At 37.7% G+C, this 57,671-nt stretch carries 52 protein-coding genes (1 of these 52 cut by a window edge); 27 read left to right on the forward strand and 25 right to left on the reverse strand.

The features are described from left to right. Positions 1 to 188: 188 nt before the first annotated feature. The 3 genes from H1R81_RS21185 (at position 189) to atpG (ending at position 3,382) form a co-directional block, all read left to right on the forward strand. Positions 189 to 425 carry a hypothetical protein gene (locus tag H1R81_RS21185; RefSeq protein WP_181842745.1) on the forward strand — a complete coding sequence of 79 codons (237 nt, stop codon included), beginning with the start codon at positions 189 to 191 and terminating at the stop codon, positions 423 to 425. 439 nt (positions 426 to 864) lie between these two features. Beyond that, positions 865 to 2,442, forward strand: a complete 1,578-nt coding sequence (atpA, locus tag H1R81_RS21190; RefSeq protein ID WP_181842746.1) for a F0F1 ATP synthase subunit alpha — start codon at positions 865 to 867, stop codon at positions 2,440 to 2,442. Positions 2,443 to 2,497: 55 nt separating this feature from the next. Beyond that, entirely contained in the window at positions 2,498 to 3,382 is an 885-nt protein-coding gene (gene atpG, locus H1R81_RS21195) for an ATP synthase F1 subunit gamma (protein WP_181842747.1), read from the forward strand. A gap of 79 nt (positions 3,383 to 3,461) precedes the next feature. Here the strand turns inward: atpG and H1R81_RS21200 are convergent, their stop codons facing one another. The 3 genes from H1R81_RS21200 to H1R81_RS21210 all read right to left on the reverse strand — a co-directional run bounded on the left by H1R81_RS21200 (position 3,462) and on the right by H1R81_RS21210 (position 6,233). Then, positions 3,462 to 4,247 carry a hypothetical protein gene (locus H1R81_RS21200; RefSeq protein WP_229251190.1) on the reverse strand — a complete coding sequence of 262 codons (786 nt, stop codon included), beginning with the start codon at positions 4,245 to 4,247 and terminating at the stop codon, positions 3,462 to 3,464. A gap of 74 nt (positions 4,248 to 4,321) precedes the next feature. Further along, positions 4,322 to 5,239, reverse strand: coding sequence for a hypothetical protein (locus tag H1R81_RS21205; RefSeq protein ID WP_220275279.1), 918 nt, complete (start codon positions 5,237 to 5,239; stop codon positions 4,322 to 4,324). A gap of 88 nt (positions 5,240 to 5,327) precedes the next feature. After that, on the reverse strand, positions 5,328 to 6,233 hold the full coding sequence (locus tag H1R81_RS21210; protein ID WP_181842748.1) for a DMT family transporter: 906 nt from the start codon (positions 6,231 to 6,233) through the stop codon (positions 5,328 to 5,330). 178 nt (positions 6,234 to 6,411) lie between these two features. Here H1R81_RS21210 and H1R81_RS21215 point away from each other — a divergent pair, with 178 nt between their 5' ends. Continuing rightward, positions 6,412 to 8,277, forward strand: a complete 1,866-nt coding sequence (locus H1R81_RS21215) for a glycogen/starch synthase (protein ID WP_181842749.1) — start codon at positions 6,412 to 6,414, stop codon at positions 8,275 to 8,277. Positions 8,278 to 8,315: 38 nt separating this feature from the next. Here the strand turns inward: H1R81_RS21215 and H1R81_RS27685 are convergent, their stop codons facing one another. The 3 genes from H1R81_RS27685 to H1R81_RS21230 form a co-directional block, all read right to left on the reverse strand. Beyond that, positions 8,316 to 9,506 (reverse strand): AhpC/TSA family protein, encoded by a 1,191-nt coding sequence (locus tag H1R81_RS27685; protein WP_181842750.1) that lies wholly within the window; start codon positions 9,504 to 9,506, stop codon positions 8,316 to 8,318. 43 nt (positions 9,507 to 9,549) lie between these two features. Further along, complete coding sequence (gatB, locus tag H1R81_RS21225) at positions 9,550 to 10,995, reverse strand: Asp-tRNA(Asn)/Glu-tRNA(Gln) amidotransferase subunit GatB (RefSeq protein WP_181842751.1); 1,446 nt, start codon at positions 10,993 to 10,995, stop codon at positions 9,550 to 9,552. Positions 10,996 to 11,211: 216 nt separating this feature from the next. Beyond that, complete coding sequence (locus H1R81_RS21230) at positions 11,212 to 11,991, reverse strand: hypothetical protein (RefSeq protein ID WP_181842752.1); 780 nt, start codon at positions 11,989 to 11,991, stop codon at positions 11,212 to 11,214. 223 nt (positions 11,992 to 12,214) lie between these two features. Here H1R81_RS21230 and H1R81_RS21235 point away from each other — a divergent pair, with 223 nt between their 5' ends. The 4 genes from H1R81_RS21235 to H1R81_RS21250 all read left to right on the forward strand — a co-directional run bounded on the left by H1R81_RS21235 (position 12,215) and on the right by H1R81_RS21250 (position 16,997). Then, positions 12,215 to 13,690: a TolC family protein gene (locus tag H1R81_RS21235; RefSeq protein ID WP_181842753.1), complete on the forward strand. Its 1,476-nt coding sequence runs from the start codon at positions 12,215 to 12,217 to the stop codon at positions 13,688 to 13,690. A 72-nt stretch (positions 13,691 to 13,762) separates the two neighbouring features. Then, complete coding sequence (locus tag H1R81_RS21240; protein WP_181842754.1) at positions 13,763 to 15,163, forward strand: efflux RND transporter periplasmic adaptor subunit; 1,401 nt, start codon at positions 13,763 to 13,765, stop codon at positions 15,161 to 15,163. A 117-nt stretch (positions 15,164 to 15,280) separates the two neighbouring features. Then, on the forward strand, positions 15,281 to 16,267 hold the full coding sequence (locus tag H1R81_RS21245; protein ID WP_181842755.1) for an NAD(P)H-dependent glycerol-3-phosphate dehydrogenase: 987 nt from the start codon (positions 15,281 to 15,283) through the stop codon (positions 16,265 to 16,267). A 94-nt stretch (positions 16,268 to 16,361) separates the two neighbouring features. Then, complete coding sequence (locus H1R81_RS21250) at positions 16,362 to 16,997, forward strand: carbonic anhydrase (protein ID WP_181842822.1); 636 nt, start codon at positions 16,362 to 16,364, stop codon at positions 16,995 to 16,997. A 45-nt stretch (positions 16,998 to 17,042) separates the two neighbouring features. Here the strand turns inward: H1R81_RS21250 and H1R81_RS21255 are convergent, their stop codons facing one another. The 3 genes from H1R81_RS21255 to H1R81_RS21265 form a co-directional block, all read right to left on the reverse strand. Continuing rightward, positions 17,043 to 17,228 (reverse strand): hypothetical protein, encoded by a 186-nt coding sequence (locus tag H1R81_RS21255; protein ID WP_181842756.1) that lies wholly within the window; start codon positions 17,226 to 17,228, stop codon positions 17,043 to 17,045. A gap of 102 nt (positions 17,229 to 17,330) precedes the next feature. Further along, positions 17,331 to 17,720, reverse strand: coding sequence for an HIT family protein (locus tag H1R81_RS21260; protein WP_181842757.1), 390 nt, complete (start codon positions 17,718 to 17,720; stop codon positions 17,331 to 17,333). Between the two features lie 60 nt (positions 17,721 to 17,780). Beyond that, the gene (locus H1R81_RS21265) at positions 17,781 to 18,683 is read right to left on the reverse strand and encodes a TIGR01777 family oxidoreductase (RefSeq protein ID WP_181842758.1); all 903 of its coding nucleotides are present in this window, start codon (positions 18,681 to 18,683) and stop codon (positions 17,781 to 17,783) included. A gap of 211 nt (positions 18,684 to 18,894) precedes the next feature. Between H1R81_RS21265 and H1R81_RS21270 the strand changes: the two genes are divergently transcribed. Further along, positions 18,895 to 19,776 carry a DMT family transporter gene (locus tag H1R81_RS21270; protein ID WP_181842759.1) on the forward strand — a complete coding sequence of 294 codons (882 nt, stop codon included), beginning with the start codon at positions 18,895 to 18,897 and terminating at the stop codon, positions 19,774 to 19,776. Positions 19,777 to 19,781: 5 nt separating this feature from the next. On the opposite strand, the gene H1R81_RS21275 is transcribed toward H1R81_RS21270, so the two are convergent. The 5 genes from H1R81_RS21275 to H1R81_RS21295 form a co-directional block, all read right to left on the reverse strand. Next, positions 19,782 to 22,175 carry an outer membrane beta-barrel protein gene (locus H1R81_RS21275; protein WP_181842760.1) on the reverse strand — a complete coding sequence of 798 codons (2,394 nt, stop codon included), beginning with the start codon at positions 22,173 to 22,175 and terminating at the stop codon, positions 19,782 to 19,784. A 146-nt stretch (positions 22,176 to 22,321) separates the two neighbouring features. After that, positions 22,322 to 23,389 carry a helix-turn-helix domain-containing protein gene (locus H1R81_RS21280; protein ID WP_181842761.1) on the reverse strand — a complete coding sequence of 356 codons (1,068 nt, stop codon included), beginning with the start codon at positions 23,387 to 23,389 and terminating at the stop codon, positions 22,322 to 22,324. A gap of 169 nt (positions 23,390 to 23,558) precedes the next feature. Then, positions 23,559 to 23,804: a type B 50S ribosomal protein L31 gene (locus H1R81_RS21285; RefSeq protein WP_101724443.1), complete on the reverse strand. Its 246-nt coding sequence runs from the start codon at positions 23,802 to 23,804 to the stop codon at positions 23,559 to 23,561. A gap of 118 nt (positions 23,805 to 23,922) precedes the next feature. Beyond that, complete coding sequence (locus H1R81_RS21290) at positions 23,923 to 28,134, reverse strand: 3-coathanger stack domain-containing protein (RefSeq protein ID WP_181842762.1); 4,212 nt, start codon at positions 28,132 to 28,134, stop codon at positions 23,923 to 23,925. An 818-nt stretch (positions 28,135 to 28,952) separates the two neighbouring features. Further along, the gene (locus H1R81_RS21295; protein WP_181842763.1) at positions 28,953 to 29,684 is read right to left on the reverse strand and encodes an SHOCT domain-containing protein; all 732 of its coding nucleotides are present in this window, start codon (positions 29,682 to 29,684) and stop codon (positions 28,953 to 28,955) included. A 134-nt stretch (positions 29,685 to 29,818) separates the two neighbouring features. Between H1R81_RS21295 and H1R81_RS21300 the strand changes: the two genes are divergently transcribed. Beyond that, positions 29,819 to 30,121 carry a hypothetical protein gene (locus H1R81_RS21300; protein ID WP_181842764.1) on the forward strand — a complete coding sequence of 101 codons (303 nt, stop codon included), beginning with the start codon at positions 29,819 to 29,821 and terminating at the stop codon, positions 30,119 to 30,121. A 36-nt stretch (positions 30,122 to 30,157) separates the two neighbouring features. Here the strand turns inward: H1R81_RS21300 and recO are convergent, their stop codons facing one another. The 3 genes from recO to ispE are packed head-to-tail and all read right to left on the reverse strand — an operon-like array spanning position 30,158 to position 32,263. Continuing rightward, on the reverse strand, positions 30,158 to 30,847 hold the full coding sequence (gene recO, locus H1R81_RS21305) for a DNA repair protein RecO (RefSeq protein ID WP_181842765.1): 690 nt from the start codon (positions 30,845 to 30,847) through the stop codon (positions 30,158 to 30,160). Then, positions 30,816 to 31,424 carry a cytochrome c oxidase subunit 3 gene (locus tag H1R81_RS21310; RefSeq protein ID WP_181842766.1) on the reverse strand — a complete coding sequence of 203 codons (609 nt, stop codon included), beginning with the start codon at positions 31,422 to 31,424 and terminating at the stop codon, positions 30,816 to 30,818. Before H1R81_RS21310 ends, recO begins: the two co-directional genes overlap by 32 nt. A 20-nt stretch (positions 31,425 to 31,444) precedes the next feature. Beyond that, positions 31,445 to 32,263: a 4-(cytidine 5'-diphospho)-2-C-methyl-D-erythritol kinase gene (gene ispE / locus H1R81_RS21315; RefSeq protein WP_181842767.1), complete on the reverse strand. Its 819-nt coding sequence runs from the start codon at positions 32,261 to 32,263 to the stop codon at positions 31,445 to 31,447. A gap of 118 nt (positions 32,264 to 32,381) precedes the next feature. Between ispE and H1R81_RS21320 the strand changes: the two genes are divergently transcribed. The 3 genes from H1R81_RS21320 (at position 32,382) to H1R81_RS21330 (ending at position 36,774) form a co-directional block, all read left to right on the forward strand. Continuing rightward, positions 32,382 to 32,981 (forward strand): transposase, encoded by a 600-nt coding sequence (locus tag H1R81_RS21320; RefSeq protein WP_181842768.1) that lies wholly within the window; start codon positions 32,382 to 32,384, stop codon positions 32,979 to 32,981. Positions 32,982 to 33,112: 131 nt separating this feature from the next. Continuing rightward, entirely contained in the window at positions 33,113 to 33,784 is a 672-nt protein-coding gene (locus tag H1R81_RS21325) for a thiamine diphosphokinase (protein ID WP_181842769.1), read from the forward strand. Positions 33,785 to 34,302: 518 nt separating this feature from the next. After that, positions 34,303 to 36,774, forward strand: a complete 2,472-nt coding sequence (locus H1R81_RS21330) for a ribonucleoside-diphosphate reductase subunit alpha (RefSeq protein WP_181842770.1) — start codon at positions 34,303 to 34,305, stop codon at positions 36,772 to 36,774. Positions 36,775 to 36,847: 73 nt separating this feature from the next. Here the strand turns inward: H1R81_RS21330 and H1R81_RS21335 are convergent, their stop codons facing one another. Next, entirely contained in the window at positions 36,848 to 37,366 is a 519-nt protein-coding gene (locus H1R81_RS21335; RefSeq protein ID WP_181842771.1) for a DUF4385 domain-containing protein, read from the reverse strand. 300 nt (positions 37,367 to 37,666) lie between these two features. Beyond that, complete coding sequence (locus tag H1R81_RS21340; protein ID WP_181842772.1) at positions 37,667 to 39,748, reverse strand: hypothetical protein; 2,082 nt, start codon at positions 39,746 to 39,748, stop codon at positions 37,667 to 37,669. Between the two features lie 211 nt (positions 39,749 to 39,959). Between H1R81_RS21340 and H1R81_RS21345 the strand changes: the two genes are divergently transcribed. Then, positions 39,960 to 41,213, forward strand: coding sequence for a hypothetical protein (locus tag H1R81_RS21345; protein WP_181842773.1), 1,254 nt, complete (start codon positions 39,960 to 39,962; stop codon positions 41,211 to 41,213). Between the two features lie 2 nt (positions 41,214 to 41,215). Here H1R81_RS21345 and H1R81_RS21350 read toward each other — a convergent pair whose 3' ends face one another. The 4 genes from H1R81_RS21350 to H1R81_RS21365 all read right to left on the reverse strand — a co-directional run bounded on the left by H1R81_RS21350 (position 41,216) and on the right by H1R81_RS21365 (position 46,047). Next, positions 41,216 to 41,731, reverse strand: coding sequence for a DinB family protein (locus H1R81_RS21350; RefSeq protein WP_181842774.1), 516 nt, complete (start codon positions 41,729 to 41,731; stop codon positions 41,216 to 41,218). Between the two features lie 61 nt (positions 41,732 to 41,792). Continuing rightward, entirely contained in the window at positions 41,793 to 42,377 is a 585-nt protein-coding gene (locus H1R81_RS21355; protein ID WP_181842775.1) for a Crp/Fnr family transcriptional regulator, read from the reverse strand. 85 nt (positions 42,378 to 42,462) lie between these two features. Then, positions 42,463 to 44,178, reverse strand: a complete 1,716-nt coding sequence (locus H1R81_RS21360) for a hypothetical protein (RefSeq protein WP_181842776.1) — start codon at positions 44,176 to 44,178, stop codon at positions 42,463 to 42,465. A 66-nt stretch (positions 44,179 to 44,244) separates the two neighbouring features. Continuing rightward, positions 44,245 to 46,047: an alpha-amylase family glycosyl hydrolase gene (locus tag H1R81_RS21365; protein WP_181842777.1), complete on the reverse strand. Its 1,803-nt coding sequence runs from the start codon at positions 46,045 to 46,047 to the stop codon at positions 44,245 to 44,247. 193 nt (positions 46,048 to 46,240) lie between these two features. Here H1R81_RS21365 and H1R81_RS21370 point away from each other — a divergent pair, with 193 nt between their 5' ends. The 4 genes from H1R81_RS21370 (at position 46,241) to H1R81_RS21385 (ending at position 50,302) form a co-directional block, all read left to right on the forward strand. After that, positions 46,241 to 48,322 (forward strand): helix-hairpin-helix domain-containing protein, encoded by a 2,082-nt coding sequence (locus H1R81_RS21370; protein WP_181842778.1) that lies wholly within the window; start codon positions 46,241 to 46,243, stop codon positions 48,320 to 48,322. Positions 48,323 to 48,536: 214 nt separating this feature from the next. Continuing rightward, positions 48,537 to 48,914: a nuclear transport factor 2 family protein gene (locus H1R81_RS21375; RefSeq protein WP_181842779.1), complete on the forward strand. Its 378-nt coding sequence runs from the start codon at positions 48,537 to 48,539 to the stop codon at positions 48,912 to 48,914. A gap of 4 nt (positions 48,915 to 48,918) precedes the next feature. Next, positions 48,919 to 49,764: an isocitrate lyase/phosphoenolpyruvate mutase family protein gene (locus H1R81_RS21380; protein WP_181842780.1), complete on the forward strand. Its 846-nt coding sequence runs from the start codon at positions 48,919 to 48,921 to the stop codon at positions 49,762 to 49,764. A 55-nt stretch (positions 49,765 to 49,819) separates the two neighbouring features. Continuing rightward, positions 49,820 to 50,302 carry a hypothetical protein gene (locus tag H1R81_RS21385; protein ID WP_181842781.1) on the forward strand — a complete coding sequence of 161 codons (483 nt, stop codon included), beginning with the start codon at positions 49,820 to 49,822 and terminating at the stop codon, positions 50,300 to 50,302. Positions 50,303 to 50,455: 153 nt separating this feature from the next. Here the strand turns inward: H1R81_RS21385 and H1R81_RS21390 are convergent, their stop codons facing one another. Beyond that, the gene (locus H1R81_RS21390) at positions 50,456 to 51,226 is read right to left on the reverse strand and encodes a DNA alkylation repair protein (RefSeq protein WP_181842782.1); all 771 of its coding nucleotides are present in this window, start codon (positions 51,224 to 51,226) and stop codon (positions 50,456 to 50,458) included. Positions 51,227 to 51,356: 130 nt separating this feature from the next. On the opposite strand from H1R81_RS21390, the gene H1R81_RS21395 reads away from it, so the two are divergent. From H1R81_RS21395 to H1R81_RS21425, 8 genes are all read left to right on the forward strand, one after another. Next, positions 51,357 to 51,581 (forward strand): hypothetical protein, encoded by a 225-nt coding sequence (locus tag H1R81_RS21395; protein ID WP_181842783.1) that lies wholly within the window; start codon positions 51,357 to 51,359, stop codon positions 51,579 to 51,581. 568 nt (positions 51,582 to 52,149) lie between these two features. Then, positions 52,150 to 52,590 (forward strand): Hsp20/alpha crystallin family protein, encoded by a 441-nt coding sequence (locus tag H1R81_RS21400; protein WP_181842784.1) that lies wholly within the window; start codon positions 52,150 to 52,152, stop codon positions 52,588 to 52,590. 61 nt (positions 52,591 to 52,651) lie between these two features. Continuing rightward, entirely contained in the window at positions 52,652 to 53,101 is a 450-nt protein-coding gene (locus H1R81_RS21405) for a hypothetical protein (RefSeq protein WP_181842785.1), read from the forward strand. 225 nt (positions 53,102 to 53,326) lie between these two features. After that, the gene (locus H1R81_RS27650; RefSeq protein ID WP_255463209.1) at positions 53,327 to 53,461 is read left to right on the forward strand and encodes a hypothetical protein; all 135 of its coding nucleotides are present in this window, start codon (positions 53,327 to 53,329) and stop codon (positions 53,459 to 53,461) included. Then, positions 53,462 to 53,773 carry a TonB-dependent receptor gene (locus tag H1R81_RS21410; RefSeq protein ID WP_181842786.1) on the forward strand — a complete coding sequence of 104 codons (312 nt, stop codon included), beginning with the start codon at positions 53,462 to 53,464 and terminating at the stop codon, positions 53,771 to 53,773. A 253-nt stretch (positions 53,774 to 54,026) separates the two neighbouring features. Further along, a complete protein-coding gene (locus H1R81_RS21415) occupies positions 54,027 to 55,163 on the forward strand; it encodes a DUF4932 domain-containing protein (RefSeq protein WP_181842787.1) in 1,137 nt (378 codons plus the stop codon). A 59-nt stretch (positions 55,164 to 55,222) separates the two neighbouring features. Beyond that, positions 55,223 to 56,071, forward strand: a complete 849-nt coding sequence (locus tag H1R81_RS21420) for a CPBP family intramembrane glutamic endopeptidase (RefSeq protein WP_181842788.1) — start codon at positions 55,223 to 55,225, stop codon at positions 56,069 to 56,071. 121 nt (positions 56,072 to 56,192) lie between these two features. Then, entirely contained in the window at positions 56,193 to 56,720 is a 528-nt protein-coding gene (locus tag H1R81_RS21425) for a ferritin-like domain-containing protein (protein WP_181842789.1), read from the forward strand. Positions 56,721 to 56,787: 67 nt separating this feature from the next. On the opposite strand, the gene H1R81_RS21430 is transcribed toward H1R81_RS21425, so the two are convergent. Beyond that, positions 56,788 to 57,195, reverse strand: a complete 408-nt coding sequence (locus H1R81_RS21430) for a hypothetical protein (protein ID WP_181842790.1) — start codon at positions 57,193 to 57,195, stop codon at positions 56,788 to 56,790. 282 nt (positions 57,196 to 57,477) lie between these two features. Here H1R81_RS21430 and H1R81_RS21435 point away from each other — a divergent pair, with 282 nt between their 5' ends. Beyond that, a protein-coding gene (locus H1R81_RS21435; RefSeq protein WP_181842791.1) for a hypothetical protein crosses the window boundary here: on the forward strand, positions 57,478 to 57,671 show its beginning. The gene runs 925 nt beyond the window's last position; 194 of the gene's 1,119 nt are visible here — the first part of the coding sequence; the start codon lies at positions 57,478 to 57,480; its stop codon lies off the right edge, out of view.

The raw sequence follows: 57,671 nt of genomic DNA on the forward strand, positions 1-57,671 counted from the left end.
TGATAAATTATGATAAGGCGGGACAATTTATTCAATAGCCTACCTCCCCAATAGTCTGATTTTCCCAAAAATCACCCCAAACACTTTGAAAACACAATCCTAAGTCAGAAATTTAGGGAGACGCCCAGTCGGGACGTCTATTCTGTAAATACAATTCTGAATTAGCCGTCTACATAACAACTATTGATATGAAGGAAGAGAAATATATTATTCGTGAATCTTTAAGAATCAGGAAAGAACTGGTAGGTATAAAGGTGACCAATGTGTGGGAACCTTTTTGGATGAACGGGGATGGTTTTCAAAAAATCAGTATTATGACTACTAAAACGGAACCGAAAAAGGTTACCAATATGGTGGGAACCTTTTTGAATAAGGGCAGAGATGGTTTTCAAAAAATCAGCATTAAGATTCCTAAAACGGATTAAGAAAAGGTTACCAATATGGTGGGAACCTTTTTGAATGAGGACAGAAATAGTTTCCAGAAAATCAGAATTATGACCACTAAAACTGAACCGAAAAGGTGTACACTACGGTGACCGCCTTTTTGAAAGAAGGTCGAAATAGGCTCTGAATAATCAGTGTAAACAAATACTTTAATGAAATATTGAAACAGTTTCAGCAAATAAACCTTTCAAAGAAGAATCATTTTTAATTTAACAAATAATATTCTGAAAAGCCGGATTTCAATATTTTATTCGCTCCGATAAGCGCAAAAGGCTTTTTCTAAAAATAGTCCTACTTTTATGTATCTTTTTTTGCCTAAAATATCGGAATTGTGAAAAATGTGTCGTACTTTTGCACCCGAAAAATGAAGGTGTACTACCTATTTTCGAATCTACATTTAAAAACTCATCAAAATATAATATGGCATCAGTCAGACCAGATGAAGTTTCGGCTATTCTACGTGAACAATTAGCAGGTTCAAAAACCGAAGCGGAACTTGAAGAAATAGGTACTGTGTTACAAATCGGAGACGGTGTAGCACGTATATATGGTTTATCAAAAGTACAGGCCGGTGAATTGCTGGCTTTTGAAAACGGCCTGAAAGCCCTTGCATTGAACTTGGAAGAAGATAACGTGGGAGCGGTACTTTTAGGAGATGCAACTGGTATCAAAGAAGGCGCAACTGTAAAACGTACCGGCGAAATCGCTTCTGTGAAAGTAGGTGACGGTATCGTGGGACGTGTGGTAAACACGCTTGCAGAGCCAATCGATGGTAATGGCCCAATCCAAGGCGAAACTTATGAAATGCCTTTAGAGCGTAAAGCGCCGGGTGTTATCTATCGTCAGCCTGTAACAGAGCCTCTTCAAACAGGTATTAAAGCGATTGACGCGATGATTCCAATCGGTCGTGGTCAACGTGAGTTAGTAATCGGCGACCGTCAGACAGGTAAAACTGCGGTTTGTATCGATGCTATCATCAACCAGAAAGAATTTTACGATAAAGGCGAGCCAGTTTATTGTATCTACGTAGCTTGTGGTCAGAAAGCATCTACCATCAAAGCCGTTGAGCAGACATTACGTAAATACGGTGCGATGGATTATACAGTAATCGTAGCTGCCGGAGCATCAGACCCATCACCCATGCAGTTCTTTGCTCCGTTTACAGGTGCTGCTATTGGTGAGTATTTCCGTGATACCGGTCGTCCTGCGCTTGTAGTATATGATGACTTGTCAAAACAAGCGGTTGCTTACCGTGAGGTATCATTATTACTTCGTCGTCCTCCAGGACGTGAAGCATACCCAGGAGACGTATTCTACTTACATAGCCGTTTGCTGGAGCGTGCCGCTAAAGTTACTGCCAATGATGCGATTGCGCAAAACATGAACGACCTTCCTCCTTCATTGAAAGGTAAAGTAAAAGGTGGTGGTTCATTAACAGCCCTTCCAATCATTGAAACACAAGCGGGTGACGTTTCGGCGTATATCCCAACTAACGTAATCTCGATTACTGACGGTCAGATATTCCTGGAGTCGAACTTGTTCAACGCAGGTATCCGTCCGGCTATCAACGTAGGTATCTCGGTATCTCGCGTAGGTGGTAACGCTCAGATTAAATCAATGAAAAAAGTAGCAGGTACACTGAAATTGGATCAGGCGCAGTTCCGTGAATTGGAAGCTTTTGCGAAATTCGGTTCAGACCTTGATGCCGCTACGAAATTGACTATCGAGCGTGGTCGTCGTAACCAGGAGATTCTGAAACAAGCACAGTTCTCTCCGTCTGCGGTAGGTGAGCAGGTTGCTATCATTTATGCTTCGATTAATGGTGTACTTGACAAAGTTTCGGTTGCCAGAACGAAAGAATTCGAAGTTGAATTTATTACTTTATTGAAAGCGCAATACCCTGATGTATTAAAAGGATTGGCTGCCGGTAAATTAGATGATTCAGCAACCGACACTATCAAGAAAGTTGGTAAAGAATTAGCTGAAAAATATGCTTAATAACATAGAATGAAGAGTGGGTAACACTGCTCTTCTTTCTTAATTATATAGAAAAATGCCTTCATTAAAAGAAGTTAGAAATAGAATTGTCTCGGTAAACTCAACGACGCAGATTACGAAAGCCATGAAAATGGTATCGGCAGCGAAGTTGCGTAGAGCACAAGATGCTATCCTTCAGATGCGTCCGTATGCTACTAAACTGAATGAGTTGATTGCTACGGTTTCTGCCAATACCGAAGTAGGTGCGACTAGCCCTTTTACGACGGTACGTCAGGTAGAGAAAGTGTTGGTAGTAGTAGTTACTTCAGACAGAGGACTTTGCGGTGCATTTAATGCAAATATCATTAAAGCAGCTGTGGCTGCCATTAATGAAAGATACCCTTCGCAGGCAGCTAAAGGCAATGTAGAAATTCTGGCGTTAGGAAAGAAAGGTGGTGAGGCATTACAACGTCGTAATTTCAAAGTGAACGATACTTATATGGGTATCTTTCAGAATCTGAACTTTGCTCATGCCCGTTCTGCTGCTGAAGCAATCATGACTGCTTTCTCAGAAGGTAAATATGACGTGGTTGAATTGGTTTATAACGAGTTCAAAAACGTAGCTACTCAGATTCTTCGTGTTGACCAGATGTTACCATTGGTAGATAAGAAAGCAGATACTTCAAAAGCCAGCAAAATTGATTATATTTTTGAGCCTTCGGAAGAGGAGATTGTATTGGAGTTAATACCAAAGGCTATTAAAATGCAATTGTATAAAGCGGTATTGGAATCGAATGCTTCTGAGCATGGTGCGCGTATGACAGCGATGGACAAAGCAACTGACAATGCCAACGAACTACTTCGTGCATTGAAAATTGAATATAACCGTAGCCGTCAGGCCGCAATTACTAAGGAAATCCTTGAAATTGTAGGTGGTGCAGAGGCTTTGAAAGGAGAGTAATTTCTTGTCAAAAAGATATAAAAGAAAAGTGGTGAGTCGGAGACTCACCACTTTTTTTATGGGTAAGAATGAATTATTTTTACATCTCCGTCACACTCATCACCCCAAGGCTTTCAAACAATTTCTGCCAGTAATGAGTAACAGTCGGGTTATTTTCTTTAGATGAACTCGTTGGTTCAAAAGGGAGAATCATCGAAATTTCAGGACCGCTTAGCTGATAGTTTTTCAATTTGGCTGCATCAGTCGTTGCCCATGCTTCAGCTTCTGCATCGTCTTTTGGGGGGTGTATCTGAAAATCTCTACCGCTTTTTACGCTCTCTACCATATCGCTCAGGTAATAAACCCTTATATCTCCTGGGCTTTCTGATAATTTAGCAATGACAGGGATACTGGCGGTAATATTGGTTTCAAGATTAGAGGCATTATCATTTTGTGCTTTCAGGCGATTTAACGATTGTTGAGTGACGAAGTTACGCTCTTTACGGATTGATAAATCGTATGAAGTTTTGATAGCTTCCAAGTCGGTAGCATTTACGCCTTCAGTATCTTCCATTTCAGTACGGCAGACAAGCGATAAGGTGCGAGCCTTAGAGGTATTTTCGTGGATATAGTATATCTGAAAAGTGTCGCCTGCTTTTCTGAAATTCTGCTCAATGATAGAAGTCAATGCCTGCTGATATTTTTGAGCCACAAAAGGTTTCTGCACATCAACGCTGGCCGTTTTATCAATAAAAATCAATGTATGAATACTCGGACCTTTAGCCGGATTTTCAGTTTTTTGGGCTTCTTTATCTCCGCAGGAGAAAAGTGTCAATGAAAGAAAAAAGGAAGTAGCGACTATATACGCAAATTTGCTATTTTTCATTAGAATTGTTTATGTTCTTAGAAAGGAACTGAATACAGAACCTTGAACGTAAATTTGAGAACAAAATTATGAAATCAATACTTCAAATGTAACTTTTTTCTATAAATGGTGTCCGCAGGCATATTTTTCTGCCAATACGGATTTTGAATGGTAGCCTTTAATACTGCCCTTGAGGTCAGGGTTTTATTATGCGCCCGATAGCTTTCTTCCCAACCAACAATTTTATGTGGAAAGCCCTTCTCAAATATAATTCTGAGGCTTCGTTTGCTCTCAATATAATTGACCCGATAATCAAATAAAGAATCACCTTTGAAAGTAGAATCTCCTTTGTAGGGTTCTAAAGTAACATTGGCGATAGCCGGAGCAGCCTTTTCACGTCTTAGACGCAATGAGCCTAAACTTGGTATCAGAATAACTTTGCCTACTGGTAATTGTTGGCAAGGAACCAGGCGGATGCGAGTCCAGAGTTCATCTTCCAATATTGCTTTGTCTATATGATAATCGTCTTCTATCTCTTCTTCAAAATAAGATTTACCCAATACCTGATAACCATTCTGACGAAAATTCAGTTGCAGAAAAGTTTGTCCGCTCCAATCCTGATTGGTATTGGAGACTTTTAATGTAGAGCTGATGTCTTGTGTTTGAACTGGTGTAAACACAGATGTGTACATAGAGAAATCATGAATACCAGTAACAAAACGTTTGATAAAATTAAGCTTCATTACTTTTACAGCTTTGTCTTTTGCATTAGATTCCAGTTTTACGTGTTTATCTTTTCGGAAATCTTCTGTATTAAAGACCATGATGGCTTCTCCATCATTCAAATTACCAAATTGCGCCTGCTTGAGGCTATAGCTGCTGATTTCGGCATTAGCTGAATACCAGTATTGTTTAAAGTTCTGATTGTCGCAAAGTTGGGCTTGTTTGTCTGATTCTCTTTTATTGCAGGAGTCTAATAGCAATACTCCAAAAAGGAAATACACGGATTTCATAAATATCGGTTTCGTGAAAATATCTTTCAAATTTAATTAATTAAATCGCGGTACTCAATTAATTTTCATATTGAAAGATTGGGCTACATTATTTCTTACCTTTCCAACTTACCAGAAATACCCCAGTAAGGACTAAAACCGTGCCTATGATTTGCTCAATCCATATAGGTTCTTGCAGAAATACAGTTGCTAATACGATAGTGAAAATGGGGCCTATGCTGGCAATAATTGAAGCATTGGCTGAACCTACACGTTTGATACCTGCTGAGAACATAAAGGTAGGTAGTACTGTAGAAAAAATAGCCATCGATAAGGCTATTAGATAAACCTCTGTCGTAAAATTGAAAATAGCTAATCTATTATAAAAAAAACTATGAATCAGAGTGGGCACTAAAGCTGCTAACATAGCCCATGAGGTAAAACGTGTGGTGCCTACTTTAGCGATGAGTTTATCGCTGCCAACCAGATAAAAAGAGTAGGTGAGACCACTTAAAATGACCAAAAAGGCTCCTAATGCTATATTCTTCTGTTGATGTGCCTCAAAGTGCTTCATAAATGCTACAGCGATACCTGCATAGGTTATTAGTAAAGCCAGCCATTGTAAACCAGTGACTTTTCTTTTAACCAGAAAGGCATTAATCAGCAAAACAAAGGTAGGATAGATAAAAAGCAGGATACGCTCAAGACTTGCGGAGAGGTATTCAAGCCCCAGAAAATTGACATAGGCAGAAACATAATAACCTATAAAACCAACTAAAACTACATAGAGCCAGCGTTTTGGAGCAATGGCAGGATGAGATTCTTCTTTATATCTTTTACGAAAGACAATGAACAGATAAAAGGGCGCAGAAAATAAAAAACGCAGCGATAGAAGCGATATAGAATCAATGCCGTATTGATAAGCTGATTTGATAAAAATACCTTTTAACGCAAAACCAAAAGCTGCTCCAAATACCAATAATGCACCAATTAAGTACTTTGTGCGGTCTGCCATAAAAAATAAATCCTCTTATGATTTTCAAAAAGGTAAAAATGATAGCTTTGTTTTTATTTTGTACATCCCATCCAACCATTAAGTTCACGAATATTTGAAAAGTTAAATTTTTTATTGTTATTGTTAAAAATTATTACATAATTCACTCATTCGGAATAGATTAAATAAATTAACCCACATGGTAACGTCCAAAAAACTTAAAAAAGAATCAGAAGAAACTGTTAGTATCCAACCCCGCGAACAAAAGAAGCCTTTATTGATGGAAATAGCCTGGGAAGTATGTAATCAGGTTGGTGGAATTTACACGGTTATTCGCTCAAAAGTACCCTCAATGGTGGAAGAATGGGGGGAGAACTACTGCCTGATAGGCCCTTATTTTCATAATACAGCTGTTGTTGAATTTGAACCGATTGAGGATTTAGAAGAATCATATTTTGGCAGAATTGTGAAACGGATGCAAGAAATGGGCTTTGATGCACATTATGGCCGTTGGTTGGTTACAGGCAAGCCTAAAATTGTTTTATTGGACTTAAAGAACCTATTATATAAGAGTAATGACCTGAAACACAATTTGTGGAACAGGCATCAGATATCTACCCTCAACGCTGAAGCATTGGTTGATCAGGTAATTGTTTTAGGGGAGATGATTAGAGTATTTCTGACAGAGTTTGGCGAAACCTATGGACACAAAAATGATATAGTAGCACATTTTCATGAGTGGATGGTGGCAACAGCACTGATAGATATTCGTACGGATAATGTGCCGATTTCGACAGTCTTTACTACACATGCTACCATGCTTGGTCGGTATATAGCCGGAAATGAACCAGACTTTTACGAAAAATTACGGTATTATAACTGGGAGTATGAGGCACAACACTATGGTGTAGAAGCACAGGCTAAAATTGAGCGTTTTGCAGCGCAGAAATGCCACGTACTTACAACAGTAAGCGATGTAACAGCGAAAGAATGTGAAGTGTTTTTTGGGCGGACCTGTGATTTGATATTACCTAATGGGTTGAATGTTACCCGTTTTGCTGCAATACACGAATTTCAGAATCTACACCTGAAATACAAGGAGAAAATTCATCAATTTGTGATGGGGCACTTCTTCCAGAGCTATTCATGGGACTTAGACAATACTTTGTATTTCTTTACTTCGGGGCGTTATGAATTCAGAAATAAAGGATATGATTTGACTCTGGAAGCATTGAAAAGGCTCAACTTCAAGATTGTACAGGCTGGCCTTGACACCACGATTGTAATGTTTATTATTACTAAAAACCCAGTGTATTCGATTGATCCTGAGGTGCTTCAATCAAGAGCTGTTATGGAGGAAATCAGAGAGACTTGTGACGCAATCGAAAAACAGGTTGGCGAACATCTTTTTCATGCGTCAGCCTCCAATGAAAATCATAATTTGCCTGATTTGAATGAATTTGTAGATGAGTACTGGCGATTAAGATTACGCCGCACTATTCAAAGTTGGAAAACAAAGAAATTGCCACATACGGTTACACATTTGCTGAAACAGGAAGATGATATTACGGGTTATCTTAAGCAAACTAACCTTCTGAACCATCAGCAGGATCGTGTAAAATTTGTTTATCATCCCGATTTTATTTCTCCTACCAACCCGTTGTTCGGTATGGAATACAGCCAGTTTGTGAGGGGTTGTCATCTGGGCATTTTTCCGAGTTATTATGAGCCTTGGGGTTATACACCATTAGAGTGTGTAGTGAGAGGGATTCCAACTGTAACCAGTGATTTATCAGGCTTTGGGGATTTTATGATTCAATTAATGAAAGACTACGATAGTGTAGGGGTGTATGTTGTTGACCGTAAAGACAAAAGTTATGATCAGGCCGCAGATCAATTGGCTGATATATTGTTTAATTTCGTAACTATGAATCGCAGAGACCGTATCATGCAGCGTAACCGGGTAGAGAATATTTCTGAGATATTTGACTGGACAAATCTGCGCTCTTATTATGATACTGCGCATGATTTAGCACTAAAACGAAAAGGTGTAACCAGATTGTAAGCCAAAAAAAAGGGAAGATTGTGAAATCTTCCCTTTTTTTATTTTGCTGCTTCTTCTACCCATTTAGTCATTTCCTGGAGCACTAATTCGCTCGATCCCATAAAGCCGGTACTTTTAAATTTGATTTTCCCTTCTTTATCTATACAGAATTTAGCCGGAATACCATTTACTCCATAGTTCAAGGCAACTTCTCCGCCCATATCGTAAATGATAGGGAAAGTATTGAAGCCTCTCTGATTAACAAAGTTAGTAACAGTTTCTTTCCATTTGCTTTGGTCAACTCTTTCAAATGTGTTTACAAATAAGAATTGCACGTTCGGATTATTCTTGTATTTATCCATCGCTTGTTTCATGCCTGGAAAAGACATAATACAAGGCCCACACCATGTAGCCCAGAAATCAAGAATAACTACTTTACCTTTTAGTTCTGACAATTTTACAGGCTTTCCTGACATATCTACCAATGAGAAATCAGGTGCTTCTGAACCTACTGATCCTGCACTTCTGCGTTTTACGTCTTCAATAAATAATTTAGCAAAAAAATGATTTTGTCCTTCTTTTTGCAATTGTTCTGCAGTTTTAGCGAATGTTTCATAATCCCTTTCAGGATTCAGAAAATTGTTTATAGCAATCAATCCCGCTAATGAAGTTCCTAACTCAGCTATCATGGGCTTGATAGCATTATAATAGGTTTCTTCAGCAGCCATATATTGTGCTTGTATTTCTTTCTTTTTTTTCTCGTCTTTTTTTATTGCATCAAATTGTGTTTGTAAAGTGGTTTGAGTCTGACGGAACTTCTGTGCTTCTGCCACTATCTGGTTGAACTTTGCCATAGCAGGTGAACCATCTACACTAAAAGTAGCGGCTTTATCAGGTGTGCTAACACCATCTGCTACAACATTCAGATTTTCGCCACCATCTAAAATCAGGCCTATTAACTGTTGATTAGCAATATTAAGTTGATAAATGCCCGGTTCTGGGATGTTACCTTTAAATGAGAAAGTCTGATCGGCAGCAATACTCACAGAATCTATTTTCAATGGAATGTTCCTGTCGTTCATTCTTTCAAGGTACACTTTACCTGATACCGGATTATTTAATTTTCCTTTTACAGTAAAAGGTTTTCCGTTGGTAGTACTTGCTTTTGTTTCAGCAGGAGCATTCTGCGGCTGAGACTGACAAGCGATACCAAAGGCTAAAAAACATATAGCAAAAATAGATTGTTTCATAAATGTGTTAATTCAAATATTCTATAATTAATAACTGGGCTGATTATTTTAAAGCATCCATCAGTAACTGATTAGTGAGTTTGGGGTCAGCAGTACCTTTTGATTTTTTCATTACTTCTCCAACAAACATGCCAAGTAAGCCTTTCTTGCCGTTCTTAAATTCTTTTACTTTATCAGGGTAAGAAGACAGAACCTCGTTGATTAACGTTTGCAAAGCGTCCGTATTGCTTTGTTGAATCAAATTGTTCGATTCAGCTAATGATAAAGCTGTTTTATTCGGGTTGTCTATTAACAATGGGAAAAGTTTTTGCGCGGCAGTAGAGCTACTAATCTTATTTTCATCAACAAGAGATATTATCTCAGCCAATTGTTTAGGTTTTAGTAGTAGTTCGCTGATTTCAATGCCTTTGTCATTTAGATAACCTTTAATGGTCGAGGTCAGCCAATTGGCAATGGCTCTGTGATTTTTGATAAATTGAGCTGTTTCCAGAAAATACCCGGCTATATCTTTACTATCGGTTAATACTACGGCATGTTCATCTAAAATGCCATATTCCTGTGTAAATTGCCTGAATAGTTCATGAGGTAGGGCAGGCATCCGGGCTTTAACCAGCTGTAACCATTCATCAGAAATTCTGATAGGGGCTAAATCAGGTTCAGGGAAATAACGATAGTCATTCATGGTTTCTTTTACACGCATCCCATAGGTTTCACCTGTATCAGCATCAAACATACGCGTCTCCTGAAGAATCTTATCTCCATTCTCAAACATCCGTACTTGTCGCTTAAACTCAAACTCTACAGCCCTTTGCAGGTTACGGATAGAGTTCATGTTTTTTACCTCTACTTTGGTTCCTAACGTCTCGGTTCCTAACGGACGAATCGAAATATTCAAGTCAGCCCGCATAGAGCCTTCTTCCATATTTCCATCACAAATATCTAAGTAGCGTACGATCTTCCTTATCTCGGTCAGATAAGCCCCTGCTTCTTCGGCACTTCTCATACAAGGCTCTGATACAATCTCAATCAGAGGAGTACCTGCTCTGTTATAATCTAAACGTGTATAAACACTTTCGCCTTCATGTACTGACTTCCCCGCATCTTCCTCCAGGTGGATATGATGTAGTTCAAGAAATCTTTCTCTGAACTGCTTGCCATTCTTCAAGCGTACGCTTACACCCCCACCTTTACAAATCGGATGTTTATCCTGCGACACCTGATAGCCTTTTGGCAGATCAGGATAAAAATAATTTTTGCGGTCAAAATAATTATATCTGTTTATTTCGCAACCACAGGCCAAACCCATTCTGATGGCGTATTCTACAGCTTTTTTATTCAATTTTGGTAAGACACCGGGGTGCCCTAATGTAATAACACTGATATTAGTATTTGGCTCGCTGCCAAAATGATTAGAATCGGAAGAGAAAATTTTACTTTCAGTTGAAAGCTGACAATGCACTTCTAATCCTATAACAATTTCGTATTGCATGAAATGAGGTTTTTCGTAGAGATATAATGCGTTACGTTCCGAGTCTCTGACGGCATCAGAACAATCGTCTATCCTTTTGAACTATTCGATTTATAATAAATTTGTTAGGATGGATAGCTCCTTTGAGACGTAATACATCTTGCGGTGAATCGTATGTCTCTACCTGATTCGATGATTTTTAAAATAGTTATTTCCTGAATCTTGATTCAATACATTTTACCTATCCAGACCCGGTCTCACAAATTTACGAGCATTCGGGAAATCTTTTTCAATTTGTCGGCGTAGTTTTTCAAGGTGAAGCAAGATTTCGCTAATCTTGTTTGCTTTTTCCGGGAAATGTACTTGTAATACTAACCAAGCTGCCAGGCTTCTGTCAATACTAATTAAAGTCAGTTTAGCTTTGCCATTATAGTAATCAATCATGAAATCGCTCAGGTCTTCTTCAAAAAAAAGCTGGCAGGCGTTTCTAATTTTAATATAGATTAGGCTCTGGTACCAGTTAATTACCTCAAAAGCATCTTCTATGCGCAAGAGTGCTTTTTCCGCTTCTTCAACAGAAATAAGCCCTTTATTTAAATCATTCTGAAATTCCACGCCTTTGCCTTTCATAAAACCCTGTTCTTTTTTCAGAAACGAGCCATATAAGTAGGTATATTCTTTGGCAGCTTTTACATTTCTATGTTTGTTTGCTTCTTTATGAGGGTCAATAATGGGTGTAGCAGTATCGGCCTGGCTTACAACCTCTTCCCAGCTCATACCTTTCTCTTCAATCAATTGTTTAATCAGATCTGTAGTTTGTTGAAAAACCTCTGTCAGACTATCCTCTGTACTGGTCTGGCGGCTCTGATCCTCTTTATATTTGCGCATGGCAAAATTCATACATTTATCGGTAAAGGCACAGCGGTCACACCAACTATCACAGTAGTTGTAAATACCGTCAATGAAGTCTGGATTCTTCAGGAATTTCAAAAAATCCTTTGGTGTCTGACTACTCATTCTTAATCCTTTAATAAACAACAAATGAAATTTACTTCAAACTTAAAGCTATTTTTCAAGAAGTTCAAACCCTAAAGTATTAAGTCTAAACTTCAATAAAACCGTTTATCCATTTCTTGTGGCAGGTATATAAGATTGTTTCGTAAGATTGTCTTATCAAAACTCGTATAAAGCCTTATAAGTTTCATCGAATTGGTTCATCGAAATGAAAAATATTTTCCTCATGAAATTTGCTAAAATCTTATTGCCTAAGCTTTCTCTGCTATTACTTGTAAATGTTTTTGTTCAGGCACAACAGCCCAGTGCTACAAGTGTTAATAGTTCAAACGCAGATAAAATAGGGTTGCAAGAGGCCGTTGATGTGGCCCTGAAAAACAATCTCTCTATCAAGCAAAGTGGCCTGACAGTTGAAAATAGCCTGAATACCTTCGAACAGTCTAAATGGACAAGATACCCTAATCTGAACGGAAGTGCTAACCTGAATTTGTTTTCAGGTCGTAACATCAACCCTTACACTAATGGTATTATTACTAATACTGTGGGGTCTAATGGGTTTGGACTTTCGTCGGGTGTTACTATTTTTGATGGATATCAGACACGAAACAATATAGCACTTAACCAGACGAACCTCGAAGTAGCAAGGTTAGATTTGCAAGCTATGAAAAACACTATTACGCTGAATGTAGTAGTGGCTTATCTGAATATACTTTCACAGGAAGACCTTCTGGCTATTTCTCAAAGACAGGTCGAGGTTTCAAGAATACAGTTAGAGCGCACACAAAAAATGGTCAATGCAGGGTCGGTTCCTGAAACAAATCTTTATGATATTCAGGCGCAACTGGCTAATGATGAAGTACAGGTAGTTAATGCCGAAAATGCCATTATATCAGCTAAATTAACTTTGAAACAATTGTTAAACGTCGCAGCAGACAGAGATTTAGATGTAGTAAGAATAGAGGTGCCGAATCCGAATATCCAGCCTTATCCGAACTCCCCGGAGGAAGTATATAATATTGCACAAGGTTTTTTGGCAGATGTGCAGGCGGCTGATATGCGTGTAAAGGCCGCCGAGAAAGGAATAGATATTGCTAAGGGGCTGAAATATCCAACTATAACAGCATTTGCCAATGCGAACAGTTCTTCTTCTACAGCAGCAGAAAAAGTGTTAGTGTCACAAAAAATTGTTGAGACCGAGGCTGGTTATGTAGATATAGCGGGTGTACGATATCCGGTTATTGCCTTACTTCCAACTTCATCTACCACTACCGAAAAAATCGGTTATTTCAGACAGTTAGGGGGTAATGTAAATCTTTCTTTAGGATTAAGTGCACGAATTCCGATTTTTAATGGATATAACGCTAAGTATCGGACAACAGGGGCAATTATCCAAAAAAAGCAGGCAGAAGTACAGGCCGAGAATGTCCGTTTGCGTTTGCGTCAGGATATTGAGACGGCTTATGTGAATATGAGCAACTCAGCTAAGAGATATTCTGCTTTGGGTAATCAGGTACGGGCTTTGGAAGAGTCATTCAGAGCTTCTGAGTCAAAATTCAACGTAGGCTCCCTGAACTCGTTAGATTATAGCATTGCAAAAACAAATCTTGATAGAGCCAGAGCCAACCAGATTCAGGCAAAGTATGACTATATTTTCAGAATCAAGATTTTAGATTATTATCAAAATAAACCACTTAATTTCTAAGACTTTCTCACTGGGCTGGCTTAGATTTGAATACTTACCTTATTACTAATTGTTTACAAATTTATTTTCTCAATGAAAAAATCAAATAGAATCTGGTGGATTTTGGGCGGTGTAGTAGCCCTACTTGTAATATTTCTATTCGTTGCAAAATCGGCAGGTTGGATAGGTAAAGAAAAACCTACCGAAGTAGAGTTTGTAAAAGTAGGAAAAACAGATATTATTGAAACAGTTTCAGCATCGGGTAAAATCCAGCCTGAGGTTGAAGTGAAAATTACCCCTGATGTTCCCGGTGAGATTATCGGTTTGTACATAAAAGAGGGTGATTCTGTAAAAAAAGGACAACTTCTATTGAAAGTTCAACCTGAAAACTATATTTCAATTACTCAACGCGCAGAGGCTGTTGTGAATCAGTCAAAAGCCAGTGCTGAACAGGCAAAGTCAACGATTGCACAAGCAGAAGCTCGCCAGATACGTGCACAGGCAGAATATAACCGTCAGAAAAAACTATTTGATGATAAAGTAATTTCGGCTTCTGATTTAGAGATTGCTGAAACCAACCTTAAGGTAGCTAAACAAGATGTAGCCGCTGCAAAAGCTAACCTGGAGGCTTCAACTTTTAATATCAGAAGTGCTGAAGCTGGGTTGAAAGATGCTTCTGAAAACCTACGTAAAACAAGTATCTATGCCCCTATGAATGGCATAGTGTCAAAATTGGCTGTAGAATTAGGAGAAAGAGTGGTGGGTACCTCACAAATGGCAGGTACTGAAATGCTTCGTATTGCCAACCTGAATAATATGGAGGTGAGAATCAATGTAAACGAAAATGACATTGTAAGAGTAAGCTTAGGTGACACTGCCAATATTGATGTGGATTCGTACTCATTAACAGGCAAGAAATTTAAAGGTATTGTAACTCAGATTGCTAACACAGCCAATGGTTCTGGAGGAACCTTAGCCGCCTCATCGGCTGCTACTGACGCCGTAACAGAATTTGAGGTGAGAATCAGAATCCTGCCTGAATCATATCGTGACCTGATAGATAGACAAGCCAGGAAAGTATATCCTTTTAAACCGGGTATGACTGCAACGGTAGATATTATTACTGAGAAAAAAGAAAAAGTTTTGAGTGTGCCGATTGCCGCAGTAACTACCCGTGATGGTAGTGATGGAGAAAAGAAAGAGCAACAGGGCCCACCAAATGAAGGTCAAGCCTCAAATGAGCCAGTAAAACCTAAGAAAAAAGAATTACCAAAAGAGGTAGTATTTGTAGCAGATAAAGACAGTAAGGTGAAATTACGGGAAGTAAAAACAGGTATTACTGATACTGCTGCCGGAACCATTGAAATTAAAGGTGGATTGAAAGAGGGCGAAGAAATTGTGTCAGGGCCATTCATTGCAGTATCTAAAAAACTGAAAGATGGTGATGTAGTTACCAAAAAAGTAGAACAGAAAGATAAAGACAAGAAGAAATAGTAATTTGAAAACGCCAACCAAACATACCCTACAAAAGACTGCTGGAAAGCGGTCTTTTGTTTTTTCAAGGCTTTTGGTTTATTTAGCATCATAAACTAAATCCTTTAGGATAAAAATATGAAAATAACGATTATAGGAGGGGGCAGTTGGGCAACAGCTATTATTAAAATTTTGAGTGAAGGTAATGTGCAGATTAAATGGTGGATGCGTAATAGTGAAGACGCAGAGTATATAAAAAAATTACACCATAATAGAAACTATCTGAGCAGTGTAGAGATTCATCCTTCAAAAGTAAGACCCTACACCAACCTGAAAGAAGCCCTACGTGACACCGAATGGGTGGTGTTGGCTGTACCGGCGGCTTTTTTGGCTGATGCTCTTACGACTATTAACAAAAACCACCTTCAAGACAAAAAGATTATATCTGCTATCAAAGGTATGATTCCTGCTACCAACCAGTTAGTAACCGACTGGATAGAGCAAACCTATGATGTGCCTGCTGATAATATAGGAGTTATTGCAGGCCCTTGCCATGCCGAAGAAGTGGCTTTAGAGAAGCACTCATATCTGACCATTGCTTCTCCTAACCTGATATTAGCTAATGATTTTGCTGATTTGTTGCGCTGTCGTTTTGTGAGTACTTCGGCTTTAGATGATTTGTATGGAGTAGAATATGCTGCCGTAATAAAAAATATTGTAGCATTAGCTTGTGGTATTACGCATGGATTGGGTGGGGGAGACAATTTTCAGGCTGTAATGGTGTCAAATGCTATGCAGGAGATATGCCGTGTGGTAGATGTAATAGACCCTATGAAACGGGATTTAAGTGCATCGGCATATTTGGGCGATTTACTGGTAACTGCTTACTCACAGTTCAGTCGTAACCGTACTTTCGGTAATATGGTAGGGCGGGGTTATAGTGTAAAAGCTGCTCAACTGGAAATGAATATGATAGCCGAGGGTTATTACGCTGTAAAGTGTATATACGAAATGCTGAAAGGCTATGATATAGATATGCCTATTACTAATTTTGCTTATCAGATACTCTATCAGAATGCGCCTTTGAAGAAAGAATTTGAATATTTGAAAGAGAAATTGAAGTAAAAGAAGCCATGTTATATGGCAAGAACGACCTGTTGGCGATATATTATTAAATAGTAAATTATATTAGTATTTTTAACTTTTGAATTTCACACTTATGCCTACTTACGAACAAGTATTTGAAAACAACCAGGTCTGGTTGAATGAAAAAAAGAGAACGAATAAAGAGTTTTTTGAAAATCTGGCCAAAGAGCAACGTCCCGACTACCTGTATATAGGGTGCAGTGATAGCCGTGTTACTGCTGAAGACCTGATGGGTGCTGGGCCTGGTGAAGTTTTTGTACACCGGAATATTGCTAATCTGGTGAATGCTACTGATTTAAACGTGATGTCCGTGATTAATTACGCCGTGCGCTATTTAGGTGTAAAGCATGTAGTTGTTTGCGGCCATTACAATTGCGGTGGTGTAAAAGCGGCTATGCAACCTGTTGATATGGGAATTCTGAATCCTTGGTTAAGAAATATCAGAGACGTGTATAGATTGCACAAAGACGAACTGAATGCTATTACTGATGAAGGGGAACGTTATGATCGCCTGGTTGAATTAAATGTGCAGGAGCAATGTATCAATGTAATTAAACTCGCAAGCGTTCAGCAGGAATATTCGAAAAAAGGATTTCCCACTGTACATGGGTGGGTTTTTGATATAAAAACCGGAACGCTCATAGATCTGAAACTTGATTTCAATAAACTTCTGAAAGATATACAGGAGATTTATTATTTAGGAGAATAAAATGTAATCAGAGAGGGTTTTCAGTCGAAAAGCCTCTCTGAATTACTATAGCTTACCTAAAAACCTTGTTACCAAAAAAACTACACCTGACATAATACCTTGCACGGTAGTAAGCACGCCTAAACTCATATTTGCTTTATTGTCGATACCATCTGTCATAAAATGATGAATGCTGACACTAATTGAGACGATAATAATACCGCATAGAATGGCTGTTATGATACTCTTCATAAACCCTGAAATCTTCGGGTTTTTTCTCAACAAATATATACACCTGCATGATAAAAACAGTGGTAAAAGGCAGATAATTACTGCGTAGACTACTTCCATATTTTATAAAAAACTCCTGATTTTGGCCGCGGTTTCAGCCAGTTGCTCCTGCGAAAACTTTAATTTATTGTTGAAATTCATATCGTTCATGCTGTTCATTGGTATCAGATGCACGTGTGCATGAGGTACTTCCAGACCAATGACAGCTATTCCGATGCGCTTGCAGGGTATAGCTTTTCTGATGGCAGGCTCTATTTGTTTAGCAAACTGCATTAAGCCAGTATAGAGTTTATCATCTAAATCGAACAGGTAGTCAACTTCCTTTTTGGGAATAACTAAGGTATGTCCTGTAGCACAAGGAAAAACATCAAGAAAGGCAAGAAAATCTTCTGTTTCAGCAATTTTATGTGATGAAATTTCACCGGCTACTATTTTTGAAAAGATAGAAGGCATAGGATAAATAATAAATTTGGGCGTAAGGTAATAAATTTTGGTTTTGGTTAGGTCTGAAAATTACTTTAATAGATTTTTTAAAGCGGTTTCAACCGAAGTGAATTTATAAGAAAAGGATAATTCTTCCGAAACCCTTTTATTTTTGACATAATTGCCTCCCAGCACTACAACAGACAATTCTCCAAAAAGCATTTTTAATAAAAAAGCCGGAACGTTCGGTGTCCATAGTGGACGTTTCAGTATCTCGGCTGCTATTTTGGTCATTTCTTCGTTCCGTACAGGAGCAGGAGCAACAGCATTGTAAAACCCATTCATTTTAAAATCTTCAATGGCTTGTAAATATAATTGGCACATATCATCAATATGTATCCAAGACATCCACTGCTTACCACTACCTAAAGGTGAACCTATACCTAATTTAATTGGCTGTAGCAGCTTAGGTAAAGCACCACCATCATCACTTAATACAATTCCCGTACGAAGGCTCACCGTTCTTTCAGCTTGTGTGAATTTTTCTGTCTCTTCTTCCCATATTTTTGTACAGGTAGCTATAAAATCATCACCCGCCGGGCTATTTTCATCTAATCGTGTTTCACCTGTGTCACCTCCGTAAAAACCGATACCTGAAGCAGATATAAAAGCTTTGACTCTGGTTTTTTGCTCTTTTAAATGCTGATTTAACATTTTAATAGGCTTGATTCGAGAATCTATAATTTCCTGCTTACGCTTATCTGTCCAGCGTTTATCAGCAATTCCGGCACCCGCAAGATGAATAATATAATCAATATTTTTCAGTGCATCAGTGTCTATTATACCTTTTTCAATATCCCATTGATAAATCTTTACATTAGGAGTAGCCTCTTTTTTGCGGCTTAATAAGGAAACATGATGGCCCTTGCTTAATAAAAGTTGTGTCAGATGCTTACCGATAAGCCCTGTACCACCGGTAATTAAAATATTCACTTTGTGTTAGTAATTAGTTGTAGCCATACAACATAGAAATGCCTGGAAATGTTTCTCTTAAGATTTTTCAAAATCTGATAAATGCACAATTGAAGCTGGTTCTTTAAAATAAGCCAAGCATATAGCCATCAATATTTTTCAAAATCTCACTAACTTTGGCGATTCTTGTAGAGAGCTTCTATAGAAAAGCCCTAAGCACTTTAAAAAAATCATGACCAGAACATTACCGCAGGATTACCTCAAACTCCATCTGATTGTTATCATCCTGGGCTTTACAGCTATTCTTGGCCGCCTGACTGATGTATCCGCTTTAGGTGTGGTTTTTTACCGTACTCTTCTGGCCTCATTGGGTATGTATGGAGTTGCAAGAATTCAGAAAAAAAATATACTTATTCCTTTTAAAGAAAGTCTGCCTTTATTAGGCGTAGGAGCCATTATTTCTTTGCATTGGATGTGCTTTTTTGGCTCTGCAAGGGCTTCTACTATTGCTATCAGTCTTGTAACTTTTTCGGTGACCTCCTTTTTTACGAGTATCCTTGAACCCCTCATAAAAAAAACGAAAATCAGTTGGATAGAGGTACTATTAGGTGTTCTTGTAGTAGCAGGAATGTACTTTGTATTCAAATTTGAGTACCAATACATCACCGGAATTGTCATTGGTATTCTGGCAGCTTTTTTAGCGACTGTATTTTCGGTAATCAATGCCCAACTTACCAAAAAATATCAGGCACAGACTATTACCTTTTACGAAATGGTAGGCGCATTTGTAGCCTCGTGGGTGTTTATACCAATTATTGTTTATGCTTCTCCTGATACACATTTTCAATTGATACCAAGCCCAAAAGACTGGATTTGGATAGCTATTTTGGGCCTGATATGCACTGTGTACCCTTACAATGAAATGGTAAAACTATTGAAGAAAATTTCTGCTTTTACGCTTAATCTTTCTATCAATATGGAGCCTATTTATGGTATCCTGTTAGCCTATTTCATCTTTGGTGAAAAAGAACGCATGACTACTGGTTTTTATATTGGGGGTATATTGATATTATTATCTGTGATACTGCATCCGTTTTTAAAGCCAGCGAAATAAAATTACTAATTACTCACCCGACTTTCCTCTTCATTTCTGGTATTTTGTCTAAGCTTATAACCTGATTTACCAAAATTATAGGTTAATGAAAATACTAGACGCTGGTTTCCATACCAATGTGAAAACTCATTGTTGATAATACTTTTTTCTCTGAAAACCAGACGGAAGTAATAGGTATTGGTAATATCATAAAAGGTAAATTTGGTATTCAGTTTGCCTTTCAACCACGTTTTCTGCAAACCTAAATCTATATAATACACAGGCTTCATAATATATAAACTGTTTCCTCTGGAAGAGACATACAAATAATAAATATCGAACGTCAAATCTTTAGCCAATGTAAAAACCTGACTGCCATTTATCATATAATTCTTAATCGGAATCTGATAAACTACTCCATGATAAGGCATTTGCTCTTTTTTGTAGTATAAACCAAGATTATGATTCATGCGCCACCATTTTTTTACCACGATAGACCAGTTGGCTTCAAGTGTGGCAAAATCATTATAAGGTAAATTCTTACCCAGATACTCCAATACGTTAGTCGCACGGTTATATTCCGGATAACGTGTCATAGGATCTACTTCGCGACCTGCATTCAGCAAAATATAGAAGTTTTTTTTTGTATAAGTTAGGCTTAATTGCTTGGTGACAGAAGGCAATAGATAAGGATTCCCAATCCAATAATTCAGAGGGCTCAGATAGAACTTGAAAGGGTTCAATGCTTCAAAACCAGGACGCGTCATTCGATGCGTATAAGCAACGGTCATTTTCTGCTCATTCGCTAACTGATAAGAGAGATTAATACTTGGCAGCCATTTTAAGTAATTACGTTCAGTGATTTGATTACTCGTGATTGCATTGGCAAAGCTATGTGTGTTTTCTGCACGCATACCTATTTTATAATCCAGTTTGCTCCATTTTTGCCCATATATCAGATATGTGGCTGATATGTATTCGTCATAATGGAAATTATTGGTTCTGCTTGGATCAGGTACAAAAATATTGTCTTTGGCAAGTGTGTCATATCTAAGATGATTCTTAGTACTAATAGCAGCAAATTTTGCCCCTATTTCTAATTTACCTTTCCCTATATTACTGACAAAATCTGATTGAATAGAACGGATAGAAATATCATTAAGTAGATTTGTTTTCCAGTAATTGAATAAATCTCCGGTAAGGGTTTGTGTATTCTGAATATCTTCTTTCCGACGATTATTTATCTGAGAGAATATTCCTAATATGTGTAAATCATTTTTACTGATACGGGTGTCATAGCTCAAATTGATGCCATAATTTCTTTGTGATGGTATATAATTATTCATACTATGAAGGTTTGATAATACATACTCACCTGTCGAGTTAGTAAAATGCAGAGTATTATCGGCCCAGGCCTTTCGATTGACTTGATTAGTACGCAATATCAGCCCGAGATTATGATTCTTTTTTATATGGTAGTCTGCCTCAAACTGTAAATTAAGGTTGGTGTTATTGGTTTTCTGCCAGGTATCTGTGCGCATAATATTGGTATTTGCCTGATGTTGTAGTGCCCGATAGCGATAGACCGTAGCACCTGTCTGATAGCCCAATCTTGCTGTATATGCCACTTTTGGCGTGTTATAGGTTAGGGTAAGGTTATTATTGTTAAGTGTATAAACCCCTTGTTGCAAAGTACCCACATAATTACCAATCCAGCCCAAAGTTTTATCACGTTGTAGCTTAATATCAATAATAGCTTTGTATTCGGCATCATACCTGCCCGATGGATTGGCGATGATTTCAATAGAGGCAATCATTTCAGGTGTAAGGCTATTCAGATAGTTTTGTAGTTGCTCTACACTCATAGGCATTGGCTTGCCATCAATGAAAATAGCTGGTATAACTCCTCCGGCCATTGAAAGGCTACCGTCATTATTGATTTGTACACCTGGCATTTTTTTCAGTATATCAAAGCCATTGGTCGCCGTGGTAAATAGTTTATTATCAGCTATATTCACAATTAGTTTTTCATCAGTCTGTTGTATCTGTATTTTATCTGCCTTCACATTCACTTCGTTCAGTACTTGACTGGTGGGGGTCAATACAATATCATTCAATTGCAAAGCCGATAGTGTACCATTCTCTACTGAGAAAGCCTGATAATATTTTTGGTGTTCAATAGATGAAAAGAAAAGAATAAAGCTACCTTTAGGCACAGAGGATAATTGAAAAATACCTGAGGAATCGGTAATGCTCCCTTTCACTAAAACAGAATCTTTTGAAGCAAGCAAAGAAACATTTACAAAGGGAACGCCCTGCTTAGATACATAATCAATGACTTTTCCTGAGATATTAATCTGAGAAAATGCTACAGAATAAGCAAGAAAAAATAGAACAGTTGCAAATAATAATTTCGACATAAGATATACATTTAAACAAAAACTTGTCAAATGTAATTTTTGAAGGAGAAATCGTAGTTCGGAGTTTGAAATTCAGGAGTACGAAATTATAAAGCAGAACTTCAGTGTATGTCAAGCCTGGTTGTAATATATTGATAAGTACTGGTTTATGAATTAACACTTTTTCCTGCATTCTCTTTGTAGAGCATTGGAGTGGTATGTCTGAGTTTTTTGAAAGTTGTATAAAAAGTAGATTTAGCATTAAAGCCTACTTCGTATCCGATAGCCTCAAGCGTAAGATTTGGTTGCTCAATAATCATTCGGCAGGCTTCATTAATCCGGTATTCGTTGATATAAGTAGAGAAACTTTTGCCTAAATTATCATTCAATAATTGTGATAGCTGATGTCCCGGTATATTGATTTTCTTCGACAAATCATTCAATTTTAGATTGGGGTCTTTGTATAACTCCTGATCTTGTAAGATTTGTTCTAATTTTTGCACTAATGTAGCTGCCTGTTTATCTCCTATTTTCTTATTCAGATATTTATCCTGTACAGCAAATACATTTATCTCCATTTTCTCTTTTTTCAATAAGAACAAAATGCTGATATACAGAATAAAAGTAAACGAAAGTGGGCCAGTGATATAAAAACCTTGCTGAATATTGAGAAGTGAAAAAAGATAGCTAAGAAAAATGATGGTATTACCTGTGAATAGCAGCAACTGAAACTGTTCTGACAGATTTAACATTTCTTCTTTATTAAAGAGTTTTGTAAATACCTCTTTCATTTTTACTCCTGCGGCTAAAGTATATAGAAACCATTGCAGATAAATGAACCTTATCAATTGACCCCATAAGTCTGGGTGCTGCTCATAGGTAAACAATACACCGATCGGAACAATGATGGCGAGATGAAGGGCAAAATTTAATTTCCAGTACTTAGGTATTTCAACGATACGCTCACGGATTGACTTTATTAAATAGAAGAGTGTAGGTCCAATGAAGAAACAGGTAGATAAGCCGATTTGCAGGTAAATCTTAGCTAAACCAGGCTTAAAAATTAAGAAGACTGATTTTCCGACTCTGATACTCAAGCATAATAATAAAACACCTAATAAAAATCCTGTAAAAGTCCGGACTTTTTTGAAGACTAAAAAATAAGCAGATAAAAGCAGGCCGTTGAAGACACCTAACCCACTAAAGAAAAATAGTATGCCCTGCCTGATGTTCATGATTCAAGAAATTTTAGCATAGGTTCTTGCTACAAAAATATCTAAAATATGCTAAGCAAATCAGGAATTAGGATATACTTTTCAGGAGAAATTGTAAACGGATGGCTAATAAACAAAAAAGGTCTTTCAGAATTTTCCAAAAGACCTTTTTTGCACGTAAATCTGATAATTATTTTTTACCATAACGTTTGTTGAATTTATCAACACGTCCGGCTGTATCAAGCAATACATTTTTACCAGTATAGAATGGGTGAGAGTTTGAACTAACCTCCACTTTGTAAACAGGGTATTCGTTACCATCTTCCCAAACAATACTCTCTTTTGTGTTAACACAAGAGCGCGTTAAAAATTTGTAGTCCGATGATAAATCCCAGAAAACAACTGGTCTATAATTTGGATGAATATCTTTTTTCATTGCTGTATTTGTATTGAACTTCTTAAAATCGCTAAAACGGGTTGCAAAATTAGAAATATTTAAACAAAAAACAAAGCGTATTCCATAAAATAATGGAAGAAATTCAATATTTTATTCCTTAGTTATAACAACCCTTTATTTCAGCCCTGAAAACTGCGTTATTATCTACCTGAAAACCTGCGCCCAAAATAACAGCATTGCCGGCCTCGTAGCTGATATTAGATGGTGTGAATATCTTATTGGTTGCATTGATGGTTTGTCCGGCTGTTTTAATAAGTGTCGCTCCTGTATAATTATCGTTCGGACTTACTAAAGTTAAGACACTTGAAGTAATACTGATAGTTGTACCATTAGAATTACTATTGATAGTAGGATTAGTAGAAACTACCCGAATTTTATACTGATTTCCTGCTACTACATTGGCAGGAATTGTACAGGCTACATTTCCTGCTGTACTTGAAGTACCAATCACTACAGGGTTATCAAACGAGCTATACAAATCTGATAATTGTACTTCAAACTGATTACCAATGGCAAAAGTGCCCGTAGTGCCGAAGTTGACATTAAAAGTATTAGAACCACCCGCACAAAGCGAATTAATATTAAAAGTGGGTGTTTCGATAGTGGCATTGCTGGCAATAATGTTGAAATTCATAACCGCAGGGCCATAGGTAATGCTTCCCTGTGCATTATCCTGATTGTAGCCTGTTACCGTCAAGGTATAATTACCCACAGGCAAATGACGCCCTAAGACGTTGTTACTTGTGTTATTGAAAAGAGCATAAATAGGTACACTTTCTATGGTTTCATGATTCTGGAATGGAGCAGGGCCCTGTAATAACATTCTGAAACTCTCAATGGTTACCGTTGGGCATATAGGATTTAATATAATAGATGTTTCTTCCGGCACTTGTGCAATCACCATATTATTAACTAAAGGAAACTTATAGTCGAAAGGATAACCTGCCAGTACATAGTCAAAGTCTACTACTTTGCTACAAGGATTATTATCACTCACTGATACGAAGGTAGTAGCTGTGGCAGTACAGGTGTTTTGCGTAACAGTAACTGTATAAGTGCCAGCCATAGTAATAGTAGCGCCATTAATAGTAGCTGGATTATCGTTACTGTTAAAGGCATTTGGGCCTGTCCAGCTATAACTACTTCCTCCTGAAGCTGTCAACTGAATCGTTTGACCTACATTATAAGGTCCTGTATTACTGGCTATAGCATTAATAAGAGTAACTGTAATTGTAGCAGGATTAGCATTGGCTTCAACACAAGCCCCATTCTTTACTACTGCTCTGAATTGAGTATTTTGTGTCAGTCCCGAATAATTCTGAGTAGTTGTAGTATTATTAATTGTGGTAATGGTAGCAAAATTGTCAACAGATGACTCCCATCTGAGAACTGTACCGATATGTCCTGAAAGCGTGAGTGTACCGCTATTGCTACCTGCACAAACGTTAGTATTGCCATTTACAGTTCCGGCTTGGGTTACACAGCCGGGGATAATAGTAAGAGAAGCTGGTACACGGATGCTTGTCTGGCAACTTAAGCCACTGCCGGCACAAGCAGCTTCGGCATAATAAGTATAAGTTCCTGGAGAAGTATTGCCCGGGATATATTCATTACCTGTTCCAAGCTGACTACCCCCTGACTGGCTATCCCACCAGGTAATAGTGCTTGCTACTCCAGAACCGTTGGTATAAACTGTAATTGAAAAACCTTCTACGCAAAGTGGGTCAGCGGCAGCATCGTCATTGGCTATGAGCTTCCATGTTCCATTAGGGTTTTTACCATTTAACAGTTCCAGACTCTGGGCTGGATTGAAAGTGCCTGAGGCAGGTATAGTACCAACTGCCGCGCCTCCATCTTCAAATATGGTTGTTACAGTACCCACATAACTGCCATAAAAAGAATAAGTATTGGCGTTCAGCAGATTAATAGTTGTATTGTCGGGAGCTATTATTTTAAACGATACTTCATCGTTAAACGGATTGCTGTTCCCCCCTGTTGTTCCGCAGTCGTTAATGGTGCCCCCACTTCTTTTTCTCCACCTGACTGAAATCCTTATTAAAGTAATATTACCATTCACACCCGCTATTGTTGCAGTTGGATCAGGGCCGTTTTTGGTGCCATTATCGTAGCCAACGGTAGGGCCTGTATAAGTAGCTGTTTGTTGTGGATGGCAGTTGCTATTAGCTTGTAGTCCGTTTCCGGTAGTGATTACAGTACCTTGACTAATGGTTCTGCTTACGGTAACTGGTGCAGGCACCCCTAATTTTGAAGTAACCCTGATGGCGGTAGAAGACAGTGTACAATTCAGATTGGTAATGGCCACTGTGTACAAGCCAGATTCTTTTACTATTAATCTTGCCTGAGTTTGTTGGGGTAAGTCAGTATTATTTCTTTTCCATTGAAAACTATAACCGGAAGCAGTGTTGGCATCAAGAATTACCGAATCTCCTTCACAAAAAGTGGTGGGTCGGGTAATGGTAACATTCACAGTCGGACAATTCGGGTTCAATGTACTTAAAACAGCTGCATCAGCTCTGATTAATCCATTACCTGTGGCGTAGTCAAAACCTGTATCAAAGCCGGGTGTCGAAGGGTCGTCCATATCTACGCAAGAATTAATCAGGGCTGTTTTGATTGCGCCTGGTGTCAAGCCCGGATTCCCTTGTAGCATCAGACCTGCTACTGCCGCTGCATGAGGTGCTGCTGCAGATGTGCCATTGAAATTGGGCTTACCATCGCTCTCATAGTCATACCCTGCAATGAAAAAAGAGGTGTTGGCATTATCAGGGGCTACAATTTCAGGTTTTGCCCGCACAACAGGTGTAGGTAATAAATCGCCTGAAATAGATCTGTAAATAGGGGTACCGCCTCGAGAGGTATAAGATTCAGGCAGAGGTGGATTAACACCATATGCAGGCGTCTGGTCATAACTGGCAGCACCAACCGCTATAGTATTGGTGGCATTATGATGCCCGATAATGGTAGAGGCTTTAATGCCTGCAATAGTAGTAGGTGTAATAGACCAGCTTAAGCCACGAAATCCCACAAATTTAATGTTCCGGGGGTTTGTACCGGCTTTTTTAGTAATTAAGATATAGGCTGTGCCGGAACCATTTACCCCAAATAACTCAGCGGGGTCAGCACCGATATTACTTTCGTTACTGGAAGCTACTACCTGATAGTTCCCTCCGCTTTGTATTAAAAGATAAATTTCGAGGTCAGAAGTAGCTCCTGCTGAACCGTTTCCGGTACTGAAATAGGGGTCGTCCCATTCTAAAGTCATAGTCATACTACCTATTACCTGAATGGGCAGGAGATAAACGGGGCTTCCGGCTGTTCCAAAATTATGTGCAGTTTCAGTACTATTAATAAAAGGCTGAAAAGTTGATGACTGATAGGGGGCTTCGTACGAGCTATTGATGGAGTTTCCTGCTGATGAATAATAAGACACACCATAATTGGCGGCTACTTCATCAACCGCTTGTGCTATGAGGCCGTCCTGAAAAAAAGGTTCGAGCAGATATGTAATGTCATCTACAATAATTTTACAACCTGCTGCGGCCAGGGCTCTGATACCATTGGCAAAATCGGCTTCGCCATTGTACGCAGAATAATAATATAATTGTGCACCTGGAGCCACATCATGTATTATTTCTATCATGGCTCTTCCTTCATCGGCTCCACCGCTCAAAGATTCACTCAATACAGTTACGGGTGTAGTAAAACCATTAGGGTTGTCTGTGCCTGGCAACTCCCCTGCACTTACTCCTGCATTTGCACCACCTAATAAGTTATAACTATCAGATAAAACCCCTATTTTGACACCTGTTCCGTTGAGACCGGTCATTTGTCGGGCTATACCTGAACGTTGGGCAGAGTCACCCTGCGACATCACAGGGCCTGAATTATTCAAAGGTTTTATAACAGGCTGTATCCAGGAGATATTTCTTGAAGCATTAACCAGACTATTAATTTTATCTGTTTCTATCCAACAGGTAATCCTTTTTTTTGAGAATCCTATCATTTCGATAGTTGAGGCACTGAGTTCTTTCTGCAGATTAGCTACTTCTCCTTTAGCTATTACATCAACCAATATCTTTTTATTAACTTCCTTAAATTGGAATAACTCATAGTTGCGGACATTGCCTGCGTCAATCACCTGATTATTGTTTGCCAAAGTGGCTACTTGTGCTAACCCCAGCTTTAGTTTTGGTTGGGCCATAGGGGGTGTATAGCTGATTTGTTGTGCCTGTATTGAAAATGTAATGAGGCTTAAAATAAGTGAGTGAAATAGTAGAGATTTTTTCATAGGAACCGACAAACTGATAGGAAGACAAAATTGGAGATTTAATAATTAGAAAACAATACGGGTTTTCCTGTATTTATCAGACGGTAAAAGAATATTTATCCTGAACCTTATTAACCTCTTTGAGCCGGAATATCTGCGCCATCATTCAAAAAGGTTTCCACCATATTGGTAACCTTTTTAGGTTCTGTCTTGGTGGCTGGTAGCCTGAAACTATTACCGCTTTGCTTCGCTGCTGTTGTGGTTCAAAGGGGGATCCACCCTATTGGCTATCTTTTTCGATTCGGTTTTCATAGTTTATATTATTACATACTGTGAAACTACCTGTTGGTAAATATTGCTAACTTCTCTTTAACACGCTTTCGCTGCTTACCCCTGCCTTCATATAACAAGTACTTGTGTTGATTATCTTTTTTCTTTATCTATGTCAGTAGTTGTTATATGGATTGCAGGGTCTCTAAATTTCGGGGTTTATGAGGGAATTGAGAAGGATTTCCGGGGTTTTTTGATGGAATCAGACTGTTGACAGAGTGATTTAGTGATTAGGCTGACGAAGCCTAAACAATATATTTTTAAAGGAAAGAAATAATCCTGAACAACTTTAACCTGTTGTGCATTATCAGCTGGTATAAATTTGGGCAAAGCCAATATGGTGATTGCTGAGATTAAATTAATTCTGACGTGGGTATCAGTTAAAAATTCCGTTAAATTATAACTGGCTATAATTCTACACTAAAATGGACAACTTAGAATGTACCTCCAAGTCCGATATAAGTTGCTAAGGTTGTTTTTATAGATTTTATCTGTGTCGAATTCATTTCTCACACTTTGGCATATTGTCTTCCCACATATCTGATTTTCACTGTTTTAGCTTTTGCTAAAGCTCCGATTATTGCTACATTTGAACTACTTGCTGAATCATCAAACCATTCCCATATATAGCCCCCTCCATTATCAGTTTCCATTTTGTTTGGGTAATAATCGTAATTTACTCCATCAATCAAAAACTGTGCATATTGGATAAATAACCAATCCTCTGCGGCGTACTGTCCCACAAATCTTAAATTGCCAACTATATTTTCTTTCTTTTCAAAATATAAATAAACGGCATTTGAATTTCTGTAAGTAGGGGCTGTTTTAGGTATGCACCATGATGTTCCTTTAAACTCATCCTTTTTTATGGAAAAGTATTTTTTTAGATTTCCAGTAGCTTCTTTTTGAAGTTTTTCGCCCTCGATAGTAAGTGCAGAATCTATTATATTATTCTTGGTAGTACCGGTCTTTGCAGATAAAGACGAATCTACTGCCTTTTCTTTTGGCGAGAGTAGTTTTCCTAAAATTGCAATAATAACAATTAAACCTATCAGATATCCCCATACATTCCTATTTTTACCTGATTTTTGCGAAATAACCTTGCCATCACGCCCAACAAATACCGGGCTGGCATCTCCAACGATATCTCGTTTTAGTTTTTCAAATTCAGCCTGTGAGATTACCCCATCTTTACGAAGATTATTTATTCTCTCGAGTTTAAGTAGTTGTTCTTCTGTCATACCAGGTAGATATTAAGGTTTTAGATTAGCAGAAATTAAACAGCAAAGCAAATATTAAAAAAAGGGCAGATTAAAACAATAAGAATTTTAATGCTATTTTTGATTTCATATTGGCACTAACCTATCTTAATCCTATGAAACTCATCGCTTTAATTGTGAATATTCTATGCATACTTGCCCTGATACCAACGGCTGTAATGGCAATGATGTCGCCAATGATGTTTGATGCGCCGGGTTCTGACAAAAACAGAATGCTGTGGATACTGGCAGCGGCAGTATTTTTCTTGCCTGTGGTTATTCTTATTACACAGATTTTTGCATGGATTAAGTTTTCTTCGGGTAATTATTCCTTATCATTGAAGATAGCTCTTATCCCACTCATTGATGTAGCTTTTATAGTTTTTTTGTTTATTGTTGATCCGTTTGCAAATAAGTAAACAAAAGATAGAATGCTTACTTTTACCAGTGTGGTACTAACTCAATACCTCGCGTAATACCTGCAACGATTTAACATCGCCAAAATCTTCGACATGTAGTTGATAGAAAAGAATAATTACCTCGAGTAAATGGTTTCTTGCTCCCCTGCTCATGTTAATAGGGGTCTGATAATCTGCCAAAATCAGCCTATTCATTATTGCTTTATAGTCTGAATCAAAAGGGATATTGATATTGGCTTCACGAAATTGTGTAAGAATCTCGTTGGAGTCGTTCGGAGAAAAGCCTAAGAAGAAAGTGTATTTTAACAGGAAAATAAGGTGGAAATTTTCGAAATGCTGGTCGGTTTCGTCTAAAAATATAAAAGAGTGATAAAGAAACTCGAATAAGACGTGGTTTTCGTTACTCTCTTTCAGGGTTTTGTTCAGCACCTCATCTAAAAACATGGCAATACTCGACTTATAGACATCATATGGCAAAGTTTTAAACGGATAAGCTGATTTTATTTCAGAGATACGATGAATCTCTTTTTTGTCGTCGTGATACAAAACCAGATCTACAAGCGAAAGTGGCTGAAAAAGTGCAATTCTGTTTTTACCTTTGCTACTTCTTACACCGTTTTCTATATAGGATTGTACACCAAACTTTTCGGTATAAATTTTGGCAATAATAGACGTTTCTCGATAACGAATATAATTAATGACTATTCCCCTGGTTTTGTGAAGCATGGTATAGTAGGAAAAGGAATAAAAGTAACCATAGCGCATCAATAAAATGCCAATAGATGCTAATCAGCCTGAGTTTTAGCTGATTAGGTGGATTTACACTATATACATAAGATTCTACATATTCCATACGCTTGAACGCATCTCTGTTGGCTACGCCTAAAGCAACAATACCTACTAAAGCATGAATCAGGTGCAGGCCCGATAAAATATAAATAAACATGCCTCCTGTATTGTTACTCATTGTGATACCCCCAAGAATCATTTGTCGCCAACCTAAAGCCTGTAATACCATAAATAGAATACCACAGATTAATGTAAGACTTATATTGAGACGATAGCTGCGGAATCGTTCTTCTCTGAAAGCCTTATTTGCCCACTGCAAGGTTGAACTACTTGTAATAATTATACAGGTACTTGCCCAGAACACGCCCGGTATTTTTATGGTAATCTGCTGGTTATTAATTTCTTTGGCAACGAAGACAAGAATGATGAAAAAAAACAATAAACTACTCCCCATAATGCCCAGGTAAAGCATAAATGAAAGTGGTTCACGGCGTTTTGTTAATTGTTTCAGCATTCTCTTTAGTTAGTATAACGTTAGTTCAAATATCCTTGCCAAAGGGCAAAATCAGGAAATTGTGCTTTTAAGTCTTTTTCAGTCTCAAAAATACCATATACAGTCGAACCGGAGCCGGTCATAGATGCATAAAGTGCGCCTTGTTCATACAGGGTTTTCTTTGTGGCGCCAATGGTTGGATATTTCCATAACAAATTTTCTTCAAAATCGTTTTTAATAACCCCACCCCATTTATCCAATGGTAATTTTAATGCTTCTTTCAATGGAATTTCAGCCTTTTTGGGGTACACTCCGGCATAGGCTTCTGCCGTTGATATATGAATAGCAGGATTGACTAATATGATGAATTTACCTGTTAAATTTAGTGAAAATTCTTCAAATTCGTCGCCTTTATGAAAACAAAATACAGGGCGGTTTTCAATGAAAAAAGCACAGTCAGAGCCTAACTGGCGGGCATATTTCTGTAAGTCTGTGTTACTTAATTCCAACTCAAAAATTTCGTTCAATATTTTTAGTGCAAAGGCACCATCGGCTGAGCCGCCACCTAAGCCTGCACCCATAGGTATTACTTTATGTAAATGAAAATGAGCACCATTATGAGCCATTCTGGGTTGGCTGTTGCGCAATAAATGATAGGCCTTAATACATAGATTGCTGTGTTGATCACCCGGGATAGATAGACCGGAACTCTGGAAATGAAACTGTTTGGCAGGTACAATTTCTAAAGCATCACACCAGTTAACGGGGTAGAAAACTGACTCAATATTATGGAATCCGTCAGGGCGTTTTTCTATGATATTCAGCCCGATATTTATTTTAGCGTTTGGGAATGTAAGCATTGGTTAAGCAATAAAAACTCAAAGTTAGCAGCAGGGAATAAAATTATAGCAAATCATTTTTTGTTTTTGAAAAACTACTTATATTTCTTGAAATTTTACCCTTAAACTAATCTAAAACATGAAAGCTACAAAGATATTTTTACTACTGCTGGCCGCAACTTTTTTACTGTCGAATTGTGGAGGTAAAAAAGAAGAGGAAAAAAAAGAAGAACCTAAAACCGGGTTAGAAGCCTTGCAAAGTGTTGCAGAAGAGGCAGAGAAGCTCTCAAAGGAAGGCCCGAAGGAGGTGGTAGATGCCAAGGTATTAAAAGAGCTACTCCCAGCTGATGCTGACGGAATGCCTCGTACTGAAGCATCAAGTGAAAAGACAGGTGCAATGGGTTTTAAGGTATCAACGGCTAATGGCAGGTACCGCGAAGGAGACAGTTCAATAGAGGTGAGCATTGTTGATGTAGCAGGCACAGGCGCCATTATGGGTATGGCTGCATGGGCCATGATAGATGTAGATAAAGAGAATGAGTCAGGATACGAAAAAACGACTACCTATAAAGACCATAAGTCATTCGAAAAATACAATACTAAAAACAATGATGGCGAGGTAGCTGTGCTTCTTGCTAACCGTTTTGTAGTGAGTGTCAAAGGCAATAATGTTTCTATGGATAAAATTAAGGCTACCTTGGATGATATTGATTTGAATAAACTGGCTGATATGAAATAATCATATCTGCTGCTAATTAGCAGATTATAATTGTGCTGCCAAGAATTGAAAAATTATTCTCTATTATTAAGAACTTCTGACGCTGTTCTAAGGTTTACTATTTACCTTAGTTTGAAACTTAGTTTTTTTTAATGTCGTCTCATCATATCGTAAGAGAAAAACAAGAACCTGCATTAATTATTGCCAATGGTGAAGCGTGCAGTTTCGAATTGTTGGGACAATTGCTGGAGTGGAGTCCTTTCGTTGTGGTCTTGGACCAGGCTATTTATCGGGTAATCGAACTGGGGATTAAAGTTGATGTACTTTTGGGCGATTTTGATGTTAACATTGACTTAACAGAAATCGGGAAAAGTCAATATCCAATCGAAATTATTCATACGCCTGATCAGGAAAAGACAGATTTAGAGAAAGCGTTCGATATGTTGATAAGTCGGGGTTTTCCCGCGGTCAATGTGGTGTGGGCAACAGGTCGTAGAGCTGACCATTCCATTACGAATATGACCAATATTGTGCGTTACAAAAGTAAACTTCATATCGTTTTAATCGACGATTATTCAGTAATATACCCCTTACTACCTACCCCAAACGTATTTGAGAAGTGGTTTTCCAAAGGCTCACCTATCTCTTTGGTGCCAGTTGGCACGACAACAGGCATACGCACAGAGAATTTGAGGTATAGCCTTGATAATGAATCACTTATGCTCGGATATAGAGCTGGAAACAGCAATGAAGCCGCCGAGGACGGAATTGTGAGAATTTCGTATGTGGAAGGAGACTTATTATTGATGGAATGCCATGATTAATAAACGAATTTTCAATGTGGATAACTTTTTCAGAATTTTTCTTTTTTTCTGAAAATTATACATTTACATTTGTTAACCAAACAACCTTCCTAACCACTACGTAAATTTTTACTGGAAAAAACCATTAAAAAGTGTGCATAACTTTTGTGGATAACTTTTTAGTTTGATTTTTTCTACCTTCGCAGAAACTAACTGACTGATTATTAGGTCTTAACATTTTCTTAATATTAGACTTTTTTACTGTTGCTAAAATGGTATAGAAGTACGGTTTTTTCAAGCCTTAAGATTTTGTTAATTTTACATACTCGTTCTGAATATGAGCGTATGTTCGGGTGTGTATAAAAACGATAAAAGAACGAAAGTAGACTGCTTATATAACCCAAAAAATTAAACCCAGAAAGTGACTGGCGGTCACCATAACTATAAAATTTTATGCTGTACATTGAAAGTGTATCCCGACCATACGTGCGTGGTCATGAAAATATTTTTTCGAATCCAAACCCCTTACTGACTGCCTTATGTATGTAATCAAACGAGACGGACGCCGCGAGTCGGTGAAGTTCGACAAAATTACTGCTCGCATTGAGCGTTTATGCTATGGCCTTGAGCCGGCATTTGTCCAACCCGTTGAAGTAGCCATGAAAGTTGTAGCAGGAATTTATGATGGAGTTAGTACTTCGGAATTAGATAATCTTGCTGCGGAAACCGCCGCTTCGATGACAACAAAGCACCCGGATTATGCTATTTTGGCTGCCCGGATTGCTATTTCTAACCTTCACAAAAACACTTTGAAGTCTTTTTCAGGGACAATGAAAATGCTGTATCAGTACGTTGACCCTAAAACTGCTCAAAATGCTTCATTAATTGCTAAAGAAACCTGGAAAGTGATTCAGAAACACGCGGCTACGCTTGATTCTGCTATTATCTATGACAGAGACTTTGGCTATGATTATTTTGGTTATAAAACTTTAGAAAAATCGTACTTGCTTAAGCTAAACAGCAAAATTGTTGAACGCCCACAACACATGCTGATGCGTGTGGCGGTAGGTATTCATGGCGATGACATTGACCGTGTGCTTGAAACCTACGAATTGCTTTCTGAACGCTGGTTTACACATGCCACACCTACATTATTTAATGCAGGTACACCAAAACCACAGCTTTCGTCGTGCTTCTTATTGACGATGAAAGATGACAGTATCACAGGTATTTATGATACCTTACGCCAGACTGCCCAGATTTCACAATCAGCCGGCGGTATCGGATTGGCAATCCATAATGTGCGTGCAACGGGCTCTTATATTAAAGGTACTAATGGTACTTCTAATGGTATTGTGCCGATGCTTCGTGTTTTCAATGATACTGCCCGTTATGTGGATCAGGGCGGTGGAAAACGCAAAGGCTCGTTTGCTATCTATATCGAACCCTGGCATGCCGATATTTTTGAATTTTTAGAGTTAAAGAAAAATCACGGAAAGGAAGAACTACGTGCTCGCGATTTGTTCTACGCTCTCTGGATTTCTGATTTGTTCATGAAGCGCGTTGAGGCCAACGACACCTGGTCGTTGTTCTGCCCTAACGAAGCCCCTGGTCTGTCAGAATGTTACGGAGAGGAATTTGAAAGATTGTATCAGAAATACGAGACCGAAGGTAAGGCTCGTAAAACAATCAAAGCTCAGGATCTATGGTTTGCTATCATGGAGTCGCAGGTAGAAACAGGTACACCATACATGTTATACAAAGATGCGGCTAACCAGAAATCAAATCAAAAGAACTTAGGTACAATCAAATCTTCAAACCTGTGTACAGAAATCATCGAATACACAGCACCAGACGAAGTGGCTGTTTGTAACCTCGCATCAATTGCATTACCTAAGTATATTGTAAAAGATGCAAAGTCGGGCTTTTTGAAATTTGATCATCAGAAATTGTATGAAGTTACGAAGGTTATCACCCGTAACTTAAATAAAGTAATTGATGTCAATTACTATCCTGTTCCCGAAGCAGAAAAAAGTAATCTTCGTCACCGCCCGATTGGCTTAGGTGTACAAGGATTAGCCGATGCGTTGATCGTACTAAGAATGCCTTTTGAATCTGACGAAGCCCGTCGATTGAACAAAGACATTTTCGAGACTATCTACTATGCTGCAATGGAAGCATCGATGGAAATGGCAGTAAAAGACGGACCTTATGCTACATGGGAGGGCTCTCCGATTTCGCAAGGTATCTTCCAGTTCGACATGTGGGGTGTTTCACCTGATTCAGGTCGTTGGAACTGGGAAGACCTTCGTGAGAAAGTGAAGCAGAATGGTGTGCGTAACTCGCTTTTAGTAGCTCCGATGCCAACGGCATCGACCAGCCAGATATTAGGCAATAACGAATGTTTCGAACCCTATACTTCAAACATCTATACCCGTCGTGTATTATCGGGTGAGTTTGTAGTAGTAAACAAACATTTGTTGAAAGACTTGGTAAAAATTGGTCTCTGGAACGATACCATGAAAAACAAGCTGATTGCTGCCAATGGCTCGGTACAGGCTATTGTTGAAATCCCGCAGAATCTGAAAGATATTTACAAAACTGCATGGGAAATCAAGCAAAAAACTATTATTGATATGGCTGCTGACCGTGGTGCTTACATCTGCCAGAGTCAGTCTTTGAATATCTTCATGGAAAACGCTAATTTCGGTAAACTTACTTCTATGCACTTCTACGCATGGAAAGCAGGTTTGAAAACCGGTATGTATTACCTGAGAACCAAAGCCGCTACAGATGCTGTGAAATTCACAGTAGACAGACAAGCGATTGCAGAGGTAGTGCCGGCGGTTACAACCGTAGAGGAAAAACCATTGGATTATGCTAAATATGCCGAAGAACAAACGGCAAAAGCAACAGCCGCAGCGACTTTTAATAGTGATGACGAGTATCAATACGCCGCTATGCAATGCTCACTCGACGACCCTGAGGGTTGCGAGATGTGTGGCTCATAGGGATTCCGACTTCTTTCTTTCTTAATCTTTCACGAAAAAACCACCCAAAAGGGTGGTTTTTGCTTTGTATGAGTTATTCATAATACCTCTCCCTAAACCACTTCTTCAAAGCTTTATATTCATTATGGTCCTTAGCCTTAAACCAGACCTCCTTAAATACCTGCGCCGCCTGCGCTTTTTCATTGGTCAAGGCATCAGCTTCCTGGGGCAATATCTCGTTATCCTTAAATTTACTTCCACTTGAATACGGATATTCAACAGGTTCTTTTCTCTTGCTATCCTGTGAGTATTTTTGTCCGCTGGCATGGTTAGCGTAGCGGCGGGCGCGGGTGAAACCCATCTGCAGATATTTACGGGCCATATCTGCCCCTACAAAATCTTTCTCTTTCAGATATTTTTCAAATAACTCATAAATAGCTTTGCTTGATTCTCGGGCCAGCTCTACTGTTTTAAACCGCCATAGCGGAAGTATTTCTGATTTATAGGGTTCTACCAGCAATACACCTTGTTCTCCCACACCAATACGATACAATTCCGGGTTTTTCCGGAAATCGGTGGTTTTGAAATCTAAGTTGTAGTTGAATTTATTCATAGCCTGGATATACTCTTGACTATGATAACTATGAGTGACGTTGAATGTTTTAGAAGAAGTTTTTATCAATCCTCTTTATAGATATCATACTTGCTAAAGGGAATGATACCGATGGGTATATATCGGGCTAATTGAGCAGAATCCATTGGTATGATCGTTGACTTTTTAGCTGTATTATTTATGGAATGGCCTTTTATAGGATACGCATTATATAGAGAACCTGTTTAAACTTATTTCTTTTGCCTGCGAATGGCAATTTTATTACTGCTTCACCGCCTCAATATCAAGTAGAAAATTGGGTTACTCAATCCAAATCTGCTGCGAAAAAGCCCCGTTGGTGGCTACATCCCAAAGCTCAACTCTTATCCATTTCTTTCCTTTTAAGTTTGTTTTTAGTTTAAAGGTTTCGCTGCCGAAGGCTGAGGTATAATTCAAATTTATTTTTTCTCTGAACACGCTTTTCCCGTCTCCCGTTACGATTTCTAAAAGATTTAAAGGGAAAGTCCAATCTCCCTTTACAATAATTTCTGCATTTGCATTTTTATCATTCAGGGTAATTGTTTCGCCACTGTGTTTTCCATTTACAGTAAATTCGGGCATCAATACTTCTCCAGTTGAAACAAAGAATTTTCCGTTTTGCATGGCATCTAAAACGGGTTGCCAACCATCTTTATACTGCGGTAGCGTTTCCATTTGCAGGTAATTCACGTTTAAATGCGCATACATTTCATTTTCCGGACGAATGGTAAAAATATCAGATTCGGCAATTACGTGCTTCCGTAAGCCCCAATTAGCCATATCATCCATTAAGTCTAATACTCGTTTACCAATTTTTGGAGTGGATAAATCGGCAGGAATGTTTTTCCAGGCTGCTCCCATAAAGCGGTCTGATTTATAAAAATCTTCTTCTTTGTATTTATCAGGATAGCCCGTTGAGCCTTTTGTACGGGCGTGGGCTGTCCAGGCCAAGCCATTCTCCAATTCGAGGAGTTTGAGCATTTCTGCCTTGTTAGCAATACGATATACTTTTCCATAAACAGGGTCTTGTGTAACAAAGGGTTTTTCCGGGCTTCTTGCCATAATCCAATTGACTGGTTTTGGAAAAAAACTCAACCAATGCCCTCCATAAAACTCATTTGGTTCTTCACCTGGCAGCAAAAGGAATTTTGTGTCAGAAAATCTGCTGCACATATCATGCAAAGCTTTTAATTCTTTCAAACGTAAGCTGTCAGGTCCTTTGGGGTGTGCTGTATAGTGAAACTCTCCCAAATGCACAATGTTTATTCCCGTATTTTTGAACACATCTACAAAAACGGGCGTTCCTTTTTCTTCCTTTTTGGGAATAATATTATTCATCACATATTCATTATGGAAGTGGCTCGACATCGTTTTATAATGTGCCAGAGGTTTGTACCTATCGTTGTGAGTGAATTTTTTAACTTCTTCAATTGCCTTTTCTGCGGTTTCGGTACTCAATAAGCAGTAAAAATTAAGTCTCTGTTGTGTTTTTGGCGGTGCATTAAACCAGGGTACATAACGATTATCACCATTCAGATCCTGGCGAATCCCTAAACCATAATCTGCAAATAAATTAGCATAATTCTGACCAAACCATGTAAAGCTTAGATTGAATGCTTCGTCTAAGGGATAAAAATATTGATGTGGTGCCGGGAAAACAGCCACACTGCCAGCCTCATTATTGCCAACAATTGTTCGGTACTTGACAGCCAAAGGTGTAACGGTGTCTTTGCGTGCAGGTGATGTAGCTTGTAACTGGTCGGCAGGGTTTCGCCACGAAATATTTTTCCAAAGTTTCCCTTTATTCAATAATCCTGCATCATATAAAATAGCCGTAGAATCTATTTCAGTGGACACTACAGCCGCAAAGTTCATCAATGGGCTATTGTTATAAAGCGTTATTTCAAGGTTTCCCGTAAAATTGCCTGCCTTTAATTTCCCGATTTTTACAATAGTCCTGTTACCATCTGAAATAACGGTTGCTTCATTTTTAATCATTTCTACTGCAAATCTCTGAAATGGCTTTTTATTTGTTTTATCAAAAAAAATGTTCCATCCATTTTGTGATACTAAATCTCTTTTGCCAACGGTCAAAAGAAAAGCCGGGTTCAGGTCTGCCATGAGTTCCTTAACCACATTTGATTTTATAAGTTGAAGGCTTTTTATAAGCGGTTTATCTTTTGCAAAATCAATCACAATCTTTGCTTTTTCATCCTTGCCCGAAGTCCACGACACAGACAATACCTCTTGTTCAATTTCAGCCTTTACATCTTTCGATTGCTTAAAATCAGATAAATTAATTTCAGTTTGAGCATAAGCCAATGAGCTTAAAAACGTCAGAAAAAGCACTAAATATTTTGGCATCTTATCAATAGTTAAAATGGTAAATTTACAGCATAATTCCATAAAGTTGTTGAACTCTCTTTAAGAATATGTTTTAAAATTATATTTGGTATATAATATAATCAATATCCTTCTGGCTTAATATTTGCCTATTAGGTTTTTTATAAATCATATTCATACTTATTATTGAAACCCGCTGTTGACTAACAGTTTTAATCTCTAAAAACGCTCTATGAAACTCCTGAAAGCACTGCTTTTTGTTTGCATCTCTTTCTCTACCTTTTCTCAAAAAAACTACGTTAAAGGCTACATTATTTTAAAAAACCAAACTGATACACTCAAAGGTTTGATTGATGACCAGAACTGGTCTGTCAATCCAACAAAAATCAATTTCATAGATGCCAGTAATAGTGAACAATCCTATAGCATCAAAGAACTGACCTCGTTTGGCATAACAGAAAAAGAGAACTATCTGATAGCAAAAACAGATCTGGACATTACCCCATATTTAAAGAATCAACTCCGGTACAGCCGCAATTTATTGATTCAGAAAGATACCTTGCTGGCATTTTTGATTCTGCTTAAAGCAGACTATAGTCTGTTATATGTGAAAGATAATAAAGGTAAAGAGCATTTCTTTTATAAGGATGGGGAGAAAATTACCGAGCTAATCAATCATTTCTTTTTAGAACAACGAAATGGGAAAACATTTGAATTGAACGATAAAAAATATCTGAAGCAGTTAGAGTCACTTTTTAGTCAATGTGCCACAAAAATAGAAACAAGCGATATAGGCTATGGAATTAATGCACTGACTAATAAGTTTATCGAATTCAGTGAATGTATCGGGTGTACTTATACCTGCTATGTGCAAAAGAAAAAAGATGAAGCAATTTTTACTCTCGGAGTAATGGCTGGCGTCAGCAGTGATAAAATTTCTTTCGTCCACAGCGAGAACGGTTTGGATTTTCAAGCAGAAAACAGGCTTCCAAATATACTTGTCGGTATTAATACTTCATTTTCTTCTGCCAGAAATCGCCAGAAGAATAGCGTTGTATTTGAGAGCTATATTAGCCGTGAAAGCATAGAGGTAAAACAGAATAACTTTTCAGCCAACATTTATTATCTGACCCTTTCTTTACGACTCAGGCATCAGTTTATTAGCCGGCGTACATTGAAGTTTTTTGTCGGAGGAGGAGGCAATGCAAAACTCTTTGTTTCACGTTCAGGGAGGACAGCAAAGCCCGGTGTTAAGCTCAACATGTTTTATGCCCTTGAAGCAGGAGTAAAATGGAACAATTTCCTGCTTTCAGCTAACGCAAGAGTAAGAACGAATGGCTTACCAAACCCCTTAGAGATTCATTATATAGATAACTACAAGTTGATGGTGAATACAATAAGCCCTGACAAAATCAATTTTCAGGTAAGTCTTACCTATTTGCTCTATAACAGCGCTAACAAGCGCAAAACAAAAAAAGAGAGTTGAGTCTATTTCAACCCAAAATCATACCGCTCATGCACAATCCGTTTCACGATTCCCAACTGTCCACAATGCCACATGGTATGCTTGATATTCCAGTCGATAGCTTCAAATCTGGTTTTGGCAATAGGGTGAGGCATAGGGGTTGGTACCAAAGGCTTTTCAAGTTCGTCGAGGCTTAAAGATTGTATAATACTGATTGATTTTTGTTCCATCAGCTTCAAATGCTTTTTTAAATCTTCCGGTTTTGTTTTGCCGACAGATTGATGCGAGGAGGTATTATGAAATAGCTGGGAATAGTCCTTTATCGGAATCTGCTGCAGAATATCCATCTGATGCCCCACTGTCACCATAATAGTATGGTAATAATAACTGATAATCAGATGCCCTACCTGCCAGGTTATGCTTGATTCTATCACTTCCGGAATCGTATCCCATTGTTCATCCGGTATAGTCTCAATAAGCTTATCAGCCCATTCATAGGCACTTTCGGTTTGTCTGGTCAATAATTCAATCTGATTCATTGGTAGTAGGTTTATGGTTTCTTATGCAAACCTATTAAATCATTTTAGCTTATTCGTTGACTTAGGTCAATAAAGTAGTATTGCTGATTTTCTTTCTGATTCGGCTAATGGTCTCAGGCTTTACGTGCAAATAAGAAGCCAGCATATACTGAGGAATTCGTTGACCAAGGTCTGGCCTTTGCGCAATCATTTTTTCGTAGCGTTCCTGCGCCGATTCAAGCAATAAAGATTGGATTCGGTTATGTGCCCGTAGGAATAATTTCTCATTTATAATCCGGCTCATTTTCTCAATAAACGGGTATTGATTACTTAATTTCTCTAAGCTCTGGCGCGTGATTATATAAACCACAGAAGGTTCAAGTGTTCGGATTTCTTTTAATGAGGGTGATTGAGTCAGGAAGCTATAATAATTAGTAATAAAGTTATTTTCAAAGCCAAACTCATCAATTATTTCTTCTCCGTCTTTATTGTATATACAAACCAGCAAGCCTTTTTGTATCAACCCTACTATATGGCATACTTCTCCTTCAGCAATAAAAACTTCATTTTTCTGCAATTCTTTCTTCTTGAATTCAGCTAAAAAAATGCTTGCGTCTTCTTCACTAATATCGAAGAGTAACTTTAGTTGCTGTTTAAGCTTTTCCACAAAAGATAGTTTAGGTGGTTTAATCTTTTCAAAGCTAAGTAATCTGTATAGGATATGCAAAAGAATAATAACTAATAGAAATAGATTAGTCTTTGACCGTACCTGTAGCACATTGAAAAAGAGACTGGCCTAAACCTCCCCATATGGTTCCCCAGAAAGATTTATGCGGGTCACGCATAAGATTAATAGTACCTGATTTAAGATTACCATTTTTACGGGGATTAGAGTCTTTCAGTATCAGATTATTGACGATAAAAGTAGGAATAGGTTTTCGTTTGAATATGCCGAATAGTCTTTTTCGGGGTTTCTCTTTTTTCTCTTCTAATTTCTGGTCTTTTACTTTCAGAATCGTTGCTTTCAGATTTTCATAATATAATGTACCTGTACCTGTTATGCGGTTATCATCACCTTTGAGTTTAAAAACATATTTATTCACCTGAAGCGACTGAACACTAACTTTGGCAAGAGCAATAGTAATATTATTGATAGAGGTACCCTCAAAATAGCCTAACTGCCCCTCACAGGTGAAATCTCCTTTTTTTGATGTAGTATTAAAAGTAAAATATACATTCAGGCTACCCTTGTTCATAAAATAAGTATGAAACTGCGCCTTACATACAGGATTTTTCAGGAGTGGTAAACTATCGTTAGTGGCATTAAAGATTTTGCCATTAATTCTGTCAAAACTAATAAAGCCTGTCAACTTTGCTTCGGGGTCAAATTCTGAGTAAGTTACCTGCACATTATGAATATTTATTGTATCAATGTTAAGCTTCAAATCAATTTTTTTTAATATCTGATGAGGATATTCTCCTATCTTATTACGTTTCAGTCTTGGATACCGCTTATCATTGAATACTTTTACTGAGCCACCATCGATACTCAGGGTATGAGCGTAAAGTTTATTATCAGGGAAAAGCATCTCCGGTTGAATATCTTTAATAACAATATTTTTAAATATTACTTCGGCCCGGTCTCGTCCACCTGATATTTTAGCAAAGTTCATTTCTCCTGCCCTTGGTCTCAGATGATACTCACTCATTTTTAATTGCTTGTTTTTTAAAGAAAAAACGATATTCTTCAATAAGTTGTCATTCAATTGGTTCTTATCAGGCAATCTGATTTCTCTGATACTAAACGTGTAGTCGTCGGCATAGTAGACTTTCTGTGTCGAACTATCAGATAGAGAATCAACTAAAATATTGGTAATTTCTACATTTACCTTTTTGATGGTACTCTTTTTAGGTTTTTTAAATTCCTGATTTTCATAAGTAAAATCAACCTCATCAAGCAAAACTCTATCAATTTGCAATGACTTTACAAACTTCGATATGAGTTGATAAGGGGTTTTTCTTTCTACAGAATCAATGGTTTTATTATAAGGTTGGCTTTTATGAAAAACCGTAATGGTAGGTTTTTGAATACTCACGGTACTCATGTCTAAAATTCTGGTAAAAATGACAGATAAAGGAAATACTCCAGTAAATTTTACCTTTGGTACATGAATTGTCAGTAAATCATCAGGCGCTTTTTTTATAGCATGAAGTCTTTTGAAAATAAGAGTATCATGTGTAAAATGCACATCAGAAATTACAATATCTCCAATTGCAGGATTGTAGGTAATATCTGAAAAAGAAATATGATAGAGTCTGTCTGTAGCGTTTTGTACTCCTTTTTCAATACGACTGGTTACGATGGGTTTTAAAAAGAAGAAACCAACGATGGTCAGGATAATCAGCAGGATTAAAATACTACTTACAATACCAATTGTAATTTTCTGCCATCGGTGTTTTATTTTCATAGTGGTTGTAAAATTTATAGAAATGTGCCACACACCATCTGTATGACACATTTTATGAGAAGATTCTTAGTCTTGCGAAAGTACCAAAGCACTATAGGGCCCTACAGATACCTGGCCGGTAATAGCCTCGTTTTCTTTGGTTGTATCAACTTCTGTACATTCAGTATGAGTAAAATCTGATTCATATGATTGAGAGTCTCCATTGAAACGAACCAGCCATTTACCTTCTGATGGAAATTTGATCGGATAATCGAGGATTGCTTCATGTGAGAAATTCATCACTACTATGGTTGTGTCTCTACTGCCTCCTTGATGCCACCTTTGAAAGGCTATCAACTTCCTATCATTATCTAAGGCCAATAATTCGGTATTTTGCCCCATTAACCCGGCCGAAACACCAGTAAGGTTTCGACGCAGATGAATCATATCTTTGTACATATTTGAGATACCAGAAACTTCTTTCAAACGTGCCCAATCTAAAGGCTCAGTATCCTGAAACCAGCTATCCTGTTGAATGGTCTGACCTTGAAAAATCATCGGTATGCCAGGCGATGTCAGCACCATTACAGCACCTAAAGTTGCTTTCTTACGTGCATACCAGCCTGTAGCATTACCTGGTTCTACTTCTTCGGCAACCCTTGCTTTGCCATTGGCTACTTCATCATGCGATTCTGTGAATACCACTCGTCTCATGACATCATCACTATATTTTTTAAATAGGGCTCCACAAATCAGGTTCATATCTACATATTCGTCAGAAGCTTGTGTAAGTACATTACGGAGTGGGTGTACGAAATCAGCATCCCATTGAGACCCATACCCCAAGCCACCAACCTGCACCGAATCAGTGATGAAGTTGTGCCCGTGCATATCTTCTGCCACTACTAAGGCGTTGGGGAATCGTTCTCTTATTTCACTATTTATCCACCTGATCATGTTCAGGCCCTCCTGCAAATCATGTGCTGGATTACCGTCTGCATGTACATTTCTGATGTAAGGAACCATATCCATACGTAGCCCGTCTACTTTATAGTCTTCAAGCCACATAATGGCGTTGTCTTTAATATATCGACCTACTTCCGGCCGTTCGTAATCCGGGCGGGTATCTCCCCAAGGGGTTGTCGAACGCCAGTCGTTATAGAAGTAAATGCCACCTTTGCCGTTTTCGCTCCAGCCATCAAACTGCCACAAATCAAGGTCTGATGGGCCAAAATGGTTATAAACAACATCTAATATAACAGCTATGCCCAATTTGTGCGCTTCTTTAATAAAGTCTTTAAACGCTCTTGGCCCACCATATTCGGTTTCAATAGCGTAAGGATGTGCAGGATTATAACCCCATGAAACTCCTCCGGCAAACTCAAAAGGAGGCATGATTTCAACTGCATTAATACCCAGACTCTTCAGATAAGGTAATTTCTTGATTGCATCATGAAATGTACCTACTTTATCAGGTTTTGAGCGATTAAAAGTACCAATGTGAAGCTCATATATTACTATTTCATTCCATGATGGCATCTGGAAAGTAACATTTTCCCAGTCATATGTTTTGGGATTATATACAATAGAATTACCAACTGAATTGGTTACCTGACGAGCGTAAGGATCGTTTTTGTAAAGATTTAATTCACCATTCTTAATAAAAAATTTGTATTGGTCACCTTCTTTTGCGTTTTCAATATTTACACCCCAGCAGCCATTTTCTCCGGCAATCAATGGGTTCGCTCCTTCATTCCAATCATTAAAATCACCTATTACCGATACGTAATCGGCGTGTGGTGCCCATACTCTAAAAAAAACTCCGTGTTGGTGGGGGGTAGCTCCCATTCCATTAATGTAAATTTCGGTTTGATTTTCTACGTTTTTCATATAAAAGCAGATTTTTGTACTTACTTTATATTAAAAATCTGTGCCATTACTAAATAAAGATTCTTGGGAAAAAAAGTCTACATCAATCCATTCAATCATTGTTTGTTTTTAAGAATTATTTAATTTTGGATGTAGGATTTTTCCACACTTATCTGATAGTCTAATACAATCAAAGCAACTAATTCTGACAAGCGTGTCTAAAAGAGAGCCATTTTTTATCGTTTTTTCAGTTAATAGGCTATTGACTCTTGCCGTATTGGTAAGAAGAGAGCTTTGCCTGTTAGTTGTCTTGTTTTTGCTAACGTATCAGGCACTCGCTCAAACCAGACCAAGACCAGAAATCAACCTTGATGAATTTATACAAAGGATTTTTCCGTTACAACAGGAGAATATTAATTACGAAGACTTATACGAAAGCCTCTTTCAACTCTATCAGAATCCGGTTGACTTGAACGTTGCCACTTATGAAGAACTTTCTGCTTTATACGTCCTGTCGGTTTCACAAATGAGAAATCTGTTGGCACATCGTACACAATTTGGCGATTTGCTGAGTATTTATGAATTACAGGCAGTTTCAGGTTTTGATTTAAGCACTATCGAACAGTTATTGCCATTTGTGGAGGTCAGACAAAAATTTAATACAAAGACCCTAACCAATAGTTTCTCTAAGGTAACTGATCATTATCTGATTCTGCGAAGTAGCCAGACTTTAGAGAAAAGCAAAGGATTTATCGAGAATAAGTATTTAGGGTCACCTCAACAATTATACGCTCGTTATCGATTAAGCAATTCAGGCAATTTCCAGATAGGCTTAGTTGCTGAAAAAGATGCAGGCGAAAAAAAATATTCTGATTTTTACAGTTTTCATATTCAATTAAAAAATAAAGGCAACCTTAAAAACTTGGTTATAGGCGATTATCAGGTACAATTCGGACAGGGTCTGGTATTGGGTTCTGGGTTCTTTTTAGGCAAGGGCAGCGAAGCAGTTACAACAATCCGACGAAGCAATATGGGTATCCGCCCCTATAGTTCCTTATTAGAAGGCGGCTATTTCAGAGGATTAGCAGCTACCTATCGGCTAAAGAAAACCGACCTGACTACCTTTTATTCTTATGCCAGACGAGATGCGAATATTGATGAAACTGATGGAGAAAGAGAGGAGTATTTCAGTTCAATTCTGACAGCCGGCTACCATCGCACCGAAACAGAGATGGCTCGCAAAAATCAATTGTCAGAACAGAATATAGGAGCCAATGCTACTTTTCACTTCAATAATGGGTATGTAGGGGCTACATTACTGCATACTCAATTTGATGCATTATTGATGCACCAACCCAGACTTTATAACAAGTTTGAATTTAAAGGTAAACAAAACACAATAGGAAGTACCAATTTTACCTATACCTGGCAAAATTTCAATTTTTTTGGCGAAGCCGCTCGAAGCAGTAGTGGCGGGATCGGATTGGCTGGTGGTTGGGTAGCTGCTCTAACTAAACAGATAGAGTGGGCGATGCACCTAAGATACTACGATAAAAATTTCCATAGTTTTTACGGGAATGCTTTGGCTGAAGGAAGTAGAAATATAAATGAGCGGGGCGTTTACTGGGGCTTAAAATACTCTCCTAAAAAGAATCTTACACTAAGTGGATTTTATGATCGATTCAGTTTTCCATGGTTGAAGTATCTGGTTGATGCGCCCTCTCGTGGATTTGATTATTTACTGCGGGCGTCTTGTCAGATTAATAAAAAAGCATTACTATATGCGCAGTATCATGCTGAGTACAAAGGTAAAAACCTACCGGATAATATTACCCCAACTGATATAGTAGTAAATACTATTCGGAATAATATATTAGGTAACTTTGATTATACAGTGAACCGGACTCTCAAAATTCAGAGTCGGGTACAGATAAATACTTTTCAATATGAAGAGCGAGCTAAATCGGTTGGATATGCCATTATGCAGGATGTGGAGGGGTCAATAAAAAAACTCTATCTTAAAGGACGAATAGCTTGGTTTGCTACCGATAATTATGATTCGAGGATTTATGCTTTTGAGAATACCGTATTATATGCAGTTTCTTTCCCGGCTTATTATGGAAAGGGAATAAGGGTGTATCTGACGAGCAGATACGCTCTTAACCAGCACCTTGATTTATGGTTACGCTATGCGCGTACACAACTGACCAATCAGGATAGCATAGGTAGTGGCAATGATATGATTGATGGCAATCATAAATCGGATATTAATTTGCAGGTAAGATATAGATTTTAAGGGTTTGTATAATTGTTTCAGGTGCAGCCTGAGCTACTTAATTTAAACTATCGGATTGCTTGTAAAACTTCTGACTGATTGGCAATAATTATTTTTCCATCTAATAAAGGTTGTGTCCATAATAGACACAACCTTTATTAGATGGGAATGCTGGCCTCAAGGGTAGATTTCTTATATTTAGGCAAAATATAAAGAAGATTAAAAAAAACTAAAAATGTACCAACGAGAGCAACTAATACAACATTACATTGAATCCTATAATAACTTTGATGTAGAGGGCATGCTGAAAGATTTAGATGAAGATGTTCAGTTTGAGAATAGATCCGGCGGAGAGGTGAATTTGAGTATCAAAGGCTTATCTGCATTTAAAGAGCAAGCTGAGAAAGCCAAAGGTTTTTTCTCTGAGAGACAACAAACCATCAAGCGTTTTCAGCATAATAGTACTCAGACTGAAATTGAAATAGATTATCAAGCCATCTTAGCTATTGACTTATCTAATAACTTGAAAAAAGGCGATGCGCTCGACCTGAAAGGTAAATCTATCTTTACTTTCGAGGACTCAAAAATTATAGCAATTACTGATATTAGTTAAAGCCATGACAACAAAGCCTACACAAAAAGAAAAAGCATTGAAACTCTATGCCCTGCATCATACAGGTAAACTTCTGATTTTGCCTAATATCTGGGATACTATAGGCGCTCTTTTATTAGAGAGTCTGCAATTTCCTGCCATTGCAACTGCCAGTGCTTCAATAGCCTATTCAAATGGATATAATGATGGAGAGCAAATTCCCTTTAGTGAGGTTTTGATACGTCTGAAGCAGATTACCAAAAGTGTAGATGTACCTGTAACAGCTGATGTTGAAAGCGCCTATGCCACGACAGATGCACAGTTGCGTGAGAACATTGGATTATTGTTAGATACCGGAATCGCAGGCATTAATATTGAAGATACAAATACCAATACTCATAGCATTTACACCATTGATGAACAATGCAATAGAATCAGGATTATAAAGGAAGTGGCAAAAGAAAAAGATGTTCCGCTTTTTATCAATGCCCGCACCGATATATTGATTCACGGAAATTTTTTTTCAAGTGAGGATACGAGATTCGAAGAAATAGTGAAAAGGAGCCTGGCATACAAAGATGCAGGGGCTAATTGTTTTTATCCGATTCTGATGAAGGAAGAGAAAGATTTAAAAAGATTGGTAGAGTTCGTTGATTTTCCGATTAATGTGCTGACATCCCCCGGTATTCCATCATTAAAAACACTTGAAGAAATTGGCATAGCCAGAGTGAGCTTAGGACCGAATTATTTGAAATTAGCCCTGAAAACTATGAAAGATATAGCTTTGAAATTGAAAGATTATGATGGGATTACCGAGATTATCAATAATGATTTAACAAGTGATTATGTGAAAGGATTGGTGAATAAATAAAAGAATAGTTATGAATCTGATTTAAAGGCAATTAAATACACTACTGTAAAGTCTGATGGATATTGAAACTGCAAAAGATTTGGATGATAGGGATAGTCCACTATCAATAAAATTCAGAAAAGATGGTTATAATTTTATTTTTATAATTGCCTGTTGTGTTTGTATGTATTTCGGAGATGATTTCTTTTCAACTACTAAGTATAATAAAAATGAATTATTGAAGATAAAGGCAATTGTAGAAAAAGCACCAGAATTACGAATTACGTCCGGCAGAAATAAAAGATATTATGTGACATTTAAAATCAGAGGTTCTGATGAAATAGAAATGAACAGACAGGCTGCTTTTAGTATGCAGGAATTTGTAGATGAGGTGAAATCTGGAGACACTATTCAGATTCAAACTCCATATCATTCTGTTATACAGGAGAATAAGAAGTTAATATTACTGTCATCATTTGAGGTAATAGGTATCGCTAAAGGTTCAAAAGAATACATTAATTACGAAATATATGTGAGAGGAGAACGCACAAAACAATAATCTGGCTTGTGTGTGCTATATGGGCAATTTTCTGCTCATTATACTTTAGGGAAGCGCAAGAGACACCAACGATATTAGGTAGAAAGCTGAAATTTTTTGATACTCTGATTGCCGGGATATTTATTATTTATCTGATAACCATTTTTTGGTAGCCTAAAGTTTTTGCGTAAATAAATGGTTTTTGTCTTTTTTCGCCATTTGCATATAATGTTCTTTCATCGTTGCATCAAAATGCTCAATTGAATACCTTAATAAAGTTCGGGGCATAGAGGCAGCATATTTATCTAAAAGAGCTTTGAGCATTTCGGGATTTTTATCTCCTGCAAAACGTAGCATCCAGCCTGTGGCTTTATTTACTAAATCTTCTTTGTCATGAATCAGTATTTCGGCAATAGTAAAGGTATCTTCTATCTCGCCTTTCTTAATGAAATAGCAGGTACCTAAAATAGCTGTTCTTCGCTCCCATCTATTAAAAGAATGAGCTAAGTCATATAGAGTCTTATGAGATTTATCAAACAAATATCTCCCGACCATATTCAGACAACCCAAATCCACCAGATCCCAGTTATTTACCCTATCATGTCTTCTTATGTATAAATCGAAAAACTCTTTCAGTCTTTCTTCTTTAATCTTTTTCTCCCTGCTGGCCTTATCCATAATGCTTATTGCTCCTGCCCGAACTTCATGAATCGGGCTCTCTAAGAGCTTCTCTATCTCTGCTACAGGCATATTAACATAGCTTTGAGCCAAGCTAAATAGCTGCCCCATTTTTACACCTATAAATTCATCTTTTTCATCTGTATCAGTCTTAAAATACCTTTGAATCTTCAAGCGTTCTTCGTCTGACTGTAAAGCATAGAGGGCCTGGATAAAATGTTCTGCATTAATATCAGTATTCTGTTGTATTCTTGCTTTTTTCTGCATTTTTATTGCGCATATTATTACCAAATTTAATAAATCCAGTGAAATTCTCAACGATGAATAACCGTCTGTGGCATAGAATTTTTGGCAATTGCCGCAAGAAAATTATTTATTAACTCAATTGACTAAGATTATGGAAGCAACACACAAAAAAACAAAGAAGGATACCAAGGACACGAAAGACAGGTATTCTAATGCCACAAAAGATGACTTTTCGGGAACACAAAGCAAAGAATATGCTGGTAACAGAGTATCAGAAGCGACTATTAATAATCCTGGAAGTGTAAGTCGTTTAAGAGGCTTGAAATCAGATAGTAATGCTAAAACTACGGGTGCTCGTTCAGACAACAGGCTTTAGCAATTGATACCAACAAAAACGCGATTCAGGACTTACCATGATTGAATAATAGAACACGTGATGGTCGGTTCTTAAAATATAGAATTTATGTTCGATATGATTTTCAGCAATTGACTCCATGGCTTTATTTGTTTAATTACGCGATATTCTTTATCGCGTTTTTGTTTTTAAAAATCTTAATTTCTTGTATATCTTATACTTTGTTTATAACGAATAAAAAATTATACCAAAGCAATCCAGAAATAATTTATCGGTGGTCTCTGACCTGAAATACACAAACTAATCTATCATATTCGTATGTTCAGACTTTCAAAATACTTACTGTTATACGTGTGTTGGTTCTTCCCCATCCCCCGTTTATCTGTTGAGATTCTGCTACAAAAAAGGGTTTTTCTTTACTAATTTTTATACAGGTATAATTTTTCAGCTTTATATTCAGAAGTTTCATAGAAATGTGATTATCAGTTCTATGAAACAAATTGTATGAGGGGGAGTTTAGTCTATAGACTGCGACTGACAGAGAAGCTGAAAACTGGATAGAGTAGGCATTCATTTAATCTTTAAAATTATGTCTTTAATTAAATGGAAAAAGGATGATTTGTTTCCTACATTCGATTCTTTGTGGGATGATTTTTTCAACAAGGATTTTTATAATCGAGGAGTAAACTTAGGAACGAGGATTCCGGCGGTAAACGTTTCAGAAACGGATACAAGTTATCATGTAGAAGTAGCGATTCCAGGCTTTAAAAAAGAAGATTTTAATATCGATATTGAAAACAATGTGCTGACAATTTCTTCAGAACAGAAAAACGAAAAAGAAGAATTTGAAGGTAAAAAAGCTACAAGAAAAGAATTTAGCTATTCGTCATTTCAACGTAGTTTTCAGATACCTGAGAGTGTTAAAGAAGATGCTATAGCGGCATCATACAAAGATGGTATTCTGAAACTTGATTTGCCAAAGACTGAACCAGCCAAGGCAAAAGACAAAAAGAAAATAGCAATTCAGTAGGGAAATTTCAGGAGTTGGTGTCTACCGGACACCAACTCTTTTAATAAATATATGTAAACCTATGAAAACTAAAGCTGTAATTTTATTGGTAAGCAGTGCTTTTCTTTTAAATGCCTGTATTGGTCCAAAAACGTGCTTGTATTATGTGAGTTTTACCAATAAATCGAGCCACCCAGTTCAATTTGGTTGGGGCAGCCGCTCTGGTGGTAAGGTAAAAATGGTGGAAGTAAAAGGTCAGAATACGATTGATTTTAGTTTCTGGACTGATGAACTGCCTTTAGGGAGTTTTCCACAGGATAGTGATTCTGTTGTGGTAGTATTAGCTAATGGCAAAAGGATTATTGATGTAAAACAGTGTGAAATACTAAACGGGGAAATTAATTGCAAACAAGATGCCCGAAGTTTCTTTAACCCTAAAGCTTATTCGAGATACCAGAATAGTATGCTTAATAAAAGTTGTGGTGGGGTTGAGTATGTATTTACAGATATTGATGCAAAAAGGGCGAGGTAAAAGTGAGGTTGTTTATGAGAAAGAAATTCAAAATAGTGTGTTTGATAGATCTACTAATGATGAGATTATTGAGCCTATTCACAATATAGAGCACAGTGCTTTATAGGCAGATAAGGAATGGGCTACTTTATCAGAAAGAATGAAGTGGGAACGTCTGACCTATTGCATGATAGATTCTATCTGAAAACAGGCTAAATTGGTAGTAGGGGTTTTGATTTTGATGTGATGGGTAAAATCAACAAAAATATCAGTATTACCGCCAACTATTCGTATTGCGATTCGCGTATCACCAACGATATTGACTCTACCGTAGTCGGGTTGATGAATGGCGGAACAGCCAGAAATTTAGCTAACGTATGATTGAAATATCATTTTGCAAAGGGGTCGCTGAAAGGGTTTTCGCTTAAAGGTAGTTTACAATATACAGGCGAACGCAATGGTGTACAACCCGGATGGAATGCGATGGAAGGAAACAAATTTCTAACAGCCTACTCCCTTTATGATGCGGCTATATCTTACCAGACTGAAAAATTCAGTATTGGTTTCAATATTTACAATATAGCTAATATTAAGTATGCTACCAATGGCTGGTGGTGTCCAGAATATAGAGAATGGATGTTTGAAACAGGGACTCCCTGCAATTTCAGATTACAGACATTAATTAAATTCTAAAACTTTATAGGTCTTTCGTATAATTACGGATTTTGCATAATGTACACAAAAGTCATTATGCTTCTTTATATATGTTGTGTAACATAGACAGCGCATCCCTGGCTTTTAGCGTACATTGTGGCTATTTTTATTTTTAATCACTTTTGTAAGCGATTTTCATTTACAGAAAATCTGCATTAAGCAATAGCTTTTTTGTATAATTGTAAGGATTTATAGTCACAGCTTAAATCTTCCTATTCAGCCAGATATAATTATGAAAAAAACTATTGCATTCATTCTTCTCATTGGGCTTATTAACACTGCATGGGCTCATCAACTTCCACTCAATCCGAAACTCAGAATTCAGATAAATAAGAATGTTGAACTATTAGGGTTAGCTTATTTCGTTGGTTTTGAGGGGGTAGACATTGAAACCAAAACTATTGATATAAAAGGCAAAAAGATGCCTAAAAAAGACTGGCACAACTACGGTTACTTTATCTACGAAAAGTATAAGCAATTTGCTACTAACGAAAGCCTGCTTAATAGTTTTACAGTAGCCGACCACCTATGGTTAGATTACCTCATTGCGCTTTTAGTCCAGGTAGAAGATTTCCCGAATGCAAGCCTGACAGAAGCAATTCCGGAGCAGTATTACATCAATTTCTCCAAAACAAAGAACCTGAAAGAAGCAAAGGAGAATGCAACAATCTTTTTAGGAGGGCTCAATAGCTTTTATACACAGATAAACTTCAATCAATACCTGTTGGATTCAAAAAAATACTATGACCAGGCTCTTGAAGAAGTAAAGCAAGGGTTACCCAAAACAGATTTCATTAGTACAATGGAAGGTTTCTATAAAAAGAGTTTTGATACCTATACCTTATTACCGAGCCTTACCATCCCCAAAGGCATGGGCTTTGGCGTACAATATACTTCAGGAGGGAATACCCATATATTCAATGTATTTGGTGCGCTTGATTTTCAGCAGTTTTTAAATGTCAATCAATTACAAATGGGCTTTACTGATAAACAACGACTGAGAGAGTTAAGCGTGCATGAATTCGGCCATTCGTTTGTAAACCCAAGTGTAGACAAGTTGCCTGAGAAAATGATAACAGATACCGAACATTTGTTAGAACCCATGAGATTAGCCATGGCTAATCAAGGCTACAATACCTGGCGAGCGAGTTTGTATGAGCATTTTGTGAGGGCGGGTGAAATTATTATTGCAGAAAAAATAGGAGATAAGGCTGGGTCCGAAAATCTATTTAAGTACTATCTGGAAGAAAGGCAATTTAAGTATATTCCGTCTATTCTTATCGAACTAAGGAAATATGACAGCGGGCAGTATAAAACTTATGATAAAACAGTATTGGCAGCGATGAAAGAGATTGAGAAGAATAAATAGGGGTAGCTTAAAGGCAGAACCGAAATAAAAGCATTTCTTTATTTGAACCTCTCCAATCTATGAAAACCACCAAAGCCATTGGTTTATATAGCCTTATTGTCTATGCTTTAGCTATTCTGCTTTCTGTTTTTATCTATCTTACCGGAGGGCATGCAAGCCCTTATATAGGTTTAGGGTTTTTTGCTATGCTTATTCCGGCTATTGGGGTTTTGATTATGCAATACGGGTTTAGGGAACCTGTTGCACCAATTAACCCAGGGAAATTCTCTATCAAATGGCTGCCAATAGCCTTGTTTTTAATGCCTTTGGTGATTCACCTGCTTGCGCTTCCTGTAGCAGCTTATCTGAATGGCTCAATCCTCTGGCAATCATGGCTGACTCCTGATGCAAACGGGCAATACCATTCACCCCAAAGCCGGGGTTGGGGTGTATTGACATTTGATGGATTGACAGGAAAGATTCTCATAAATGCTTTGGTAGGGCTTATGGCCGTTTCAATCTTAGCCTTTTTTGAAGAAATTGGCTGGCGAGTATGGTTATTGCCGAGATTAGTAAAGGTGTTTAATGTCAAAGCCGGTGTTCTGATTGGGGCCGTTATCTGGGCCATCTGGCATATTCCGTATGTATCAGGAGGTATAAATGAAATACAGGGTGTTTCAACAATAATGGTATTAATATTCTATCCGCTTGGCACTATTGGTGCAGGTAGTATTATTAGTTGGATCTGGTTAAGAACCAAAAGTATCTGGCTTATCTGTTTAGCTCATGGGGCCTTGAATAACTGGGGGCAATATGCTTTCAAGTACATGGACGATAGCGCAGGCGAACAATATTTATTTATGGCTGTGAATTTAGCTTTATTGATTACAGGCTTGATAGTTTTATTGACCTTAAGAAGTGAAAAATGATGACTGCCTTTCAAAAGAATTAGTCTTTTTTCCACAAATTACTCAATTTTCGTATATCTCTTACTGGTACGGGTTTTTTATGGGGATTATTAAATCCATTTAACTTTTAAATAAGTTAGCCATGAAAAATTACATCACACAGCATGTTAAGCATAATGGAGCGAAACTAAGAAAACTATTTATAAATGGCTTAAGAGATATGCTTTGGGCAGAAAAAAACCTCATAAAAGCATTGCCCAAATTGGCCAGAGCTGCTACATCAGATGATCTAAAAGTAGTTTTTGAAATCCATTTAACAGAAACGCAGCAGCATATAAACAGGCTTGAGAGAGTATTCAGGAATATTGGTGAGCCTGCTAAAACCAAAAAGTGTACGGCTATGATAGGTTTGATAAATGAATGTAGTGAAATCATTGAATCGACTGAAGAATATAGCTCTGTGCGCGACTGGGGACTGATTTTTGCTTCTCAGAAAGTAGAGCATTATGAAATTGCTTCATATGGTACTCTTAGAACGATTGCCAATATTTTGAGGTATTCGGAAGTTGCAGAACTCTTGCAGCAAACCTTAGATGAAGAAATACAAGCCAATACCAAACTGAGTGATCTGGCTGATGCCTATATCTATATGGAGGCTGTATTAGATTAATGCTTTCAGATCTCAGCTTCTCTCCTTTTTTCAAATAGAGGAGCTGAGACCATTCTCCCGCGCTATTTCAAGGAGATTTAGGAGATGAGGTGATTTCATCTAACTCTTTTTCCTTTACTTTTGCTTCTAATCCTTCTTTTTTAATGCCAATTCTGATATTAAAAAATAAACTCATATATATATTGGCTATCCATACCAGAGAGAAAACCGCAATAAGGTAACCCCTCCAGTCTGTAAATAACAAATGATAGTCTGTAATAATAAGGAAGAGAATACTTACATAAAAGCTAAAGCAGTACTCGCAGGTAAAAATATAGAAGAATTTGCGTTTGAATAACCTTTTGGATTTCTGACTTTGTTTTTGGCAGTACTCTCTTGGTTCTCTGAAAATCTCTTCGTGAGTAACCGTCCATGCAACACAAGCAACAGGAATTGCCAGTACAAAAAGCCAGATGATTTGTGTGTAGAGTGTCATAACATAAGTAGATTAAGAGATAAATTTCATGGAATGAATTAGAAAACTACATTCCAATGTTTTTTGGGGAAATACTTCCCCAAAAAACTAATTCTTTTACGCTTTACTATTTATATAGTTTGAAAAATGAGTCTTTTGCTTTGTATATTTAGTATATAGTTTGAAATGTAGTGTTTTTACCTTATGAAATGGGGGTTTTTCCTCTATTTTGGTTGAACCAATCCCTCTATTTTTGTTAACCAAACTGCTATTGATAAAACTTCAAGTATAAATTTCTTGGTCATGAAAAAATTAATTGCCGCTTCTGTTTTTGTATTTTTTATAGTGGGGTGTGGGCTGAAACGAACTATTCAGGATACAGCCCAAGACCTTACTAATAATACCGCTGCTTTGATAGATGATGCGATAGATGAAATAACGCATGAGTCAGAATCATGGCAGGCTACTTTGCAGGAATTAAGCGATAAACTGACAGA

The sequence above is a fragment of the Emticicia sp. BO119 genome, from assembly GCF_013912375.1.
In the GTDB taxonomy this organism is placed as follows: Bacteria; Bacteroidota; Bacteroidia; order Cytophagales; family Spirosomataceae; genus Emticicia.

Bases quoted from the DNA above. Each gene is read 5' to 3' on its own strand.
- H1R81_RS21295 (WP_181842763.1), bottom strand. From the start codon at position 29,684: ATGACAGAAGAACAACTACTTAAACTCGAGAGAATAAATAATCTTCGT.
- H1R81_RS21330 (WP_181842770.1), top strand. From the start codon at position 34,303: ATGTATGTAATCAAACGAGACGGACGCCGCGAGTCGGTGAAGTTCGAC.
- H1R81_RS21285 (WP_101724443.1), bottom strand. From the start codon at position 23,804: ATGAAAAAAGATATTCATCCAAATTATAGACCAGTTGTTTTCTGGGAT.
- H1R81_RS21365 (WP_181842777.1), bottom strand. From the start codon at position 46,047: ATGAAAAACGTAGAAAATCAAACCGAAATTTACATTAATGGAATGGGA.
- H1R81_RS21325 (WP_181842769.1), top strand. From the start codon at position 33,113: ATGTCGTCTCATCATATCGTAAGAGAAAAACAAGAACCTGCATTAATT.
- ispE (WP_181842767.1), bottom strand. From the start codon at position 32,263: ATGCTTACATTCCCAAACGCTAAAATAAATATCGGGCTGAATATCATA.
- H1R81_RS21335 (WP_181842771.1), bottom strand. From the start codon at position 37,366: ATGAATAAATTCAACTACAACTTAGATTTCAAAACCACCGATTTCCGG.
- H1R81_RS21430 (WP_181842790.1), bottom strand. From the start codon at position 57,195: ATGACACTCTACACACAAATCATCTGGCTTTTTGTACTGGCAATTCCT.
- H1R81_RS21300 (WP_181842764.1), top strand. From the start codon at position 29,819: ATGAAACTCATCGCTTTAATTGTGAATATTCTATGCATACTTGCCCTG.
- H1R81_RS21200 (WP_229251190.1), bottom strand. From the start codon at position 4,247: ATGAAAAATAGCAAATTTGCGTATATAGTCGCTACTTCCTTTTTTCTT.
- H1R81_RS27685 (WP_181842750.1), bottom strand. From the start codon at position 9,506: ATGAAACAATCTATTTTTGCTATATGTTTTTTAGCCTTTGGTATCGCT.
- H1R81_RS21345 (WP_181842773.1), top strand. From the start codon at position 39,960: ATGAAACTCCTGAAAGCACTGCTTTTTGTTTGCATCTCTTTCTCTACC.
- H1R81_RS21400 (WP_181842784.1), top strand. From the start codon at position 52,150: ATGTCTTTAATTAAATGGAAAAAGGATGATTTGTTTCCTACATTCGAT.
- atpG (WP_181842747.1), top strand. From the start codon at position 2,498: ATGCCTTCATTAAAAGAAGTTAGAAATAGAATTGTCTCGGTAAACTCA.
- H1R81_RS21350 (WP_181842774.1), bottom strand. From the start codon at position 41,731: ATGAATCAGATTGAATTATTGACCAGACAAACCGAAAGTGCCTATGAA.
- H1R81_RS21320 (WP_181842768.1), top strand. From the start codon at position 32,382: ATGAAAGCTACAAAGATATTTTTACTACTGCTGGCCGCAACTTTTTTA.
- H1R81_RS21385 (WP_181842781.1), top strand. From the start codon at position 49,820: ATGGATATTGAAACTGCAAAAGATTTGGATGATAGGGATAGTCCACTA.
- H1R81_RS21380 (WP_181842780.1), top strand. From the start codon at position 48,919: ATGACAACAAAGCCTACACAAAAAGAAAAAGCATTGAAACTCTATGCC.
- H1R81_RS21420 (WP_181842788.1), top strand. From the start codon at position 55,223: ATGAAAACCACCAAAGCCATTGGTTTATATAGCCTTATTGTCTATGCT.
- H1R81_RS21390 (WP_181842782.1), bottom strand. From the start codon at position 51,226: ATGCAGAAAAAAGCAAGAATACAACAGAATACTGATATTAATGCAGAA.
- H1R81_RS21280 (WP_181842761.1), bottom strand. From the start codon at position 23,389: ATGAACATCAGGCAGGGCATACTATTTTTCTTTAGTGGGTTAGGTGTC.
- gatB (WP_181842751.1), bottom strand. From the start codon at position 10,995: ATGCAATACGAAATTGTTATAGGATTAGAAGTGCATTGTCAGCTTTCA.
- H1R81_RS21230 (WP_181842752.1), bottom strand. From the start codon at position 11,991: ATGAGTAGTCAGACACCAAAGGATTTTTTGAAATTCCTGAAGAATCCA.
- H1R81_RS21255 (WP_181842756.1), bottom strand. From the start codon at position 17,228: ATGAAGAGTATCATAACAGCCATTCTATGCGGTATTATTATCGTCTCA.
- H1R81_RS21240 (WP_181842754.1), top strand. From the start codon at position 13,763: ATGAAAAAATCAAATAGAATCTGGTGGATTTTGGGCGGTGTAGTAGCC.
- H1R81_RS21310 (WP_181842766.1), bottom strand. From the start codon at position 31,424: ATGCTGAAACAATTAACAAAACGCCGTGAACCACTTTCATTTATGCTT.
- H1R81_RS27650 (WP_255463209.1), top strand. From the start codon at position 53,327: ATGGGTAAAATCAACAAAAATATCAGTATTACCGCCAACTATTCGTAT.
- H1R81_RS21235 (WP_181842753.1), top strand. From the start codon at position 12,215: ATGAAATTTGCTAAAATCTTATTGCCTAAGCTTTCTCTGCTATTACTT.
- H1R81_RS21250 (WP_181842822.1), top strand. From the start codon at position 16,362: ATGCCTACTTACGAACAAGTATTTGAAAACAACCAGGTCTGGTTGAAT.
- H1R81_RS21205 (WP_220275279.1), bottom strand. From the start codon at position 5,239: ATGAAATCCGTGTATTTCCTTTTTGGAGTATTGCTATTAGACTCCTGC.
- H1R81_RS21185 (WP_181842745.1), top strand. From the start codon at position 189: ATGAAGGAAGAGAAATATATTATTCGTGAATCTTTAAGAATCAGGAAA.
- H1R81_RS21415 (WP_181842787.1), top strand. From the start codon at position 54,027: ATGAAAAAAACTATTGCATTCATTCTTCTCATTGGGCTTATTAACACT.
- H1R81_RS21405 (WP_181842785.1), top strand. From the start codon at position 52,652: ATGAAAACTAAAGCTGTAATTTTATTGGTAAGCAGTGCTTTTCTTTTA.
- H1R81_RS21360 (WP_181842776.1), bottom strand. From the start codon at position 44,178: ATGAAAATAAAACACCGATGGCAGAAAATTACAATTGGTATTGTAAGT.
- H1R81_RS21245 (WP_181842755.1), top strand. From the start codon at position 15,281: ATGAAAATAACGATTATAGGAGGGGGCAGTTGGGCAACAGCTATTATT.
- H1R81_RS21395 (WP_181842783.1), top strand. From the start codon at position 51,357: ATGGAAGCAACACACAAAAAAACAAAGAAGGATACCAAGGACACGAAA.
- atpA (WP_181842746.1), top strand. From the start codon at position 865: ATGGCATCAGTCAGACCAGATGAAGTTTCGGCTATTCTACGTGAACAA.
- H1R81_RS21260 (WP_181842757.1), bottom strand. From the start codon at position 17,720: ATGCCTTCTATCTTTTCAAAAATAGTAGCCGGTGAAATTTCATCACAT.
- H1R81_RS21270 (WP_181842759.1), top strand. From the start codon at position 18,895: ATGACCAGAACATTACCGCAGGATTACCTCAAACTCCATCTGATTGTT.
- H1R81_RS21290 (WP_181842762.1), bottom strand. From the start codon at position 28,134: ATGAAAAAATCTCTACTATTTCACTCACTTATTTTAAGCCTCATTACA.
- H1R81_RS21210 (WP_181842748.1), bottom strand. From the start codon at position 6,233: ATGGCAGACCGCACAAAGTACTTAATTGGTGCATTATTGGTATTTGGA.
- H1R81_RS21425 (WP_181842789.1), top strand. From the start codon at position 56,193: ATGAAAAATTACATCACACAGCATGTTAAGCATAATGGAGCGAAACTA.
- H1R81_RS21215 (WP_181842749.1), top strand. From the start codon at position 6,412: ATGGTAACGTCCAAAAAACTTAAAAAAGAATCAGAAGAAACTGTTAGT.
- H1R81_RS21340 (WP_181842772.1), bottom strand. From the start codon at position 39,748: ATGCCAAAATATTTAGTGCTTTTTCTGACGTTTTTAAGCTCATTGGCT.
- recO (WP_181842765.1), bottom strand. From the start codon at position 30,847: ATGCTTCACAAAACCAGGGGAATAGTCATTAATTATATTCGTTATCGA.
- H1R81_RS21375 (WP_181842779.1), top strand. From the start codon at position 48,537: ATGTACCAACGAGAGCAACTAATACAACATTACATTGAATCCTATAAT.
- H1R81_RS21275 (WP_181842760.1), bottom strand. From the start codon at position 22,175: ATGTCGAAATTATTATTTGCAACTGTTCTATTTTTTCTTGCTTATTCT.